Source organism: Burkholderia sp. BCC1993 (assembly GCF_905339865.1).
Lineage (GTDB): Bacteria > Pseudomonadota > Gammaproteobacteria > Burkholderiales > Burkholderiaceae > Burkholderia.
The window spans coordinates 113,586-170,941 of sequence record NZ_CAJPGZ010000018.1 but is presented as its reverse complement, the minus strand read 5'-3'; the positions used below and the strand labels follow the sequence as shown (position 1 = coordinate 170,941).

Sequence of the window (57,356 nt, the reverse complement as noted above, 5' to 3'; positions counted from 1 at the left end):
GCGCTGCCGGCCGTCTGGCGCAACGTGCTGAAACCCTTCACCGACAGCGACGCGTATGCGCCGCTGTGCCGCTTCGTCGACGACGAACGCGCGGCCGGCAAGACGGTCTACCCGACCGACGTGTTCCGCGCGCTGCGTCTGACGAGCCCGGACGACGTGAAGATCGTGATCCTCGGCCAGGACCCGTACCACGGCGACGACCGCGGCACGCCGCAGGCGCACGGCCTCGCGTTCTCGGTGCCGCCGGCCGTGCGCACGCCGCCGTCGCTGCGCAACATCTTCAAGGAAATCGCCGCGAATTTCGGCCACGACACGCCGCGCCACGGCTGCCTCGATACCTGGGCGCGCCAGGGTGTGCTGCTGCTCAACACCGTGCTGACGGTCGAGCGCGGTGCGGCCGCGAGCCACGCGAAGCGCGGTTGGGAGCAATGCACGGACACACTGATCCGCGAACTCGCCAGCCGCCATCGCGGCCTCGTGTTCATGCTGTGGGGCGCGCATGCGCAGGCCAAGCGCGCGCTGTTCGACGCGAACGCGCACTGCGTGCTCGAGGCGCCGCATCCGTCGCCGCTGTCCGCTCACCGCGGCTTCCTCGGTTGCCGCCACTTCGCGCTCGCGAACGACTATCTGGTCGACGCGGGCCGCGAGCCGATCGACTGGCGTCTGCCGGAAGTCGCCGAAACGCTCGCATAACCGCGTTCCGCGTTCCGCTTTCGTCCGCATCAAGCAAAAACGCCGCGTCCCTTTCGGGACGCGGCGTTTTTTTTCATCCGTCGGACGCAGCGGGTGCGACGCACCCGCGTCGGCCTTAGACGGCAGCGATCGCTTCGCGAGCGCTGGCGAGCGCGGCGCTCTGCGCATCCGGCCCGAGGTTCAGGCCTTCAGCGTGGATGAAGTTCACGTCGGTCAGGCCGATGAAGCCGAGGAACGAGCGCAGGTACGGCGTCTGGCTGTCGTTCGGCGTACCCAGGTACTTGCCGCCGCGGGCAGTCACCACGTGAACCTTCTTGCCCTTGATCAGGCCTTCCGGACCGTTCTCGGTGTAGCGGAACGTGACGCCTGCGCGGGCGATCCAGTCGAAATACGTCTTCAGTTGCGACGACACGCCGAAGTTGTACATCGGTGCGCCGATCACGACGATGTCGGCCGCTTGCAGTTCGGCGATCAGCGCATCGCTCTTCGCAACGATCGCATTCTGTTCCGCGCTGCGCTGCTCGGCCGGCGTGAAGAATGCGCCGAGCACGGATTCGTCGAGGTGCGGCAGCGCGTCGGCCAGCAGGTCGCGAACCACGACCTTCGAGCCGGGGTTCGATTGTTGCAGCTTTGCCGTCAGTTCGTTGGCCAGCAGCGTGGATTGCGCACCTTGCGAGCGCGCCGCGGAATTGATTTGCAGAATGGTCGTCATGTCAGGCTCCGGTTTGGTTGCGCTTCGGTAGCGCGAGTGACGCCATTGTGCGTGGCCGAATGGCCGCGAAAAAGCGGGTTCAGGGCGACGGATTGTTGCAGCAACAGAACAATCCATGATCGCGCCCCGAAACCTGCCCGTGCATGCTCAGCCCTTCAGCCAAGCTTCGCGGGCCTTCTGCGCGGCAGCCGGCTTCACGGCGGCCGTGAGCCGGTAGCGCGCGATTTCCGGCCCGTCCAGTTTCAGTTTCGCGGTCCGCAACTCGTCGCGGCGGAATGCGTGCACCTCGACCTTGTCGCCCGGCCGGTAACGCGCGAGCAGCGTGTCGAGGTTCGTGCCGGTGACGCGCAGCCCGTCGAGCGCGATCAGCGTGTCGCCCGCCGACAGCCCCGCACGATGCGCGCCGCCGCCTTCGTAGACCGCCGCCAGCGTGCAGTCCGCGCCGCCGCGCAGGCGCGCGCCGATGGTCGGCTTCGCGGTCGCACCCGCTGCAACCTCGGGCGTGAGCGTCACGCCGAACGGCGCGAGCAGGTCGGCGAGCGGCAGGTCGCGCGTGCCGTGCACGGCGTCGGCGAACAGCCGGCCGAGCGCAACGCCCGTCGCTTCCTCGATCAGCGTCTCGACCTCGTTTTCCTCGACACCCGCCTGCTTGCCGCGATAGAACTCGCGGCCGTAGCGTTGCCACAGCAGACGCATCACGTCGTCGAGCGACTTGCGGTTGCGCGTCTGCGCGCGGATCGCGAGATCGAACGCAAGCGCGACGAGCGAACCCTTCGTGTAATAGCTGACGATCGCGTTGGTCGCGTTCTCGTCCTGACGGTAGTACTTGATCCACGTGTCGAACGAGCTTTCCGCGACGCTCTGCTTCAGGCGCCCCGTGCCGCGCAGCACGCCGCCGACGGTACGGCCGAGCGCCGCGAAATATTCGTCCTGCGACATCAGCCCGCTGCGCACCAGCATCAGGTCGTCGTAATACGACGTGAAGCCTTCGAACAGCCACAGCAGCGACGTGTAGTTTTCGCGCGCGAGGTCGTATGGCACGAACGCGGCCGGTTTGATGCGCTTCACGTTCCACGTATGGAAATACTCGTGGCTGCAAAGGCCGAGGTACGTGCGATAGCCTTCCGTCGTTTCCGACCGGCCCTTCACCGGCAGGTCGGTGCGGTTGCAGATCAGCGCGGTCGACGCACGGTGCTCGAGGCCGCCGTAGCCGTCGCTGACCGCGAGCGTCATGAACACGTAGCGGTCCATCGGCGCCTGCTTCGATTTCGGTTCGAACAGCGCGATCTGCGCTTCGCACACGCGCTTCAGGTCGGTGCGCAGCCGCTCCATGTCGAGCTGTGTCACGCGCCCGGCGATCACGATGTCGTGCGGCACGCCCTGCGCGTCGAAGGTCGCCAGCGCGAATTCGCCGATCGTCACCGGATGGTCGGCGAGCTCGTCGTAGTTCGCTGCGCGATACGCACCGAACCCGTAGCGCCGGGTGCCGCGCGCCTCGGGCAACGACGTGCCGACGCGCCACGTGCGAAACGCCGGGCCCGCCGGTTTCGCGATGTCGACCTCGCATGGCGCATCCTCGCGGCCGGCGACGCTCAGGAACACGGCCGTGGCGTTGAAGAAGCCGCCCGAATCGTCGAGATACGCGGAGCGGACCGACAGGTCCCATGCGTACACGTCGTAGCGCAACGTCAGCGCGCCGTTCACCGGCGCGGCCTGCCACGTGTTCTTGTCGGTTTTCGCGATCCGCACCTTGCGGCCCGCGTCGTTGAACGCGGCGAGCGTCACGATGTTGCGCGCGAACTCGCGCACGAGGTAGCTGCCCGGAATCCATACCGGCAGCGAGAAGCGCTGGCCTTCGGGATCGGGATCGGTGACCGTCACCGACACTTCGAACAGGTGCGCGGCAAGATCTTTCGGGGCAATCGAATAGCGGATCGGCTGGGTCATCGTGGCAATCGGTCGAGAATCGGACGGAAATCAGACGGAATACGGCGGCGGAAACGAAGAGAGGCGCCGGCAGAGATCGCGGGCGCCCCTCGCTGGCCGGGCATGCGGCCCGGTGTGTCGCCGGTTACTTGCTCGACGCGAGCGCCTGGTTCAGCTGGTCGGCCGACACCGCGCCCGGCAGGCGGCGGCCGTCGGGCAGGAAGATCGTCGGCGTGCCGGTGACGTTCATCCCGCGGCCGAGCGCGAGGTTCTTGTCGAGCGCGGTCGTATCGCAAGCGCCAGCGCCGGTCGGCACGCGATGGTCGAGCATCCAGCCCTCCCAGGATTTCGCGCGGTCGGTCGCGCACCAGATCGCCTTCGACTTCGTGGTCGAATCGGGCGACAGCACCGGGTACAGGAACGTGTAGACGGTCACGTTGTCGACCGACTGCAGCGTCGTCTCGAGGCGCTTGCAGTACGGGCAGTTCGGATCGGAGAACACCGCGATCTTGCGGGCGCCGTTACCCTTGACGACCTTGATCGCGTTCGCGAGCGGCAGGCTCGCGAAGTCGATCTTGTTGAGGTCGGACAGGCGCGCGTCGGTCAGGTTCTTGTGCGTCTTGGTGTCGACGAGATCGCCGAGCAGCACGTAGTCGCCGGCTGCATCGCTATAGATGATCTGCGTGCCGAGGTTCACTTCGTACAGGCCCGCGACCGGCGATTTCGACACGCTCTTGATCGGCGCGTCGTTGCCGAGACGCGCTTGCAGCGTGGCTTTCAGCTTGTCGGTGGTCTGGTCGGCCTGCGCGGTACAGCCGAGCGTCGCCATCGTGACGGCCAGCGCCAGCGATGCGATGCGGATCGTTTTTTTCATCCTGTCGTTCCTTCAGCTCAATCGGAGTGCACGTCACAGTGTACGCCGTAACGGAACCGAGTCCGACAGGCCGGAGGCACGAAGGTTCGTTCAGCCGAGCGCGGCCGACACGAGCCAGCGCTTCACGAGCGGTTGCGCGCCGACGAACGCCATGCCCGCGTTGCGGACCGCCGTCGCGAACGAGCCCGGAACCGCGAACAGCCGCTGCAGCCCGTCGGTCGCGACCATCAGCGCGCGGATGTCCTCGCGGCGCGAGCGCTCGTAGCGACGCAGCAGCACCGTATCGCCGAGGTTGCGGAAGCTCTCCTTGTTCGCGATCGCATCGGCGAGTGCCGCGACGTCGCGCAGCCCGAGGTTCATCCCCTGCCCCGCGAGCGGATGGATCAGGTGCGCGGCATCGCCGACGAGCGCCACCCGCGGGGCGATCAGCTTGTCGACGGTCTGCAGCGCGAGCGGGAAGCCGGCCGCCGGCGTCACGCATTCGAGCGTGCCGACCCGACCGTGTGACACGCGCTCGACTTCCGCCGCGAGCTGCGCGGGATCGAGCGCGAGCAGCTCGTCCGCATGCGCGGTGTGCGCGGACCACACGAGCGACACGTGACCGTCCGGCAGCGGCAGCAACGCAATGATCTCGCCTTCGTGAAACCACTGACAGGCCGTCTCGCGGTGCGGCAGCGACGCCTTGAAGTTCGCGACGACGCCCGTCTGCCGGTAATCGCGCCGCTCCACCCTGGCCCCCATTTGGGAACGCACCCACGAATGCGCGCCGTCCGCGCCGACCACGAGGTCCGCTTCGAGCACCTGGCCCGACGACAGCGTCAGCACGGCCGCGTCGTCGCGCACGTCGAAGCCCTGCGCGCGCGCGTCGAACCACGTGAGGTTCGGCTGGAACCGCAGCGCCGCGTCGAGCGACGTCTCGATCAGCGACGATTCGGCGATCCAGGCCAGTTGCGGCACGGAGGCCTGGTACGCGGAGAAATGCAGTTCCGCGTGCGCGTCGCCGTACACGCGCATGTCGTAGACCGGCGCGAGCCGGCCATGGTCGAGCGCCTGCCAGACCCGCAGCCGCTCCAGCAATGCCTGCGAGCTGGACGACAGCGCGTAGATGCGCGTGTCGAACGCGAGATCGGCGGGGCGCGGCGTGGCCGGCTGGGCGAGCAAGGCGGTCTTGTAGCCGGACTGGGTCAGTGCGAGCGCGGCCGTCTTGCCGACGAGCCCGCCGCCGACCACGGCGACGTCGAAGGTGTGGTGGGCAGTCATGGCGGGCATTATAGCTGCGGGGCCAATCCCTTACGCGGCCGGACTTTGCGGGAAATCAGCAGAATCGCAGGCGGGTCCGGCAGCGCGGCGGCCCGTCGCATCGGGCGTTCGGGTGAAGGCCGGAAACCGGGGCGTCGGCACGGTACAATAGCGCCTTTGAACGTCGGCCCGCCGCGCCCCGCGCGCCGGCCGTCCCTATTTTCCCGCGCCGCCGTGCCTTGTCCGGCCGCGCCGCTCCCCCCGTCCGAAGGATTCCATGAGTCTCAAATGCGGCATCGTCGGCTTGCCCAACGTCGGCAAGTCCACCCTGTTCAATGCGCTGACCAAGGCCGGCATCGCCGCCGAGAACTACCCGTTCTGCACGATCGAGCCGAACGTCGGCATCGTCGAAGTGCCTGACACGCGCCTGAAGGCGCTCGCCGAGATCATCAACCCCGAGCGCATCGTGCCGGCCGTCGTCGAATTCGTCGACATCGCGGGCCTCGTCGCGGGCGCGAGCAAGGGTGAAGGCCTCGGCAACCAGTTCCTCGCGAACATCCGCGAAACCGATGCGATCACGCACGTCGTGCGCTGCTTCGAAGACGACAACGTCATCCACGTCGCCGGCAAGGTCAGCCCGATCGACGACATCGAAGTGATCAACACCGAACTCGCGCTCGCCGACCTCGGCACCGTCGAGAAGGCGCTCACGCGCTACTCGAAGGCCGCGAAGTCGGGCAACGACAAGGAAGCGGTGAAACTCGCCGCGGTGCTCGAGAAGGTGCGCGCGCAGCTCGACCAGGGCAAGGCCGTGCGCGGCCTCGATCTGTCGGACGACGAGCAGGCGCTGCTCAAGCCGTTCTGCCTGATCACCGCGAAGCCCGCGATGTACGTCGCGAACGTGAAGGACGACGGCTTCGAGAACAACCCGCACCTCGACGTGGTGCGCAAGTACGCGGAAAGCGAGAACTCGCCAGTGGTCGCGGTGTGCGCGGCGATCGAGGCGGAAATCGCCGATCTCGACGATGCGGACAAGGAAGCGTTCCTCGCCGACATGGGCATGGAGGAGCCGGGCCTCGACCGCGTGATCCGCGCGGGCTTCAAGCTGCTCGGCCTGCAGACCTACTTCACCGCGGGCGTGAAGGAAGTGCGCGCGTGGACGATCCATATCGGCGATACCGCGCCGCAAGCGGCCGGCGTGATTCACACGGACTTCGAGCGCGGCTTCATTCGCGCACAGACGATCGCATTCGACGACTTCGTCGCGTACAAGGGCGAACAAGGTGCGAAGGAAGCCGGGAAGATGCGCGCGGAAGGGAAGGAATACGTCGTGCACGACGGGGATGTGATGAACTTCCTGTTCAACGTCTGACGCAGAGACCGACGCTGTTTCGTGCAGTGTCACGGTAACCAGGAAAGGCCCGCAAGTCGCGGGCTTTTTTTCATTTCGAATGGGTTCGTGAAGGTTTGCGGGAAGCGCTCGCGGACAACCTTTTCGTCATTTCCTTCGTCGCCGCCGTTACACAGATCGCCTGTGCCGCAGGTCGCATCGAACCATTGCTCCACGCGTTACGCGTCGATTTTTCGCATGATGCGTCGCGCGCTTTCTTCCACCGCGCGATCTGCGCGTCGAGCACCTTCTTGCGCTCCGGTCGCTCGCTCACCTGTTTGTCGACGACCCGCTGCAAATCCCGCTCGGCGACGAGCTGATCGCGCCACGCGCAAAAATTCATGCTCGTCTGGTTCGAATCGCAGTCGCTGAGCAGCGCGTTGACCTCGCTGGCCGGCAAACCGCTGCGCACCGCTATCTCGTCCTCTGGCGTCGGGCCGGCAAATGCATGCGCCGACACCAGTACGAGCAAACCGGTCATGGCCGTTCTCACTGTGCCCCCTGTTGTGGCTGGAACGGCGCCGATTCGAGCCGACGCCGGTTGACAAGCCCGTTCGAACGCACGGGCGCCAGGCGACGCCCGGTCTCGTCTCGAGGATGAATCCAGACGCGCTGATTCATGTGCGACACGACGCCTGCGTCATCGCTCTGATTCGCCGAACGGAGCGCAGCCAGCGCGCCTGTATTGCCAGCATTGTATGTATAGCTGACGAGTTCATCGAATTGCAGCTGCGTCAATTGCCGGACCGGGACATGTCGTCGTACGGCGGCTTCCGCACGGCCGACACGGACCGCGAGTTGCGCGTTCACTTGCGTTGTCGTAACCGGTGTGCGCAACTCCTCCGGTGTGCACGGACCGGTGTGAGCAAGCGTCCCGATGCCATAGGTACAGTTGTTCGCCTGATCGTTGTAGTAGGCCATGACCGCGCTTTCCCGCCGACGCAGCTCCGCCCAACCTGCTTCACTCAACCTCAAGCCCTCATTCGCCATCTGCCACTCTCCCGGCGCGACCGCTCACGCGAGTCGACTTCATCATTTACTTCGGTTGTCGATGCGCTCAATGTATGAAGTTGCCGTGGGCGATGAAATCAGACGAGTTCGATTTTGCGAGTCCTTATGTCAATGATTGCGCCGTGGTGCGGAACGCCCTACGGTGCCACGTTAAGTGCCTTCGTTTGCTGGTGCAAAACAAATGGCCCGATCGCCAATGCCGATCGGGCCATTTTCACGACGGGAATCCCCGTGTCTACCGACAGCGAACGCTCAGGCCGGCAGCCACGTCGTCAATTCGTCATCACATCGCCGACACCCGCCGCCCCGCCCCCGCTCGCGCATCGCGACCACGCTTGTTCAACCAAGACGCAAACAACACGAGCAGCGCGAGCACGGCCGTCGCCCCCACTTCCATCCGGTGTTCCTCGCTGACGAACATCACGGTCAGCGTGCCGCAGATGAACAGGATCACCGCCCACGTGAGCCACGGGAACAGCCACATCCGCAGCGTCAGGTCGGCACCGCCCGATTCGAGCGTCTTGCGCATCCGCAGCTGCGAGATCGCGATCACGAGATACACGAGCAGCGCGATCGCACCCGACGTTGCCAGCAGGAAGCCGAACACCTGCTCCGGCATCAGGTAGTTCGCGATCACGGTCAGGAAACCGAATGCGGTCGATGCCAGCACGGCCGCACGCGGCGTACCGGTCGAATCGGTGCTGTGCAGGAACGCAGGCGCGTCCTTGCGCTTGGACAGCGAGAACAGCATCCGCGATGCGGTGTACAGCGCGGAATTCAGGCAGCTCGCGACCGACACGAGCACGATCACGTCGATGATCGCCTTCGCGTTCGGAATGCCGATCAGCTCCATCGCGCGCTGATACGAGCCGTGCTTCGGCAGCAGCGGATCGTTCCACGGCACGATCGCCGCGACGACGAGGATCGAGCCGAGATAGAACAGCGTGATACGCCAGATGACGGAATTGGTCGCACGCACGATCTGGCGTTGCGGGTTGTCCGACTCGGCGGCCGCGATCGTCACGATCTCGGTACCGAGGAACGAGAACATCGTCGTCAGCATCGCCGCGAGCACCGCGCCGGCGCCGTTCGGCATGAAGCCCTGGTGCGCGAAGAGATTCGACACGCCCGATACGGCCGGCGCGGGCACGATGCCGACGATCGCCGCACCGCCGATGCACAGGAACACGACGATCGCGACAACCTTGACCAGCGCGAACCAGAATTCGAATTCGCCGTAGTTCTTGACCGAGAAGAGGTTGGTGATCGTCAGCAGCAGCGTGATGCCGAGCGCGAAGATCCAGGTCGCGACGCCGGGGAACCACGCATTGAGAATCGTCGCGGCGGCCGTCGCCTCGATCGGGATCACGAGCACCCAGAACCACCAGTACAGCCAGCCGATGGAGAAGCCCGCCCAGTGGCCGATCGCGCGATCGGCATAGGTCGAGAACGAACCGCTGTCCGGATGCGCGACGGCCATCTCGCCGAGCATGCGCATCACCAGCACGACCAGGACGCCCGCGATCGCATACGCGAGGATCGAAGCCGGGCCGGCTTCCGCGATTGCGTGGCCGGAGCCGACGAACAAGCCCGCGCCGATGACGCCGGCAATCGACATCATCGTCACGTGCCGCTGCTTCAGACCCGTGCCGAGGCCTGTCTTGCTTCCACTCATGTGTCTCTCTCCAAAAAACGGTTCCGGTACGACCGGATGTCGCGTGAAGGCGGCGGGGAGTTGTCGTTGTTGAACCCGGCAGCCCGCCGCGCATGCGCGCATACGGGCAGGAAGCCGGGTCGAGCCTGTTCCGGTCGGTGCGCGACGCAGTCTGCGAAGCCGCGGGTGCGATGCGGCGCACGAGGTGCCGGCGCATCGCGTGCGCCCTTTCCGTCGGCTGTCGGTCAGCCGCCTTCGAAGCGAAGGAGTGTAAGCATCAAACGGTTCTTCACTAAGAACCAATTGAAGAATTTCGATGGATCCACTTGTTGCATCGATGCGAACCGATGCAACGCTTGATCCGGTTCGGCGTCCGCTTGCGAGCCGCCGGATCGGGCAAGTGATGACGGCGCGTGCCCGCTCGGCATCACGGCGAACACGTTGCGTCGAAGCGGATCACGTGCCGCGCCGGCGCGGCTCAGTTCGTGCCGTCCGGCCCTTCGTCGCGCCATTTGGCCGGCACGATCGCGCGCCATTCGCGCAGAAGCAGGTTTTTCACGGCGTCGGGATGCGCGGCCGACAGGCGCACCAGCACGATCGGCCAGCCCGCATAGTGGTCGGTCACGTAATACACGTCGGGTTCCGATTCGATCAGCCACGCGCGCTCGTCGGGGCCGACGCCCTTCACGACGAGCGTATCGCCGTCCTCGCGCAGGCGCGCGAGCATCTTGCCCTTCACCTTGAGTGCGGGCGTGCCGTACGACGTACCCTCCTCGACGCCGCGCCATGCCAGCGCGATCTGCCGCACTTCGTCGAATGTCACATGCGCCTCCGCCTGTCGGTGATCGATGTTCCGGAAACCGTAGCGGAAATCGTGCACGACGCCTAGCCGCGAGGCGTCCGGCCGGCGACGTGTGGCTAGCGGCCGGCCGCGCGCGCGGCCATCTGAGCGCGTGCGGTGGTGGCGACGATCGCGAACGCGATCGCATTGGCAGCCGCGCTGGCCAGGATCGGCACGAGATAACCGCCACCCGCGTCGTAGATGAAACCGGCGGCAGCGGGCCCGATTAGCGTGCCGAACGCGACGCTCGTGTACAGCACGCCGATGATCGCGCTCACGTTGCGGCCGCCGAAGTAGTCCATCACGACGGCGGGCAGCACGGCGACCCAGCCGCCGTAGAACACGCCGAACACGAGTGCGAACGCGGCCAGCGTCGCGACGCTCCCGGCGCCGGCCCACGCGACGAGCGCGACGGCCATGCCTGCGAACATCGCGAGCAGCGATGCGCGGCGGCCGAAGCGGTCGGCGAGGCCGCCGAGAAAGAAGCGCCCGGCCGTGCTGCCGACGCCGATCGCGCCGAGCAGCAGCACGGCCGTCGACGGTGCGACGCCATGATCGAGCGCGTATGGCACGAGGTGCACGAACGGCACGAAGACGCCGAACGAGCACACGAGACACGCCGCGTAAAGGCTCGCGAACGGCCGTGACGTGACGGCCTCGCGCAGGGTCGCACCGGTGGGCGCCGATGCGGCAACCCGCGCGCGATCCGCAGCGTTCACGGAGCCCGAGGCCCCTGCTGTGTGGCCGCCCGCTTCCGGCAAGCCTCCGCCGGCGGCCGGATGCACGGCCTCCCCGTCCGGCATCAGCCCGCGCCCGCGCGGATCGTTCTCGATCAGCAGCGACATCCCGGCGCCGATCGCGACGGCGAGCGCCGCAAGCGTGAAATAGGCGCCACGCCAGCCGACGTGCGCGATCAGCGCGGAGGCGAGCGGCGGCATCACGAGCGTGCCGACGCCGATCCCCGCGACCGCGAGCCCCGACGCGAAGCCACGCCGCCGCACGAACCAGCGCTGCACGGCGCCGACGGCCGGCACATACGCGCAGCCGACGCCGAGACCGACACCGAGCCCGTACGCGACATAGACCTGCAGCAGCGTATGCGCGGCACCGGCCGCCGCGAGACCCGCCGCCGTCAGCAACATGCCGGTGACGGCGAGCGGCCGTGAGCCGAAGCGATCGGCAAGCGGGCCGCTGACGATGCCGAAGCCGAAATACAGGAAGCCGGCCAGCGAGAACACGAGCGAGATCTGCCCGCGCGATGCGGCGAAATCCCGCTGCAGCGCTTCGACGAACGTGCTGAACGTGTACGCACTGCCGAAGCCGACGAACGTGACGGCGAACGCGGCCGCCACCACATACCAGCCGTAGAAGACGCGCGATGCGCGCGGGCCGCTCATGACGATGCTCCTCTCAGGTTCCGCCGGACGCCGCGCGGCGTCCGGATTGCCTCATGGATATAGTTGAACTATGTTGATCGCATCGACCGCCGCAAGGCAGCCGTGACGAATGCGATCCGACGCGACAACGGTACTCGCGCACATGCATTGCCTCAAACGATATTTCGTCGGCCTTTCGCTTTAGAAAAACTCAATGAACCGTTCCCGTCTGCCACCGCTCAACGCGTTGCGCGCGTTCGAGGCGGCGGCCCGCCACCTGTCGGTGAAATCGGCCGCGGAAGAGCTGTCGGTCACGCCCGGCGCGGTGAGCCAGCTGATCCGCACGCTCGAGACCCATCTCGGCGTGCAACTGTTCGAGCGCGTGAACCGCGGCATCCTGCTGACCGCCGCGGGCCGCGACTATCTGCCGCCCGTGCGCAACGCGTTCCGGCAAATCGCCGACGCGTCGCAGCGCGTGTCGGGCGCTGCCGACAGCGGCGTGCTGACGGTGAGCGTCACGCCGTTTTTCGCATCCGCATGGCTCGTGCCGCGCCTCGCGCAGTTCCGCGACGCATGCCCGGACGTCGACCTGCAGATCGTCGCGAGCCATGCGCTCGCCGATTTCTCGCGCGACGGCGTCGACGTCGCGATCCGCCACGGTCTCGGCCGCTACATCGGGCTGTGCAGCGAACGGCTGCTGACCGTGGAGATCGTCGCGCTTGCGGCGCCGGAACTCGTCGCGCGGCTGGGCATGCCGGCCACGCCCGCCGACCTGGCCGGATGGCCGCATCTGCACGACGCCGAGCGCAAGGGCTGGCACATCTGGTTCGACGCGCAGCGAATCGCCGATTTCGGCCCGCCGCGCGGCCCCGCGTTCGACGATTCCAGTCTGTTGCTGCAGGCGATCCTCGCCGGCCAGGGCGCCGGCCTGCTGCCGGCGGCGATGGTGCGCGGCGAGCTCGCGAGCGGCCGGCTCGTGCAGCTTGCCGACGTCGCGTGGCTCGACGACTTCGCGTACTACCTCGTCTATCCGCCGCATCATGCGGAACGCGCGAAAGTCGCCGCGTTCCGCCGGTGGATTCTCGAGGCCGCCCAGGCCGACGGCGCGGCATCGATGATGGGCACGGCGTAGCGTCGCTGCACCGCGGGGCAGCGGCAACGATCTCGAGCCGATCGGCTAACATGCGGCCCGGGCCGTCGGCCCGCCCTCCACCGGCAACAGACAACGACATCCGCAGAGAGACCATGCCCGCCCTGCTCCGCCGCGCGACACATATCGCGACCCTGTCGGCCGCGCTGTTCGTCGCGTGCGCCGCCCTGCCGCCCGCGGCGCACGCCTATCGCGCGTCGCCCGGCTACGGCAGCGAAGCCGACCTCGACCGGCACGACACGTACCGCAATCGCGACGGCGACACCGTCCATGCACCGGCGCATTCGAAATCGGGCCGCGTGCCCGAGGGCGCGAGCGCGCGCTGCCGCGACGGCACGTACAGCTTCAGCCGCCATCGGCGCGGCACCTGCTCGGGGCACGGCGGCGTCGCCGGGTGGCTGTGAACGCGGGTCGGCCGAATGGCCAGCGCGGTGCCAGCGGCAGCCGGCGCCGAAGTACAATACGCGCTCGCGCCGCCAACCCGCGGCGACACCGCCGCGCCCCGCGCGGCACGCTCCGTACCGAATCACCCGACACCACGCACGCCCATGCGCTGCGCGGCAGTCTCAACCCTTTCTGAGTTTCACACCCAAATGGCCCAATACGTTTTCACGATGAACCGGGTCGGCAAGATCGTGCCGCCCAAGCGCCAGATCCTGAAGGACATCTCGCTGTCGTTCTTTCCCGGCGCGAAGATCGGCGTGCTCGGCCTGAACGGCTCGGGCAAGTCGACGCTGATCCGCATCATGGCGGGCGTCGACAAGGACATCGAAGGCGAAGCGACGCCGATGCCGAACCTGAACATCGGCTACCTGCCGCAGGAACCGCAGCTCGATCCGACGAAGACGGTGCGCGAAGCCGTCGAGGAAGGCCTCGGCGACCTGTTCCAGGCGAACAAGAAGCTCGAGGAAATCTACGCGGCCTATGCGGAACCGGACGCCGACTTCGACGCACTCGCGGCCGAGCAGGCGAAATATGAAGCGATCCTCGCGTCGAGCGACGGCGGCAGCCCCGAGCAGCAGCTCGAAGTGGCCGCCGACGCGCTGCGCCTGCCGGCGTGGGACGCGAAGATCGAGCATCTTTCGGGCGGCGAAAAGCGCCGCGTCGCGCTGTGCAAGCTGCTGCTCGAAAAGCCGGACATGCTGCTGCTCGACGAACCGACCAACCACCTCGACGCCGAATCGGTCGACTGGCTCGAGCAGTTCCTGGTGCGCTTCCCGGGCACCGTCGTCGCCGTCACGCACGATCGCTACTTCCTCGACAACGCGGCCGAATGGATTCTCGAACTCGACCGCGGCCACGGCATTCCGTGGAAGGGCAACTACAGCAGCTGGCTCGACCAGAAGGAAGAACGCCTGAAGCAGGAAGAAGCGTCGGAATCGGCGCGCCAGAAGGCGATCAAGAAGGAACTGGAGTGGGTGCGCCAGAACCCGAAGGGCCGCCAGGCGAAGTCGAAGGCGCGTATCGCGCGCTTCGAGGAGTTGAACAGCCAGGAATACCAGAAGCGCAACGAAACGCAGGAAATCTTCATTCCGGTCGGCGACCGCCTCGGCAATGAAGTGATCGAGTTCAAGAACGTCAGCAAGTCGTTCGGCGACCGCCTGCTGATCGACAACCTGAACTTCAAGATTCCGGCCGGCGCGATCGTCGGCATCATCGGCCCGAACGGCGCCGGCAAGTCGACGCTGTTCAAGATGCTGACCGGCAAGGAACAGCCGGATTCGGGCGAAGTCGTGACGGGCCCGACCGTGAAGCTCGCGTACGTCGACCAGAGCCGCGATGCGCTCGACGGCTCGAAGACGGTGTTCGAGGAAATCTCGGGTGGCGCCGACGTGCTGACGGTCGGCAAGTACGAGACGCCGTCGCGTGCGTACATCGGCCGCTTCAACTTCAAGGGCGGCGACCAGCAGAAGATCGTCGGCAACCTGTCCGGTGGTGAGCGCGGCCGCCTGCACCTCGCGAAGACGCTGATCTCCGGCGGCAACGTGCTGCTGCTCGACGAACCGTCGAACGACCTCGACGTCGAAACGCTGCGCGCGCTGGAAGACGCGTTGCTCGAATTCGCGGGCTCGGTGATGGTGATCTCGCACGATCGCTGGTTCCTCGACCGGATCGCGACGCACATTCTCGCGTTCGAAGGCGATTCGCAGGTCACGTTCTTCGACGGCAACTACCAGGAATACGAAGCCGACAAGCGTGCGCGCCTCGGCGAGGAAGCCGCGAAGCCGAAGCGCCTGCGCTACAAGCCGATCAGCCGCTGAACGATGCGGCCCGTGCATCCGGCGCGCGACGACGCGCGGCCGGATGCCGAAAGCGGCCGCTTCCGGCTCGGCACAACGAAGAAGCGGGCTCCCGGCCCGCTTTTTTCATCCGGCTGCCGTCCGGCAGCCGCCTATGCGAGCGCGCCCAGCTCGCGCAAACGCGCCTCGGTCGCGGCCGCGCTCGTGTGATGAATGCCCTGCCAGCCGAGTGCCGTCGCGGCCGCCGCGTTCTTCGCGTTGTCGTCGATGAACACGAGTTCGTGCGGCGCGATGCCCGGCAGGTGCGGCTCGATCCGCGCATGCATCTCGCGGTAGATCGCCGGATCGGGTTTCACGAGCTTCACGCGGCCCGACACCACGATGTCCCTGAAGCGCCGCAGCACCGGGAAGTTGTCCCACGCATACGGAAAGGTCTGCGCGGACCAGTTGGTCAGCCCGAAGAGCGGCATCCCCTGCGCATCGAGCCGGTCGACGAGCGCGGCGCCTTCGTCGAGCACGCCGCCGATCATCTCGTGCCAGCGCGCGTAGAACGCACGGATCAGCGTCTCGTGCGCCGGAAACTTCGCGACCAGCTCGCTCGTGCCTTCGTCGATCGTCTGCCCGCCGTCCTGCCGGATCACCCAGTCCATCGCGCACACGTGCGTGAGGAACCAGCGGCGCTCGGCTTCGTCCGGAATCAGTTGCCGGTACAGGTACTCGGGGCTCCAGTCGATCAGCACGCCGCCGAAATCGAACACCACCGCCTTGATCGTCATGCGAACTCCGTGGCGAGCACGTCGGCGAGCGGGCGCGGCGTCACCGCATTGCCCGACAGCGTATTGTTTTCCCACACGAAGTGATGATGCGCGACGATCTGCGCGGCCGACAGGTGCGCGCGCTCGTTCGTCGTGTGCAGGTCGGACACGACGGTCGTCCGGTAGCCGAGCAGTGCCGCGCGGCGCGCGGCCGAATCGACGCAGAACTCGGTCGCATAGCCGCAGATCAGCACCGAACGGATGCCGTGGCCGTCGAGCTGCGCGGCGAGCGGCGTGTCGTGGAACGAATCGCTCACCTGCTTGCGGATGCGCCAGTCGGTGCGACCGACGATCAGTTCCTCATGCAGTTCCCAGCCGGGCGTGCCGGGCACGATGTTGTCGTCCGCATCGCCGTCGTGCTGCACGAAGCACACAGGCGCGTTTGCCGCACGTGCCGCCGCCGTCAGCCGGTTGATGCCCGACACGACGTCGTCGAGCCGGTACGCGGGCCGCGCCCGCTGCACCAGCCCGCGCTGCATGTCGATCACGATCACTGCGGTATCTGCCATCGATGCCCTCCCGGTCGTGGTCCGGCCGTCGCGCAGCCGGCATCTATCGTGTATTGCGCGTTGCGTCAGATCGGCTGCGTGCGCGCGTCGAGCCACGCCTTCGCGTCGCCACTCACGTGCCGGCCGACGCGCTCGCGCACGGTCGCGTGATACGCGTTCAGCCACGCGCGTTCTTCCTCATGCAGCATCTCGATCAGCACGCAGCGCGTGTCGATCGGGCACAGCGTCAGCGTCTCGAACGCGAGGAAGTCGCCGAACTCGGTCTGCCCGCCCGCGCGGTTCACGACCAGGTTTTCGATCCGGATGCCCCATTTGCCGGGCCGGTACACGCCCGGCTCGATCGACGTGATCATCCCCTCTTCCATCGCCGTGTACGGCTCGGCCGGCGCGTAGTGCGAGATGACCTGCGGGCCCTCGTGCACGTTCAGGAAGTAGCCGACGCCGTGACCGGTGCCGTGGCCGTAGTCGAGCCCGGCCGCCCACATCGGCGCGCGCGCGATCGCGTCGAGCATCGGCGAGCGGATGCCGCGCGGGAAGCGTGCGCGCGACAGCGCCATCATCGACTTCAGCACGATCGTGAAATCGCGGCGCTGCAGGTCGCTGACCGTGCCGACCGGCACGACGCGCGTGATGTCGGTGGTGCCGGTCGTGTACTGGCCGCCCGAATCGACGAGCAGCAGGCCATCGCCGGCGATCGTCGCGTGCGACTCGGGCGTCGCGCGATAGTGCGGCATCGCACCGTTCGCGTTGAAGCCGGCGATCGTCGCGAAGCTCGGCGACACGTAGCCGGGGCGCCGTGCGCGCGCGGCCGTGAGTTGCTCGTCGATCGTCAGCTCGGTGATCGTCTCGCGGTTCACCGCCTGCTCGAACCACGCAAAGAATTCGGCGAGCGCGGCGCCGTCGTGCTCCATCGTCACGCGCACGTGCTCGATCTCGGCGGACGTCTTGCGCGACTTCGCGAACGTCGACGGGTTCACGGCCTCGATCAGCTTCACGCCGGCCGGCACGGCCTCGAGCGTGCCGAACGTCACGCGGCGCGGATCGATCAGCAGCGTCGCGCCGTCGGGCAGCGCCGCGAGCGACGCGCGCGCGGCGTCGTACGCGCGGACTTCGACGCCGTCCTGCGCGAGCGACGCGGCCAGCGCCGGCGACACCTTGCCGTCGGCGACGAACAGCGTCGCGCGATCGGCCCCGATCATCGCGTGCGCGACGAACACGGGGTTGAAGTTGACGTCGGCGCCGCGCAGGTTGAACAGCCACGCGAGATCGTCGAGCGTCGACACGAAATGCCATTGCGCGCCCTGCGCGTGCATCGCGCGGCGCACTTCGGCGAGCTTGCTCGCGCGCGTCGTGTCGGCCTGCGGCGCCACGTGCTCGAACACCGCGTCGCCCGGCAGCCCCGGGCGCTCCGGCCAGATCGCGTCGAGCAGGTCGAGATCGGTGCGCAGCGCGATGCCGCGCGCGCTCAGCGCGGCCGTCAGCGCGCGTGCCGCCGCGACGCCGAGCACGGCGCCGTCGACGCCGACCGTCGCCCCGGCCGGCACGTTCTGCGCGAGCCAGTCGACGTGCGGCGCGCTCTGCTGCCCGCCCGTCATCTTCATCAGCTGGACGCCCGTGCCGGCGAGTTCGGCCTCGGCCTGCACCCAGTAGCGGCTGTCGACCCACAAGCCCGCGAAATCCGCGGTCACGACCAGCGTGCCGACCGAGCCCGTGAAACCGGACAGCCAGCGTCGCGCCTGCCAGCGTTCGGGCAGGTACTCGGACAGGTGAGGATCGGCGGACGGCACGAGATAGGCGGCCAGGTCCTCGCGGACCATCGCGCCGCGCAGCAGCGCGAGGCGGGCCGGCACCGACGAGACTTCGGGGAGACGGGCATTCATGATTTCACCTGAGAGCGTTCAGCGACGGGCCGACACGGCGACCGTCACAGCTACGGCGAGGAACGCGACACCGGTGCAGACCGGCCATTCGAGCGTTTCGCCATCGTAAAACAGTCCAGAGAGATTGCCGGCCATGCGCGCGGCGGCGGCACCTGCGATGCCGACCAGCACCACGATCCACCATGCCGGCCGGCCCGTGCGCCGCATCGGATGCAGCCACCGGCCGAACAGCCCGACAGCCGCTCCCAGGACAAGGATTCCAAACCAGTTCATTCGACGCCTTCTATAAATTCAGATTCGTCCCATAGGCGTGAACGTTGCCAGCGGCTAGCATCGATTCATCCATCGAACCCGAGCCCAGCCGGGCGCCGCGAACATTCGAGTGTAGGGGCCGACCCGACGTTATGGCAAGCGCGCACCCGCAGGCGTATTGAAGAAATCCTCATGCGAATCGCTCTCATCGATCCGGAGGCGCATCATGCTGCGCTCCTGAACCACCTGCTGTTCGCCGGCGGTCATGTGTGCCACGCGTTTCCGTCCAGCGCGGCGTTCTTCGAGTGGCTCGCCACCGATACCTGCGACATGCTGATCATCGGCAACTGGGCCGGCGACCAGCCGGCCGAGGAAGTCATTCCGCGGGCGCAGGCGATCCTGCCCGGGCTGCCGGCCATCGCCGTAATGCAGCTGCCGCGCGAAAGCGAAGTCGTGTCGTGCCTGCACGCGGGTGCCGACGACTGCCTCGTGCGCCCGGTGAGCGGCCCCGAGCTGCTCGCACGCGTCAACGCGCTGAGCCGGCGCGCGGGTGTCCGGCGGCCGCCGAATCGCTCGCGCGAAATGTATGGAGAATACGCATTCGATGCGACCCACAGCCTCGTGCGCTTCGGCGATGCGGTCGTCGCGCTCACGCCGAAGGAGTTCCGCTTCGCACAGCTGCTGTTCGCGAACCTGTCGCGGCCCGTGTCGCGCGCCCATATCCTCGAAACGGTGTGGGCCCGCCGCCGCGACATGAAGTCGCGCACGCTCGACACCCATGCGTCCCGGCTGCGCAGCAAGCTGCAGCTGCTTCCAGAGCGCGGCTACCGGCTTCTGCCGCTCTACGGCTACGGCTATCAGCTCGACCGCGTGCCGATCGAGCCCCCAAATTCGAGGCCGCGCCACGCCGATGCCCGGTATGCCGCAAGTGAGGAAATCGCTGAAACGCTATAATATGAGGCTAAACGATAGCCCTCGATATGCAACTCCTCACGATCGGAATCAACCACCACACTGCGCCTGTCGCCCTGCGCGAACGCGTGGCGTTTCCGCTCGAGCAAATCAAGCCGGCTCTCGTCACGTTCAAGAACGTGTTCCTCGGCCCCCAGGCGCCGAATGCGCCCGAAGCGGCCATCCTCTCCACCTGCAACCGCACCGAACTCTATTGCGCGACCGACGATCGGGCCGCCCGCGAGGGTGCGATTCGCTGGCTGTCGGAGTACCACCAGATTCCGGTCGACGAACTCGCCCCGCACGTCTATGCACTGCCGCAATCGGAAGCGGTCCGGCACGCATTCCGCGTCGCGTCGGGTCTCGATTCGATGGTGCTCGGCGAAACGCAGATCCTGGGCCAGATGAAGGATGCGGTGCGCACCGCGACGGAAGCCGGCGCGCTCGGCACCTATCTGAACCAGCTGTTCCAGCGCACATTCGCCGTCGCGAAGGAAGTGCGCGGCACGACCGAGATCGGCGCGCAGTCGGTGTCGATGGCCGCCGCCGCGGTCCGCCTCGCGCAGCGCATCTTCGAAAAGGTGTCGGATCAGCGCGTGCTGTTCATCGGCGCCGGCGAGATGATCGAGCTGTGCGCGACGCACTTCGCCGCGCAGAGCCCGCGCGAGCTCGTCGTCGCGAACCGCACGGCCGAACGCGGCCAGCGGCTCGCCGAACGTTTCAACGGCCGCGCGATGCCGTTGTCGGACCTGCCGGCCCGCATGCACGAATTCGACATTATCGTGTCGTGCACCGCGTCGACGCTGCCGATCATCGGCCTCGGCGCGGTCGAACGTGCGGTGAAGGCACGCCGCCACCGGCCGATCTTCATGGTCGACCTCGCGGTGCCGCGCGACATCGAGCCGGAAGTCGGCAAGCTGAAGGACGTGTTCCTCTACACCGTCGACGATCTCGGTGCGATCGTGCGTGAAGGCAACGCATCGCGCCAGGCCGCGGTTGCACAAGCCGAGACGATCATCGAGACGCGCGTGCAGAACTTCATGCAGTGGCTCGACACGCGCAGCGTCGTGCCGGTGATCCGTCACATGCATACGCAGGCCGACGCGCTGCGCCGCGTGGAAGTCGAGAAGGCGCAGAAGCTGCTCGCGCGCGGCGACGATCCGGCCGCCGTCCTCGAAGCGCTGTCGCAGGCGCTCACCAACAAGCTGATCCACGGCCCGACGAGCGCGCTCAACCGCGTGAACGGCACCGACCGCGATTCGCTGATCGACCTGATGCGCGGCTTCTACCAGCACGCGCCGCGCTCGAACGACCAGTCCGGCCACTAGCGCCGGCCGGTTGCCCTGCCGCCGGCCGCGCGCCGGCTTATCCTTTTCGAATACCCCTTTTGTCCGGGAGCGTCGCTCCACACCATGAAGACGAGCATGCAACGCAAGCTCGACCAGCTGTCTATCCGGCTGGCCGAACTGAACGACCTGCTGAGCCGCGAAAACGTCACGGCCGACCTCGACCAGTACCGCAAGCTGACGCGCGAACACGCGGAACTCGGCCCGGTCGTCGAGCAGTACGCGCTGTGGCGCCAGTCGCGCAGCGACGAGACGGCCGCGCAGGAGCTGGTCGCCGATGCATCGATGCGCGATTTCGCCGAAGACGAGATTCGCAGCGCGCGGGAACGCATGGTTCGCCTCGAAGGCGAGTTGCAGAAGATGCTGCTGCCGAAGGACCCGAACGACGACCGCAACATCTTCCTCGAAATCCGCGCGGGCACCGGCGGCGACGAATCGGCGCTGTTCGCGGGCGACCTGCTGCGCATGTACCTGCGCTTCGCGGAACGGCAGCGCTGGCAGGTCGAGATGATGTCGGAGAGCCCGTCGGATCTCGGCGGCTACAAGGAAGTGATCGTGCGGATCGCCGGCCAGGGCGCTTACTCGCGGCTGAAGTTCGAATCGGGCGGCCATCGCGTGCAGCGCGTGCCGGCGACCGAGACGCAGGGGCGCATCCACACGTCCGCCTGCACGGTCGCGGTGATGCCGGAAGCCGACGAGATCGGCGAGGTCGAGATCAATCCGGCCGACCTGCGGATCGACACGTTCCGCGCGTCGGGCGCGGGCGGCCAGCACATCAACAAGACCGATTCGGCGGTGCGCGTCACGCACATCCCGACCGGGATCGTCGTCGAGTGCCAGGACGACCGCTCGCAGCACAAGAACAAGGATCGCGCGCTGAAGGTGCTCGCCGCGCGCATCAAGGACAAGCAGTATCACGAGCAGCACGCGAAGGAAGCGGCGACGCGCAAGAGCCTGATCGGCTCCGGCGACCGCTCGGAGCGGATCCGCACGTACAACTTCCCGCAGGGCCGGATGACCGACCACCGGATCAACCTCACGCTGTACCGGCTCGAGGCGCTGATGGACGGCGATCTCGACGAACTGATCGGCGCGCTCGTCACCGAGCACCAGGCCGAACTGCTCGCGTCGCTCGGCGACACCGACTGAGGTCGCGATGCCCGACACCACCGCCGACGAACTGCTGCGCGCGTCGCCGCTCGACCCGGTCGATGCGCGCGTGCTCCTCGCGTACGCGCTCGGCTGGACCCGCACGCAGCTGATCACGCGCGGCGACGCCCCGCTCGAGCCCGCCGCGATCGCGCGCTACCGCGCGCTCGAAGCGCGCCGCGTGGCGGGCGAGCCGGTCGCGCAGCTCGTCGGGATGCGCGAATTCTTCGGCCGGCCGTTCGATGTGACGCCCGACGTGCTGATCCCGCGCCCCGAAACCGAACTGCTCGTCGAAGCCGCGCTCGACGCGATCGACGGACGGCCACATCCAGCCGTGCTCGATCTCGGCACCGGCAGCGGCGCGATCGCCGTGTCGATCGCCGCCGAACGGCCCGACGCACGCGTGTGGGCGCTCGACCGCTCATCGGCCGCGCTCGACGTCGCCCGGCGCAACGCGCACAAGCTGCTCGACCCGCGCCGCCCCGGCGGCCCGCTGCAGTGGCTGCAGAGCGACTGGTACGCCGCGCTCGATCCGACGTTCGCGTTCGACACGATCGTCAGCAATCCGCCGTACATCGCGCAGCACGATCCGCACCTCGCGCAGGGCGACCTGCGGTTCGAGCCGCGCGGCGCGCTCACCGACGATGCCGACGGCCTCAGCGCGATCCGCACGATCGTCGCGGGCGCCGGCGCCTACCTGAAACCGGGCGGCACGCTCTGGATCGAGCACGGCTACGACCAGGCCGAAGCCGTGCGTGCCTTGCTCGTGTCACGCGGCTTCGTCGCGGTCGAATCGCTCGCCGATCTCGCCGCGATCGAACGCACCACGGGCGGCCGCCGGCCCGTCTGACGGCCGGCCCGCCCGGTTGAAATCCGCTATCATTTCGTTCTAACGCCCCGCCAACGCAAGGTCAGTCATGGACACCCAACAACGTATCAAGCAAATCGTCGACGAAAACCAGGTCGTGCTCTTCATGAAGGGCAACGCTCAATTCCCGATGTGCGGCTTTTCGGGCCGCGCCGTGCAGGTGCTGAAAGCCTGCGGCGTCGACCAGTTCAAGACGGTCAACGTGCTCGAGGACGACGAGATCCGCCAGGGCATCAAGGAATTCTCGAACTGGCCGACCATCCCGCAGCTGTACGTGAAGGGCGAATTCATCGGCGGCTCGGACATCATGATGGAGATGTACCAGTCGGGCGAACTGCAGCAACTGTTCGCCGCCGCGTAACGCCCCCTTCCCGATGGCATCTCCCAGCGCGCCGCCACGCCGGCTGATCGTCGCGATCACCGGCGCCACCGGCGCGGTCTACGGCGTGCGGCTGCTCGAATTGCTGCGCGCCGCCGGCGGCGTCGAAACGCATCTGCTGGTTTCGAACGCCGGCTGGCTCAATATTCAGCATGAATTGCAGCTGTCGAAGGCCGAAGTCGAAAGCCGGGCGGATGTCGTGCATTCGGTGCGCGATGTCGGCGCGACGATCGCGTCCGGTTCGTTCGCAACCGACGGGATGGTGATCGCCCCCTGCTCGATGAAGACGCTCGCGAGCGTCGCACACGGCCTGTCGGACAACCTGATCACGCGCGCGGCCGACGTCACGCTGAAGGAACGCCGCCGTCTCGTGCTAATGGTGCGCGAAACGCCGTTCAACCTCGCGCATCTGCGCAACATGACCGCCGTGACCGAAATGGGCGGCATCGTGTTTCCGCCGCTGCCCGCGTTCTATGCGATGCCGAAGACGATCGAGGAACTCGTCGACCAGACGGTCACGCGCGTGCTCGACCTGTTCGCGCTCAGCGCACCGATGACGACGCCGTGGGCCGGCATCCGGCCCGCACAGTAAGCCGCTCGACGCGGCGCTTCGGCGCCGTTCTCCACGCATCTTCGTCGATTCCGCCGTCTTCCGGTTCGATCCAGCCACGCCCAGCCTCCTCCCGCCTCCTCCCGCGCACCCGAATCGGCCGAATTATCAACCGTTGCGATTCAATCAAATTCCGGCAAGCCGATTTATCAATATCCGGTGCGCGCCTATAGTCACAGGCAAACCCCTTTTCGCAGGCTCCCCCACCATGAACCGCTTGCCTTCGCTTTACCTGTCACACGGCGCCCCGACGCTGCCGATCGACCCGACGCTGCCGTCCGGCGCATTCACGCACCTCGGCGCCGAATTGCCGCGCCCCCGCGCGGTGCTGATGCTGTCCGCGCACTGGGGCACGCAGCAGCCGGTCGCGAGCGTGGCCGCGCACCCGGAAACGATCCATGACTTCTACGGCTTCCCGCGCGCACTGTACGAGATCCGCTACCCGGCACCGGGCGCGCCCGAGGTCGCCGAGCGGGCGGCCGCGCTGCTGAACGCGGCCGGCATCGCGACCGCGACGACCGAGCATGGCCTCGACCACGGCGCGTGGGTGCCGATGCTGCTGATGTTCCCGGAGGCCGACGTGCCCGTCGCGCAGTTGTCGATCCAGCCGCGTGCGGACGCGGCCCATCACTTCGCGCTCGGCCGCGCGCTGCGGCCGCTGCGCGACGAAGGCGTGATGGTGATCGGCTCGGGCCAGATCACGCACAACCTGCGCGCGGCCGATTTCAGCGCGGCGCCCGAGGATGCGGACCCGCGCGTCGCGGAATTCACCGACTGGTTCGAGGCGAAGCTCGCCGCGCGCGACGTCGACGCGCTGCTCGACTATCGCCGGCAGGCGCCGCACGCGGCGCTGATGCATCCGACCGACGAGCACCTGCTGCCGGTGTTCACCGCGCTCGGCGCGGCCGACGACGACTACCAGCTCGGCATCCAGTCGCTCGGCACGTATCAACGCGTGCTCGCGATGACGAACTACGTGTTCGCGAGCGCGGCCGCCTGAATCGCGCGACACGGCGACACAAGCGCCGAGCGCAAATAAAAAGCCCGCCCGAGCATCGCTCGGACGGGCTTTTTTGCGCTTCCTGCCACCGCCGATTCCGGTGGCAGGTCAGGCGTCAGGCACCGACCCCTTCAAGGATCTCGTCGTGCGCCTCGCGCTCGTCGAGATACTGGGTCCGGTAACCGGTGTTCACACCCCAGAAGTAGAACACCAGCGAGATTGCCGCGACGATCAGCATGTCCCAGCCGTACGGCAGCACGCCGTGACCGCCGAATTCCTTGCTGCCGATCAGCGACAGCACGGCCATCGTCGGCAGGTACGCGACCAGCCACCATGCGGCCTTCAGGTCGGCACCCCAGCCGGTCCAGCCCGACTTCGCCTGGAAGTAGAAATACACCGGCAGAGCGACGATCATCAGCAGGATGATTTCGCCCGTCAGCGGCCACTTCGCCCAGTACAGGATCAGCGACGCGCAGACGAACGCGAACGGTGCGATCAGCTTCATCAGCGGGATCGACAGCGGACGCTCGATGTCGGTCGCCGCGCGGCGCAGCGCCATCAGGCTGATCGGGCCGGTCAGGTACGAGATCACCGTTGCGACCGAGATCACGGCCGCGAGCGAGCTCCAGCCGCGGAAGAAGAACAGGAAGATGAACGACACGAGCAGGTTGAACCACATCGCCTGGCGCGGCACACCGTAGATCGGGTGCACGTTGCCGAACATCTTCGGCATCGTGTTGTTGCGCTCCATCGCGTAGATCATGCGGGTGGTGGTCGCCATGTAGGTCGTACCGGTGCCGCTCGGGCTGATGAACGCGTCGACATACAGCAGGATCGCGAGCCAGTTCAGGTTCAGCGCGATCGCGAGTTCGGCGAACGGCGACGAGAAGTTGAACTGCGACCAGCCCTTCGCGACGTCGGCCGGATTCACCGAACCGATGTACGCCATTTGCAGCAGCACGTAGATCACGAGTGCGATCAGGATCGACGTGATCACCGCGAACGGCACGCTGCGCGACGGATTGCGCGCTTCACCGGCCAGGTTCACCGGGCTCTGGAAGCCGTTGAATGCGAACACGATACCGCTCGTCGCGACCGCGGTCAGCACGGCCGACCAGCCGTACGGCGCGAAGCTTGCATTCGATGCAGTGCCGAGGTTTTCCGAGTGGAAGCTCGACAGCATCAGGCCGAGGATCGTGAGGCCGGGAATCAGGAACTTGAAGATCGTGATCGCGGTGTTCGCACGTGCGAAGGCCTTGACGCCCCAGTAGTTCAGCAAGAAGTAAATGACGACCAGCACGGCCGACAGCAGCAGGCCGGGTGTCGTCAGCTCGCCGTTCACGAACAGCGCATGCGCCCACGGATACTGCCACGTGCTCATGTACTGGATCGACGCTTCCGCCTCGATCGGGATCACCGATACGATCGCGATCCAGTTCGCCCACGCGCTGATGAAGCCCACCAGCGAACCGTGCGAGTAGCGCGCGTAGCGCACCATGCCGCCCGACTCGGGGAACATCGCACCCAGTTCAGCATACGTCAGCGCAATCGCGAGAATCACGACCGCGCCGATGATCCATGCGCAAATCGCCGCCGGACCGGCAATCTTCGCAGCCTTCCAGGCGCCGAACAGCCAGCCCGAACCGATAATCGAACCCAGCCCCGTCAGCATCAGTGCAAACGGGCCGATGTTCCGTTGAATAGAACTCTTCACATCCTCTCCTATGTCTCAAAAAGCATGGTCGGCCCGCGGTCCGGGATCGGCTCGGACAGCAGCGCGCATGCAATTTTGGGGGGAAGGATCACCCGATCGGGGCAACCCGTCCACGCGGCGCGTAGTTTAACGGTTGCACCTGCAGGTTGGCGCCAAAATCGTTCGGCCCCTACAAAAAAGTCGCATCGTTTGCAAGGTTTGTAAACCTTAACCCCGCAATAACCCTGAGTGCATGGAAATCCGGTTGACCGCGCGACCGATTACCCGTATAAACAACGTTGCAGGATTTCAAGCGGCGAGTGAATTGGTTCTTTCGTAGTTCGCCCATCAACGGTACTCCGGTTGGTCCCATTACCCCCTTCCTTGATTTTCCGCACCCCATGGGCCTCGGCCCCGTTTTATCTTTTTAGGAACAAGTAACATGGCAACCGGTACCGTCAAGTGGTTCAATGACGCAAAGGGCTTCGGCTTCATCACCCCGGAAGGCGGCGGCGACGATCTGTTCGCGCACTTCTCGGAAATCCGCGTCGAAGGCTTCAAGACGCTGCAAGAAAACCAGAAGGTTGAATTCGAAGTGAAGACGGGCCCGAAGGGTCTGCAAGCTGCGAACATCCGTCCGGTCTAAGTTCGGCGCGATAATTCGTGTAAAAAAGCCCCGCTTCGGCGGGGCTTTTTGTTTTCCGGCGCGGGCAGCCATGCGGCGGCCGCCGATCGAGAATGGCCTCCGGTCAGCCGAACAGCCGCTGCGCGTGAATGCCGAGCCCGGTCGCGACGCTCGCGAGGCGATCGCCGAACACCGGCTGCGCGTCCGGGAATGCGCCGGCGAGCGCCCCCGACAGGAACGCGAGCCCGGTCGAGCCGCCGGTGAAATACAGCGCGCCGACGTCACGCGGCGCGACGCCCGCCAGCCGCACCGTTTCGCGCGCGGCATCGACGATGCGCGCCGTGTCGTCGACGCTCGCGTCGACAAGGCGCTCGGCGTCGAACGCGATCTGCAGATCCTCTTCCACGTCGTTCAGGTCGATCATCGTCTCCCCGCCCGCCGCCACGCCGATCTTCGCTTCTTCCGCGCGCGCCATCAGCGCATGCCCGAGCCGCTGCTCGACCACGCGCGTGAGCCGGTCGTACTGCCGTACGTCCTGGTACAGGTGCTTCATCAGCTTCAGCTCGCCCAGCCGCTTCGGCGTGTAGACCGTGTTGATGAGGTGCCAGGTCGCCAGGTCGAAGTAGATCCGGTTCGGCAGCTCGCGCCCCTCGGAATCGAGCGAGCGGTAGCCGAACGCCGGCAGGATCGCCGCCAGCTCGACGCGCCGGTCGTAGTCGGTGCCCGCGACATGCACGCCGTGGTGCGCGAGCACGTCGTCCTTGCGCTCGAGGCGCGCCATCCGCTCCGGCCCGACGCGCACCAGCGAGAAGTCCGACGTACCGCCGCCGATGTCGGCGACCAGCACGAGCCGCTCGGCCTGCTGACGCGACTCGTAGTCGAACGCGGCCGCGATCGGTTCGTACTGGAAATGCACGTCCGCGAACCCGACCGACTGCGCGGCCGCTTCGAGCTGGTCCTGCGCGAGACGGTCGGCGCGCGGATCGTCGTCGACGAAGAACACCGGCCGGCCGAGCACCGCGCGGCCGATCGGCGCGCCGGCGCGCGCTTCGGCCTTGCGTTTCAGGTGCGTCAGGAAGCGCGCGATGATCTCCGTGTACGCCATCGCGCTACCGTCGCCGAGATCGGTCGTGGTTTCCGCGAGCGGCGAGCCGAGGATGCTCTTCATCGAGCGCATCAGGCGGCCGTCGAAACCATCGATATAGGACGCGAGCGCCGCGCGGCCGTATTCGACCGTCTGCTCGTCGTTGTTGAAGAAGATCGCGGTGGGCAGCGTCAGGTGGTCGCCCTCGACGGGCGCGAGGCGCATGCCGTCGCCGTCGGGCAGGGCCACGGCGGAATTGGACGTGCCGAAATCGATCGCGCAGTAAGTCATGGGAAGGTGCCGCAGCATGGCCGGCGCGAAAACGGAAAGGACGGGCTTTTTAACATGAAGCCCGCCGGATCACAACCGGGGGCGGCCGCCGATGCGGTGCAACCGGCCCGGGGCGGAGATCAGGCGCACCTGCGGCACGCCGGCGACAGGTGCAGACGGGGTGCCCGACGCACCCCGCCGCCCGCTTGCAGCGCACCGGCAACGGGTACGGACAGGGTGCTCGACGCGCCCCGGCGCCCGCTTGCGGCACACCAGCGACAGGTGCAGACGGGGGGCCCGACGCGCCCCGCCGCCCGCTCGCAGCGCACCGGCAACAGGTGCGGACAAGGTGCTCGACGCACGCCTGCCCGCTTGCGCCATCAGGCTGCGGCGTCGAAACCCTTCTTCCATGCGCCCGCATACACGACCTCGCCGATCGCATGGCGCGTGCGCGGCGCCTTTTCGCGTTCGCGCAACACCGGGTCGAGCTTGTCGACGTTGCCGTAGTGGCCGAGCGAAATGATCGCCGGAATCGCGACGTCGGCCGGAATCTCGAACGCATCGCGGAACGCCTTCGCATCGAAGCCGCTCATCTGGTGCGCGGCGAGACCCAGCGCGTGCGCCTGCAGCACCAGCGACATCGCGGCCGCGCCCGCATCGTACAGCGCGGTCGGCGCCGGCTCGCCCTTCGGCGTGAGCGTATGCGCGGTCACGGCGATCAACACCGGCGCCGGCGCGTTCCAGCCCTGGTTGAACGGCACCAGGGTCGCGAATGCGTGCTTGAACGCCGCTTCGTCCTGCGTGCGATCGAACACGATGAAGCGCCACGGTTGCGCGTTGTAGGCGGACGGCGCCCAGCGCGCCGCTTCGAGCACCGCGTGCAGATCGGCGGCGCTGATCGGCTCGTCCGAATACGCGCGCGGGCTCCAGCGGCCGGCGATCAGGTCGTGAATCGAAACAGTGGTGGGAGCAGGTTTGACGGACATGCGGTTCCTCGCTGACATCGATGAAGGGGCGCGAACGCCCGGCGAACCGCAAGCATAACCGCTTGAGCCGTCGCGCGCCCGGTCATCCCGCGCAATGCAAATCACCGATCCTGCATTGACCGGCTGCATTGATCGGCCGGCCCACGCGCGCGGGGCGGCCAGGTCGCCGCGCTCAGGCGGCCTGCGCGGCCGCGCGGGACGGGCCGCGATTGATCCGCAGCACGATCAGCGCACCGACGATGCAAAGCGCGCCCGAGATCATCGACGCGATCGTATAGGTGCCGAGGCTCGCGCGCAGCAGCCCCGCGCCGAGCGCCGCGAACGCCGCGCCCAGTTGGTGGCCGGCGACGATCCAGCCGAACACGACCGGCGCCGCGGCCTTGCCGAACACGTCGGTGGCCAGCCGCACGGTCGGCGGCACGGTCGCGATCCAGTCGAGCCCGTAGAACATCGCGAACAGCGGCAGACCGAAGAAGTCGATGCCGAACGCATGCGGCAGGTAGATCAACGACAGCCCGCGCAGCCCGTAGTACCAGAACAGCAGCACGCGGTTGTCGTAGCGGTCGGACAGCCAGCCCGACAGCGTCGTGCCGAACAGGTCGAACACGCCCATCGCGGCGAGCAGCGAGGCGCCCTGCACTTCGGTCATCCCGTAATCGCTGCACATCGCGATCAGGTGCGTGCCGACGTAGCCGTTGGTGCTCGCGCCGCAGATGAAGAAGCTGAAGAACAGCAGCCAGAAGTCGCGCGAGCGGCTCGCCGTCAGCAGCGTGCGGAACGCGACCGCGAGCGGGTTCTCCTTCGTCGCGTCGGGCGCCGCCGGCGCGTCGGCCGGCTCTCCGTACGGACGCAGCTGCACGTCGGCCGGCCGCTCGGGCAGCAGGAACGCGACCAGCGGAATCACGATCGCGGCCGCCACCGCGACGACCAGCACGACCGGCCGCCAGCCATGGCGCTGCGCGATCGCCGCGAGCATCGGCAGGAACACGAGCTGGCCGGTGGCCGTGCTCGCGGTCAGGATGCCCATCACGAGGCCGCGCCGCGCATGGAACCAGCGTGTGACGAAGGTCGCGGACAGCGTCAGCGCGACGACGCCGGTCGAGCAGCCGACCATCAGCCCCCAGATCACGACCATCTGCCAGCTCTGCGTCATCATCGACGACAGCGCGACGCCCGCGCCCATCGTCACCAGCGCGGTCAGGATCGTCGGCCGCAGCCCGAAACGCTGCATCGCCGCGGCCGCGAACGGGCCCGTCAGGCCGTACAGCGCGATGTTCACCGAGATCGCCAGCGAAATCGCCGCGCGGCTCCAGCCGAGTTCGCGCTCGAGCGGCACCATCAGCACGCTCGGCGTCGCGCGCGTGCCGGCCGCCGCCAGCAGGATCAGGAAAACCACCGCTGCCGCGAGCCATCCGTAGTGGAAGCGCCCGCCGATTCGTGTCACTGCCCAGTTCATGTTGTCGCTCTCCAGTTGGCGGGCCCGCGCTCGCGCGCCTGCCCCGCCTCACCTCCGGGCCACCTCCGCCGCACGCTGCATCGGCTGACCCGGGCCGATACCTGGCATTTGTCTGTCGATCCGGGCAGCATTGTTACCGCTCGGTCACAAGTGTGTTGCGATCGTAGTGACCAGTCGGTAACATGTCAAGCAATTCATCACGCAGTCGAGGGTCATCATGTCGGGCATCGAGGCCGCCAACAAGCCGCCGGCACGCCGCACGCGCCAGCCGATCGCCGCGGCCGCCGCGCAGGAACACCTGCTGCGCGCCGCGGAGGAGCTGTTTTACAAGGAAGGGGTGCGCGCGGTCGGCGTCGAGGCGGTCGTGGAGCGCGCGGGCGTCAACAAGATGAGCCTGTACCGCCAGTTCTCGTCGAAGGACGAGCTGATCCTCGCGTATCTGGAACGGATGGATGCGTGCTTCTTCGAGCGTCTCGATTCGAGCGTCGCGAAGCATCCGGGCCAGCCGAAGGCGCAATTGATCCAGTATTTCGTCGATCTGGCCGATCGCGCGACGCAGAAGGACTATCGTGGCTGCCCGTTCGTCAACGTCGCGGCTGAATTCCCGGATACGTCGCATCCGGCGCGCGAGCGCGTCGCGCAGAACAAGGAACAGCTGATGAAGCGGCTCGTCGAGTTGTGCGAAGGCGCGGGCGCCCGGCAGCCGAAAGCGCTCGCCGATGCGCTCGCGCTCATCGTCGAAGGCATCTACGCGGCCAGCCAGACCTACCGGCACGGCGAAACGCCGATCGGCACCGCGCCCGCGCTGGCCACGCAGCTGATCGAAGCCGCCTGCGCGTGACAGGCGGCGCACGCCCCAACCCGGCGTGCCCGCTCCGGCTACAATGCGGCCCTCGCTGCCGCTTCGCCCGACCGCCTCCGCCATGACCGATACCCGCCCCGACTCGCACGACGACATCCTCGCCGCCACGCGGCATTGGCTCGCGCGCGCGGTGATCGGACTCAATCTGTGCCCGTTCGCGAAGAGCGTCTATGTGAAGGAACAGGTACGCTATGCGATCAGCGAAGCGACGACGCTCGAGGACGCGCTCGCCGATCTCGAAACCGAACTGCGCGCGCTCGAAGCAGCGGATCCGCAGCAGGTCGACACGACGCTCGTGATCTATCCGCGCGCGTTCGCGGATTTCGTCGACTACAACGATGCGCTGTTCTTCGCCGAGCGGCTCGTGCGGCAACTGCGACTCGACGGCGTGCTGCAGATCGCGAGCTTCCATCCCGAGTACCGGTTCGAAGGCAGCGAAGCCGACGACATCGAGAACTACACGAACCGCGCGCCGTATCCGATCCTGCATCTGCTGCGCGAGGACAGCATCGCGCGCGCGGTCGATGCGTTCCCGGACGCATCCGCGATCTACGAGAAAAACCAGGAAACGCTGCGCCGCCTCGGCCACGATGGCTGGCGTGAATGGATGCGCCGGCCGGGCGACGACGTCTGACGCCATCGCGCGACGGGGGGCTACCGCGCGGCAAACGGGCCGCGCGTCAGCCGGCTCGGTTCGGTCGGTTCGGTCGGTTCGGTCGGTTCGGTCGGTTCGGTCGGTTCGGTCGGTTCGGTCGGTTCGGTCGGTTCGGTCGGTTCGGTCGGTTCGGTCGGTTCGGTCGGTTCGGTCGGTTCGGTCGGTTCGCTCAATCCGCTCAATCCGCTCAATCCGCGCCCGGCTCGACGGCCTCGCCGGCCGCCGCCGCGGGCGCCGGCGCGAAGAAGCGCTCGTTCAGTTCGGCGAGCCCGAACATGCCGAGGATCTCGTTCAGCCGCTCGCCGGGCTTGCGGCGCGGCAGGTTCTTGTACTGCGCGATGATCAGCTCGTTCTTCATCGAATGCTCCCAGCCGACCAGCTCGGTCACGCTCACCTGGTAGCCGTGCGCCTCGAGCTGCAGGCAGCGCAGCACGTTGGTGATCTGACTGCCGAATTCGCGCGTATGCAGCGGATGCCGCCACACTTCCGTCAGCGCGTTCGCGAGCGACTTGCCCTTGTTCTTGCGCAGCACGCCCGCGACCTCCGCCTGGCAGCACGGCACCAGCACGATGTGCTGCGCGCGCTTCGCGAGCGCGAACCGGATCGCATCGTCGGTCGCCGTGTCGCACGCATGCAGCGCGGTGACGACGTCGACCGTTTCGGGCAGCTTCGGCGACGTGATCGAATCGGCGACCGACAGGTTCAGGAACGACATCCCGCCGAATCCGAGCCGCGCGGCGAGTTCGGTGGAGCGCGTGACGAGTTCCTCGCGCGTCTCGATCCCGTACACGTGCGACGCGAACGCCGGCGTGCCGTGCCCCGGCTGCTGCTTGAAGAACAGGTCGTACAGGATGAAGCCGAGATACGACTTGCCGGCGCCGTGATCGACGAGCGTCACGCCGCCCTTGTCGGCCTGCACGCTCGAGAGCAGCGGCTCGATGAACTGGAACAGGTGATAGACCTGCTTCAGCTTGCGGCGGCTGTCCTGGTTCAGCTTGCCGTCGCGGGTCAGGATGTGCAGTTCCTTCAGCAGTTCGACGGACTGCTCCGGACGGATTTCGTAGGTCTTGTTCGACATTGTGAAACGGCGCCGGGCCACGGTCGGTCGACCACGGCCCGGCGGCGGGAATTCGTGAGGAATGGCGACAGTTTACCGAAAATACGCGATCAGGCTCGCGCGCCGAGCCGCCAGAGCGACGTGACCTCGGCACGGCGCGCCGCGTGCAGCGGGTCGTCCGCGTCGGCCGACTTCGGGTGTGCGGGGCGGATGTCTTCGCGGCCGAGCACGACGAGGCCGGCTTCGTCGATCCATTGCAGCAACGTGTCGCGCGGCCGCAGGCCGAGATGCTCGGCAAAATCGGACAGGATCAGCCAGCCTTCGCCGCCCGGTTCGAGATGGTCGGCAAGCCCCGCAAGGAAACCGCGCAGCATGCGGCTGTCGGCATCGTAGACCGCGTATTCGATCGGCGCGCTCGGACGGGCCGGCACCCACGGCGGGTTGCAGACGACGAGCGGCGCGCGGCCGGCCGGAAACAGGTCGGCTTCGACGACGTCGACGCGACCGGCATGACCGAGCCGCGCGACGTTCTCGCGGGCGCATGCGAGCGCACGCGGATCCTGGTCGGTCGCGACGATACGCTCGACGCCGCGCGACGCGAGCACGGCCGCGAGCACGCCGGTACCTGTGCCGATGTCGAACGCGAGCGACATCGCGGGCAGCGGCGTGCGCGCGACGAGTTCGACGTATTCGCCGCGCACCGGCGAGAACACGCCGTAATGCGGATGGATCGGCGCGCCGCCGAGCGCCGGGATCGGCACGCCCTTCTTGCGCCATTCGTGCGCGCCGACGAGGCCGAGCAGTTCGCGCAGCGACACGACCGACGGCGCGCCGCCCGGGCCGTACGCTTCCTCGCACGCGGCACGCACGTCGGGCGCGCGGCGCAGCGGGATCGTATAGTCGGCGTCGAGCGGGATCAGCAGCATCCCGAGCGTGCGGGCGCGCTGCGATTGCGCGAGCCGGTGCAGGTTGAACGCGTCGACGCCGACCGCGGCCTTCGCCTTCTTCGGCTTGCGTTCGACGCGGCGCGCCATCGCCTGCACGAGCTGGCGTGCATTCTGGAAATCGCCCTGCCAGACGAGCGCGGTGCCCTCGCACGCGAGGCGGTACGCCGCGTCGGCGGTGAGGCGGTCGTCGGCGGGCACGGCGCGCTTCGGCGGCTGCACGCCGGCTTCGGAGCGCCAGCGCACGGCATGTTCGGCGCCGTCGGCGTCGGTCCAGTGGAAAACGGGGAAATCGGTCACGCGAGCTCGGCTACGGTTGGCTTCAGACAGGCGGCGCTACCGGAGTGCACCGCGCGGACCACACCATACCGCGCTTTGCCCGCGCGGCAAAGCGCGGGCGACCGCCCTGGCCGCCACCCGCGCGATGCTCGCGGCGTGTCAGCTCTGGTCGTCGAGCGCCGCGTCCGGCGCGTTCTGCTTCACCGACGCGATGCCGTTCTCGCGGCCGGCTTCAGCCTTGTACAGCTCGCTCGTGCCGATGATCTCGTGATTGCCGGCCTTCAGGTTGAACATGAACTGGCCGTTGCTCGCGGCCTTGCGCTCGTAGCGCGCGTCGTCCGGCGCGTTCTTGCGCACCGACGCGACGCCGTTTTCCGCCGACGCCTTGGTCTTGTACAGCTCGCTGCGCAGAATGATCTCGCCGTTGGCGGCCTTCAGGTGGAACAGGAACTGCCCGTCGTTCGCTTTCTTGATGACGAATTTCGCTGCCATGGTGCCCTCTCGAAAAAGTCGTCCGGCCCTCCGGACTGAGGCAGTCTAAACGCGATTGCAGCGCAAAACGTAAGGCGCGCGAAACACGATCGTCAGGAATCGTCAGACGGCGCTGCGATTGCGCCGCTTCGTCCGGCCCGGCATCCCGGGCGTCGCGCTGGCATCGTCTAGCCGCCCCACCCCGGCGTCGCCGGCATGCGCAACGTGCCCGCATCGCTGAAACGCACGGTGCCGAGCACGCCGCCGGCGAGCCGGCCGCGCAGCGCGTACGGCAACTCGCCGCTGGCCGCCGCGCCGGGCAGGTTCCACGCCTGCCGCGCGGCGGCGAACGCCGACACCGAAACGGGCACGTCGATCACGGCCTCGCCGAAGCGCGGCACGACGCCCGAGCGATCGCTGACGCCGCTCGCGAACGGCGTGCCGTTCAGGTCGAGCGCGACCGAAATGCCGTCGTATTCGATCGGCGTGTCATTCGGGTTCTGCACGCGCAGCTTCAGGCTGAAGCGCATCTCGAGGCCCTGTCCGGCCAGCGGGTCGAGCCCGGCGACGGTCACGCTCACGGGCTCGCGCGTCAGGCCCGCGCAACCGCCGAGCGCGAAGACGGCGGCGAACAGCAGCAGCATCGCGTGCAGCGGCGCGATACGGAACAGGGCTCGTGGCATGGGCTGGCCTCCTTGCGGCAATCGATCGACGGGTCGTCGCCGCATTGTACCGAGCGCGCCGCGCCACACCCTGATTCGTAGTTTTCGCGCACCGGCGAGATCGTTAATAGATTAAAACTACGGAAACGAGCAGCTAAACGGAAAGCGAATTAATGCCTCCCAGCATTCAATGTCACGCGAGAAATTCAATCGAATCAATTTCTAATTTTTTCGTTTCCTTTACCCAAAACCATCAAGTATATTTACGCATCCTTCGAGCAGGCCGACAAACCTTCAAGCCGTATGACGGCGATTTTACGGAACGGCGACACGCCGTCCTTCCGTCCTGCGGCCTGGTACGGCCAGCCCCGTGGGTCGTCGGTTCAAAGGGAATGCACGCCCGCACAGGGCGGGCGGCCCCGTGTCGTGCGCGCGAAATCAATTCAGTACAACCCGCGCCCGGCCATTTTGAACCGGCCAGTTAACCGACATCCGGAAACACAGAGGGGGCAGTAAACCATGATTACCTTCACGTAGTCGGCCGGCCGTCTTTTCGAATAATCCGTCATTGGCATTTCTCGTCGCCGTTGATTAACAGCGAGGGATTCCTTTTGCCGGCGTTTTCGCAGCACTGAACGATTCTTTCAACAATCGAGGTTTCAGTCATGTCGATCAACATTCACAAGATGCGTTACCTGCCGCTGGTTGCCGCACTCGCGCTCGCCGGGTGCGGCGGCGACGACAGCGGCGTCGGCTCGGCTTCCGCACTCAGCTCCGCCGGCGCGCCGCACTCGAGCTCGTCGCCCGCCGCCAACACCCCGCCGTCAGCGTCCAACGTCGACAAGAGCGTGTCGCCTGTCGAGCTGCCGGACACCGTGGTACCGGTCAACTACCGGCTGTGGTTCCGCCCGAACGATGCGCTGAACGCGTTCGACGGGCGCGCCGACGTCGAGATCAAGGTGCTGAAGCCGGTCAACAACATCGTGATCGCCGGCCACCGGATCAAGTTCACGAACGGCCGCATCACGCTGCAGCCGGGCAACATCCAGCTGATCGCGACGCCGCAGGACAAGGGCGACTTCTACCAGCTGCGCCCCGTGGCCGGCACGATCTCGCCGGGCAACTATTCGCTGCACATGGAGTGGTCGGGCATCATCAACTTCAAGTCGTACGACGATCCGGCCACGCAGACGGGCGGCAGCTGCGGCGACGATCCGTATCCGGGCTGCTCGGCCGCCGAAGGCGTGTTCCGCGTCGACCTGAAGAGCACCGACGGCACGACGAGCGGCGCGATCCTCACGCAGGGCGAAACCAACCTGTCGCGCCAATGGTTCCCGGGCTGGGACGAACCGGCCTTCCGGCCGACCTATGAAGTGACGGCCGAAGTGCCGCAGAACTGGCGCGTCGTGTCGAACGCGGCCGAGAAGCCGTCGACCAACGTCGGCGGCGGCTACAAGCTCGTGCAGTTCGAGAAGACCCCGCCGATGCCGTCGTACCTGCTGTTCTTCGGCGGCGGCCTGTTCGATACCTACGAGGACGACTTCTCGAGCCCGCTGCCGGGCGGCAAGGGCGGCTTGCACCTGCGCGTGTTCACGCCGCCGGGCATGAGCGACTGGGCCAAGCCGGCGATGGACCGCACCAAGCAGGCGCTCGATTTCTATTACCGCTACACGGGCATCCCGCTGCCGCTGACGAAGTTCGATACGGTGGCCGCGAACGACGCGTTCAAGGAGCAGAAGGACCTGAACTTCGGCGGGATGGAGAACTGGGGGTCGATCCTCGAGTTCGCCGACGACATCCTGCCGCAACCGGGCCAGCCGATGTCGCGCTACGGTAACGAGGTGCTGACGCACGAGGTCGCGCACCAGTGGTTCGGCGATCTCGTCACGGCCGACTGGTGGGACAACGTCTGGCTCAACGAGTCGTTCGCGACGTTCTTCGAGACGAAGACGACGATCCAGTTCTTCCCCGACGAGTTCAGCTGGCTCGACCAGGTGAAGAACAAGTACCGCGTGATCAATCGCGACATCGGCCCGAACGCGTTCCCGGTCGCGCCGAACTTCAACGACTGGGCGTCGAACGACTTCGTGCTGAGCGCGAGCGCGTTCACGTACGACAAGGGCGGCCATGTGCTGAAGACGCTCGAGAACTATCTCGGCGAGCAGACGCTGCGAAAGGGCCTGCAACAATACCTGGTCGACTACTCGTTCGGCAACGGCACGCCGAAGCGCCTGTGGGATGCGCTGTCGAAGGAAAGCGGTCAGGCGGTCGGCCCGATCGGCGACAGCTACGTGCGCCAGACGGGCGTGCCGCTGATCTCGCTCGACACGCAGTGCGACATGACGAAGAACCAGACGGTCGTCACGCTGAAACAGCAGCCGTTCCCGAACAAGAACGCGTATCCGGGCCTGCAGTGGACGGTACCGATCACGCTCGCGTACGGCCAGGGGCTCGCGAAACACACGACGCTCGCGCTGAAGGATACGCAGACGCAGACGCGGATCGACGGCTGCACGGGCGTGGTCGCGGATCCGAGCGGTCTCGACTACTACGTCGTGAACTACAGCGACGCCGCGTGGAGCGGCCTGCTCACGCAGGTCAACAGCTCGGTCGATCCGGTGCTGCTCGCGAACCTGAAGAGCGAGGCCGCGCTGCTCGTCGCGAACAATCTCGCGCCGGCATCGCGTTCGACGTCGATCGGCTCGGTCGCTTCGCCGGCCGCGATGAAGCTGCGCCAGACGCCGAGCTTCGGCGGCATCGCGCCGACGGTGAAGGAACGTCCGTCGCTGCGCTACCAGGGCATGTTCAAGCCGCGCAAGACGCTGGTTCAGTAACGTGGTCCGGCCGGCCGGTGCCGCGCGGTACGCGGCGCCGGCCGGCGTTCGACGCTTCATGTCCCTTCACGTCTCTTCACGTCCTATCGCAGGCCCCGGATGCGGGGCCTGTTTTTTGTTGCCGCCGCGCGCGGCGCCCCGCCAATGCCGGCCTGGCGCCTGTTCACGCCAATAACGGGCCCTAGCGATCGTCGCGCCGGCGAAACGCCCACCACGCGGCGAGCGCGGTAAAGCCCGCGACCAGCAGCACCATCAGCCAGAAGCCGTGCTTGTTCTCCGAGAACGGCACGCCGCCGACGTTCATCCCGAAGAAGCCCGCGACGATGTTGATCGGCAGCGCGATCACGGTCACGAGCGTCAGCGTGAACAGCGTCCGGTTGTTCTGCTCGTCGAGCCGCGAGCCGATCTCTTCCTGTAACAGCTTGATCCGCTCGTTGAGCCCCGACAGATCGGCGAGCACCAGCGAGAACTCTTCGGTCGACTCGCGCAGCTCCTGCACGTCTTCGGCATGCAGCCACGCGGGCGGTTTCGCGAGCAGCCGGAAAATCGAGCCGGGCTCGGGCGCCAGCATGCGCTGCAGCCGCGTCAGCGTGCGGCGCAGCGCGCCGAGCTCGATGCGGTTCGACGTGAGCCGTTGCGACAGGAAGCGATCCTCGATGCGATCGACGTCGATGCTCGTGCGCCGCATGATCTGGATCAGCAGGTCGGCCTGGTCGCGCAGCAGGTGCACGAGCAGTTCGGCCGGCGACCGGAACCGCTCGCCGTCGCGCACGCAGGCGCGCAGCGTATCGACCGAGCGCAGCGGCTTGAGCCGCGCGGTGACCATGATGCGCCGCTCGACGTGGACGAACAGCGTCGCGATTTCCGACGGCGTCAGCTCGAGGTTGAACATCACGTCGTTGACGATCGCGCGCAGCGCGCCGTCCTCCTGCTCGATGCGCGTCGAGCGCGATCCTTCGTGGAGGAATTCGAAGAAGCTGTCGGGCAATCCGAGGTGCGTGCGCATCCAGCGCTCGCTCGCGCCGTGCGCGAGATTGAAGTGCAGCCAGACGAAATCGTCCGATGCGGCCGCATCGCGCTCGCGGCATGCGCGCAGCCATGCGGCGGCCGCGTCGGCATCGAGCATCGCGCCCGATCCGCCCGGGACGAAGCGGAATCCGCACACCATGCCGGACGTATCGGCGCCGTAAGTCTGTACGATCAGGTCCATCGTGTCGAAGGTCGTGCGGCGCTCGCCGCGCCGCGCCTCGCGGATTGCGGCGCCACGCCGGGAAATGGAAGGAAAATGTATGCCCGATGCATGCGGCATTTTCGTGACATTGTCACATACGGCCGTCCGGCGTCAGGCGGCCCCAAAAACAATGCGCCGCCCGGTGGGCGGCGCAGGTGCAACGTGCTGGCTGGCGTGACGCCGGTTACTGCCGCGTCTCCGACTGTGCGGCGGTCGGGCAGGCCGGATCCTTGCCCCAGTGGCCGTCGCAGACGCGCCAGCGGCACAGCTGATCCTCGAAGAAGCCGCGCTCCGCGCAATCCTTCACGCGCGATGCGAGCGAACCGCCCGTCGCGGCGGCCGTCTTGGTCGGCACGACCTGCCCCTTCTGCGCGGCGGCCTTCTTGTCGGACGGCTTCGTGCGGGCGACGAGCGCGGCGAGCAGGTCCGCATCCGGGTCGTCCTTCCCGGATGCCTTCGCGCTCGCGGTACGGGTCGTCGCTTCGCGACGCTTCTTCGCCTGCGCGAGCTCCGCCTGCTGTTCCTTGTGATGCTTGCGAGCCTCCGCCTTCGCGTCGGCCTTCGCATCGGCCTTGCTGCGGGCGGCGACCTTGCCGCTCTTCGCGGCGTCGGCCTTCGCGGATTTCGTCGTCGCCGCTGCTGCGGCAGCCGTCGCGGCAACGGCGCCCGTCGTGGCTGCGCCCGATGCATCGTCGGCACCGTTCGCGAGCGCGCGCGACAAGCGGCTGTTGTCCGCACCCGACGCGCCCGATGCGGACGCAACGGCCTGGGACGCGGCATCGTCGTTGACGATCGTCGCCGTTTGCACGACGAGAGCAGCCGACGCGGCATTCTGCGCGACCTGCACGGCGGCGGCGCTGGCCGGCTCGGCCTTCGCCGGTGCCTGCACGGGCGCGGCGGCCACGACGGCCGCCTCGCCGGATTGCTGCTGCCAGCGCCATGCGCCCCAGCCGCCGACGGCGACCACGAGCGCGACGACGGCCGCGATCGGCCCCTTCAGCGAACGGCGCGGCGGCTCGGCCGGCGGCGTGACACGTCCTTCCAGATTCGCGAGAATGCGCGACTGCTGCGCCCCGCTCCCGCCTGCCGGTTTGGTATCGGATAGCAGGCTGGGCGGGGTTTTCGAATTTGAATTTTCCGGCGCACTCATTCAGCGTCTCATTGAATCCTGGTTTAATTCACCGCGATAATATAGCCCGGCCTCTCAAAGCAGCCTGATTCTAAGAGCAAGCATTGCAAAACACAATCAATTCCAATTTCCGGGGATTTCGTTGATTGCCGTCGCACTCGTCGCCTATTTCGCCCTTGCCGTCGCGGTTGCGGCACTGTTGCTTTTACCGGGTATCCGCGCGACCGTTTTCGAATCCGTCGCCCAGTTTCGCGGCCGCCTGACGCGCCGCGCGAACGATCGCGCCGCACGTACGCGAAGTCAAATTGTTAAATCGGCAACCGTTACGCGCGGCGCATTAAGTGACGTGCAAAATTTACTGATCCGGCGGCGCTTGATGATTATGGTGTCGGCAGGTATTCTTGCGACGCCGCCATTGGTGGCCATTGCGTTACGCGGTCGGCAATTATTTCAGTACGACGACACGGCGCGCGTGCCTGACGAGAAGATCGCCGCGCTGCTGCAGGGCGAACAGCTCGTGCCGCCGCCGCCGTTGCCGCCGGAAGTCTTTGCCACGAAGGAAGTCGAACAGGTGCGGCCGGCGCTGAGAGATGCAAGCCGCGACTGGAACCTGCTGGATCCCGATTTCCGTACGCGTTTGCTGCTGGTCTACAAGATCATGCACGAACAATATGGTTACGAGATGGCGCTGCTGGAAGGTTATCGGAGTCCGGAACGACAGAACCGGCTCGCGCAGATGGGCACCAACGTGACCAATGCGGCGGCCTTCCAGAGTTATCACCAGTTCGGGCTCGCGGCCGACAACGCGTTTCTGCGCGACGGCAAGCTGGTCATTTCCGAGAAAGATCCCTGGGCGATGCGCGGCTACCAGTTGTACGGACAGGTCGCCGAGCAAGTCGGCCTGACCTGGGGAGGCCGTTGGAAAATGATGGATCTCGGGCACGTGGAATACCATAAACCCGGTTTTAAACTGGGACGCGGCAGCTAGTCAGGGCTGCCGGACAAGAAATAATGAGGGCGGCATGGGGCTTTTTAATCACCCGGCAGGAAACGATTTGGGCGGCGCAAACGATCGGGCATTCCGTTGCGCGATTTTTTCAGGTCGCCGCTTCCGTTTAAATTCTCACAACGTCCTTTCATTATTGCGCGCGCCTTCTCCGATGCCGCGGGCGCATTGATGCCAGCCCCCTTCATCCCGTTTGACAGCATGGCGACACATCGCGGCGCCACGCTTGCCGCTCGGCGCGCCTGCGTCGCCTCACCGAATCGCACCGGAACCTGAACGTCCTATGCAACGCATCCTCAACGTGCTGACTCATCCGCGTACGCTCTCGATTGTCGGGATCGTCGCGCTAGCGGCGATTCTCTTCATCGCTGCCGACATGCTGCAGCTGCCGCTCCTGTGGGCGGCGGTCGCCTTCGCGGCGATCCTCGTGCTGTGGCTCGGCGTCGCACTGGTGCGCCGCTGGCGCGTGAAGCGCGCGAACCGGCAGCTCGGCCAGGTGCTGGAAGAGCAGGCGGAAACCGGCAAGATCGCCGCGCCGGCCGCGGCCGCGCTCGCACCCGACACGAAGACCGCCGACCTCGACGTGCTGCGCACGCGCCTGTCCGACGCGGTGAAGACGATCAAGACGTCGAAGATCGGCCAGGTGTCGGGCGGCTCCGCGCTGTACGAACTGCCGTGGTACATCGTGATCGGCAACCCGGCTGCGGGCAAGAGCAGCGCCGTGCTGAACTCCGGCCTGCAGTTTCCGTTCGCGGACAAGAACAGCGCGGTGATCCACGGCATCGGCGGCACGCGTAACTGCGACTGGTTCTTCACGACCGAAGGGATCCTGCTCGACACGGCCGGCCGCTATTCGGTGCACGAGGAAGACCGCAGCGAATGGCTCGGCTTTCTCGGCCTGCTGAAGCGCTATCGTCCGAAGGCGCCGATCAACGGCATCATCGTCACCGCGAGCATCGCCGAACTCACCGGCAACCGCCCCGAATTCGCGATCAACCTCGCGAAGAACCTCCGTCAGCGCGTTCAGGAACTGACGGAAAAGCTCGAGGTGTTCGCGCCGGTCTACGTGATGTTCACGAAGGCCGACCTGATTACCGGCTTCACCGAATTCTTCAGCAGCAGCGACAAGCACGAGTACGACCGCGTGTGGGGCGCCACCCTGCCCTACGAGCCCGATGACAAGCGCGACGTGGTCGCGCAGTTCGACACGCACTTCGAGGAACTCTACGAAGGGCTGAAGGAAATCAGCGTCGCGCAGCTGTCGCTGTCGCGCGGCAACCAGCTGTCGCCGGGCCAGCTGAGCTTCCCGCTCGAATTCTCGACGATCAAGCCGTCGCTGCGCGCGTTCCTCGCGACGCTGTTCGAGAACAACCCGTTCCAGTACAAGCCGATCTTCCGCGGCTTCTACTTCACCAGCGCGCTGCAGGAAGGCGAAACCAACAGCGCCGCCGCGCAGCGCATCGCGCACCGCTTCGGCCTCGACGCGAGCGCGCTGCCGAAGCCGCACAGCGCGTTCTCGAAGAACGGCTTCTTCCTGCGCGACCTGTTCTCGAAGGTGATCTTCGCGGACCGCCAGACCGTGCGCCAGTTCGCGAGCCCGACCAAGACCCGGCTGCGCTACGCGACCTTCTTCGGCTTCGTCGCGGCGCTCGCGCTCGCGCTCGGCGGCTGGACCTGGTCGACGATCGGCAACCAGCAGCTCGTCGCGAACGTGCAGGCCGACCTCGACAACGTCACGCGCCTGCAGCAGGGCCGCAACGACCTGCAGTCGCGCCTGCAGGCGATGGACATCCTGGAAGACCGGATCGAACAGCTCGAACAGTTCCGCCGCGACAAGCCGGTGTCGGTGTCGCTCGGCCTGTACCAGGGCGACCGTCTCGAGCAGCACCTGCTGACCGAGTACTACAACGGCGTGCGCCAGATCCTGCTGGCGCCGGTCTCGCAGAACCTCGCGTCGTTCATGAAGGACGTGAACGCGCACCCCGAACAGCTCGTGCCGATGACGCGCCCGCCGGAATCGGGTGCCGTGCAGGGCGGCGCGATTCCCGTGTCGACGAACCCGCCGGGCGCCACGCCGCTCGCCGTCGCCGCGCAAGGCGCATCCGCGGCGGTCGCCGCCGCGCCGCAACAGCCGGCCGTGCCGCAGGGCGGCCTCTACAGCGACGCGTCGCCGACCAACGTGCAGGACGCGTACAACGCGCTGAAGACCTACCTGATGCTGTCCGACAAGCGTCACGTCGAACAGGCGCACCTGACCGACCAGCTCGCCCGCTTCTGGCGCGGCTGGCTCGAGACGAATCGCGGCAACATGCCGCGCGACGAGATGATCAAGAGCGCCGAGCGCATGATCTCGTTCTATCTCGCCCGCGTGAACGACAACGACTGGCCGATGATCGACGCGAACCTCGCGCTCGTCGACCAGACCCGCGAGAACCTGCGCCGCGTCGTGCGCGGCATGCCGGCCCGCCAGCGCGTCTACGAGGAAATCAAGGCACGCGCGTCGACCCGCTTCGCGCCGATGACCATCGCGCGCATCGTCGGCGACGGCAACCAGGGGCTGGTCGCCGGCAGCTATGCGATTCCGGGCACGTTCACGCGCGAAGCGTGGTTCGACTACGTGCAGCCGGCGATCCGCGACGCGGCGACCAAGGAACTGCAGGCGAAGGACTGGGTGCTGAACACGTCGACGCAGGACGACCTGACGCTGGAAGGCAGCCCCGAGCAGATCCAGAAGACGCTCGTCGGGATGTACAAGACCGAGTACGCGCAGCACTGGCAGAAGTTCATGCAGGGCATCGCGGTGCAGGGCTTCAGCAGCTTCGGTCAGGCCGTCGACGGGATGAACCGCCTCGGCGACCCGCAGGATTCGCCGATCCGCAAGATCCTCGAGACCGCGTACGACCAGACGTCGTGGGACAACCCGTCGCTGGCGAACGTCGCGATCAAGAAGGCGCAGACCGGCGTCGTGAACTGGGTCAAGCAACTGTTCACGCGCTCGCAGGCCGGCCAGGTGGCGGCCGCGAACATCGACATCAACGGCAATCCGGCCGAGGTGCCGATGGGTCCGATCGGCCAGGAGTTCATCGGGCTCGCGCGGATCGTCGCGACGCACGACGGCACGTCGATGCTCAAGGGCTATATGGACTCGCTGTCGAAGGTCCGTACGCGCTTCAACGTGATCAAGAACCAGGGCGACCCCGGCCCCGGCGCGCGCCAGCTGATGCAGCAGACGCTCGACGGCAACGGCTCGGAACTCGCCGATTCGCTGAAGTTCGTCGACGAGCAGATGCTGACCGGCCTCACCGATTCGCAACGCAAGTCGCTGCGTCCGCTGCTGGTGCGGCCGCTGATGCAGGCGTTCTCGGTGGTGATCCAGCCGGCCAGCGCGGAAGTCAACAAGGTATGGAACGCGCAGGTCTACCAGCCGTTCCAGAGCTCGCTCGCGACCAAGTACCCGTTCGCCGCGAACGCGAAGGTCGAGGCCGGCGCCGGTGAAATCGCGCAGGTGTTCGGTCCGGACGGTGCGATCGCGAAGTTCGTCGGCACGACGCTGGGCCCGCTCGCGGTGCGCCGCGGCGACACGCTCGCCGCCCGCACGTGGGGCGACATGGGCATCGGCCTCACGCCTGACTTCACGAACGGCTTCGCGCGCTGGGTCGCCCCGCTTGCCGGCGGCGCCGCAGGCGGCGCGGCCGCGGCGGCCGAACCGCAGACTGTGTTCCAGATCCTGCCGCAGCCGAGCACGGGCACGACGGAATACACGATCGCGATCGACGGCCAGCAACTGCGCTACCGCAACACGCCGCCGCAGTGGACCAACTTCGTGTGGCCGAACCCGCAGGGCTCGCCGGGCGCGACGCTGTCCGCGACGACGTTCGACGGCCGCACGGTGCAGCTCGTCAACGAACCGGGCCGCTACGGTCTCGAGAAGCTGATCAACTCGGCGCAGCGCAAGCGCCGTCCGGACGGCACCTTCGACCTCACGTGGGTCCAGGGCAGCGTGAACGTGTCGGTGACGATGCGCATCATCAGCACGTCGCAGCCGACCAGCGGCGGCGGCGACCAGCCGCAGCAGCAGAGCCTGCGCGGCCTGCAGCTGCCGTCGTCGGTCGCCGACGCGAGCGCGGGCGCCGCGCAAAACGCGACGCAGGCCGGCTCGGGCGCGCCGGCGGCCGCACCGGCCGTCGCGGCCGCCACCGCAACGAACGCACAGGGGGCGCAATGACGCAAACCGTTCAGGCGCAGATCGCCTACTTCGGCAAGATTCCGTCGCGCGGCGACTTCGTGAAGAGCCCGCACAATCCGCAGTTGCTGCAGACGCTCGATCGCTGGATCGCGCAAGCACTCGAACTGCTCGCGGAGGATCCGCGCTGGAAGATCGTCTACGAGGATGCGAAGCCGATGCATTTCGCGTTCCTCGGCTCGCGCAGCAAGCTCGCCATCGCGGGCCACATGGTCGCGAGCCACGACGTGTCGATGCGCCGTTTCCCGTTCCTCGGCGCGACCGCGCTCGAGGTCGACCGGCCGCTCGCGTTCCTCGCGCGCAGCCCGCTCGCGTTCGCGCGGCTGTGGTCGCGCGTCGCCGCGCAGATGCCGCCGCTGCTCGCGAAGGAGGAGCCGCCCGGCGCGCTGCAGGCGCTCGGCGACACGCAGGTGCCGATCGACGTCGGCGGCCCCGGCACATCGCATGACGGCACCTTCAACGACTTCATCGAACACCAGTCGCTGTACGGCCTGCAGCAGATGCTGCTCGAAAGCGGCCATCCGGTGCGGCTGCGCGGCGCGATGCTCGCGCTCGGTTCGCTGTTGCGGCCCGTGATGCAGAGCGGCTCGTCGCACATCGAGCGCGGCCTCACGCTGCCGCTGCCGGTCGACCCGTTCTATCGCAGCCTCGTCGCCGCGTTCTGGCTCGAACTGATCGCACCGTTCGTCGCGCAGGCCGACTTCGAGCTCGCGATCTTCATCGGCACGATCGCCGAACGCGAACGGCTGATCATCGGCTTCAACGGCGCGTCGTCGAAGACGCTGCTGAGCGTCGTCGATCCGCAGACCTACGCCGCCCACAACATCGACATCGACGATCCCGAGTGGATCGACGCCCATGCGCAAAACGATCACCAGATCAGCAAGCTCGTCAGCTATCTCGACCAACCGCAACTCTCGCTGCGCGTCGCCATCGACGCCTTCCGCGAAGCGTTCATCGGAGGCTGACGGGATGCAACGCACGATTCAGGTCCGGCGCACGCGCTTGTCGCCCTTCGTTGCCGCCTTCGCCGCTGCCGGCCTCGTCGCCTGCGGCGCGGCCTATGCGCAGAACACGGGCGGCGCGACCGTCACGCCGGTCGGCAACGGCACGGTCGCGGCCGCCGCCCTGCCCGCGAACCCGAGTCCGAACCCCGGCTCCGCGCCGGCCACGGCGTCCGGCACGGTGGTGCGGGGCACGGCCGGCACGATCGCGCCGCCGCCCGCGAACGCGACGCCCGGCCAGGTGGTGGTCGGCGGCAAGGTGCCCGACGAGGCGACCAAGGCAGCCGTGCTGCAGAAGCTGCGCGACACCTACGGCGCGGCGAACGTGGTCGACCAGGTCGAGGTCGGCGACGTCGCGACGCCGCCGAACTGGAGCGCGAACGTGCAGAAGCTGCTCGGCGCGCAGTTGAAGCAGATCAGCAAAGGCCAGTTGAAGATCAACGGCACGCAGATCGAGATGAAGGGCGAGGTGCACAACGAGGCGCAGCGCCAGCAGCTCGCGAGCGACATGGCGAATACGCTGAACCCGACGTATACGATCAAGAACGGGCTGCGCGTGTCGGCGTCCGAGCAGGGGCTGCTCGACCAGACGCTCGCGAATCGCACGATCGAGTTCGAAACGGGCAGCGCGACGCTCACGCCGCAGGGCAGGCAGATTCTCGATCAGATGGCGGCGGCGCTCGCGAAGATGCAGAACCGCATGGTCGACATCATCGGGCATACCGACAACTCGGGGAACCGGACGTCGAACATCGCGTTGAGCCAAGCGCGCGCGGATGCCGTGAAGGGGTATCTGATCACGAAGAGCATTCAGCCGCAGCAGATGACGACGACGGGGGTCGGGCCGGATCAGCCTATTGCGCCGAATGACACGGCCGAGGGGCGGGCGAGGAATCGGCGGATCGAGTTCCGGGTGGGGCAGTAGGCGGGGCATTCGGGGGCATGTCGAGAATCCAGCAATTCCGATGAAATTCGCTTTGCGCTGCTTGCGATCGGCCATTCTTCTGATTTTCGGTGCGGTCTTCGTGCTGGTGGGCGCATCGGGCGTCATCAATTCGGCCATCCTCGTTCGCGCTGGCGCGTGGCCTCATGTCTCGGCCCTTGTCGAGCAATGCGAGTTGTCTCTGCGATATGGCAAGTCCGACGTGACATGGGAGGCGCGCGCCGTCTTCCGCTATGGTGCCGGGCAAACGCAGCACTACGACACGACGTGGCAGCCTGCCGGGTCGCCTGTTTATTCGCGCTCCGCCGCGTCGAACATCGATCGCGAACAGTTCGCCGCGTTCACGAAGACGTATTGCAGCGAGGCCGCGAACGATGGGCTGCGCGTTTCGCCGATGTTTCCGGGTATTGCGCGGCGCAACGAAGCGGTTGTGGGCGGGGAATGGGTACGAGAAATCGGATTCGGTCTGTTCGCCTTGGTCGGCGGCTTGATGCTGTGTGCGGTGAGCATTGCGCTGCTTCCGTGGATCGAGGATCGCGGTTACACCAATACAAAGCAAAAGCGCGGTTACACGAATGCCAGTCGGCATCGGAGCAAACCCAAAATAGAATAACCAGTGCGAGCCCATGACCATCCAGATTGGAAATACCCCGAAGATAGCCGTGATGCCCTCCCAATTCATCCGCCTTGCGCGACGATTCAGTAGATAGGGCGAATAGACGATCGCCGGGCAAATCAACTCGACTGGCAAGGCAATTTGTCATGGAAGGTTTGAGGATCGAAATGCCTTGAATGCAATCCAGTAAAATGCCAATTAGACAAGGCCAAGCACACCACAAATCATTGCGAGCTTAGCGTGATCGTCGATTCTTGTTCTTCCCTTCACTTTGGGATCGCTATCATATATATTCCCGCTGAATCTACCTTAAGCCCCCCTCGCCCGCCGTCTGCCCTCCATGCGGCCGCTCGGCCGATGATCATGGTCGGCACCTCGCCAGCAGCGATTGTTAACGGCGGCGTATCTTCCAGAAACAGTGGCGTTCGGAGCACGTACGCGCATACGATGCGGATGGCACCAGCAACCAGATTCGCTCTGGAAATTGCACAGTATCACGCGAATACAAAATTTCGCCTCAAACCACTGCAAGCATCAGCCCATTCATGAACTCAGAATAACTTTCTTCCCAGTTTTTCTCTCAAGCATCAATGGCAAATAAATTCTAAAAAAAATCGATCGCATGCAGGCATTCCCAATTATCCAGATCGACATCGGAAACCCCACGAGCGACAAAATAACACCCAACACATGAGGGCCAACGTTCTCACCAAAAATATGACTCGCACTCAACCCAAATGCCGCCGCAAAAGGCATCGAATAACCAATCACCGAAAGCAGGGATCCTTTCAGCGGATTCCGCGAAGTCAATTGATCAATATAGCCACCCAGTGAATTACGGAAAATCAAATTTCCACCACTCTCATAATAAATCGTCTTCACAACCGATTCCGTTTTCACGGCGCGACGAAAATCCGACAAAACCTTGAATGCGTGCCACCCGACAATAACAAAACACACAACAATCACGGAAACCCTCAAAATCCCGGGCATCGGAGCGTATGATATGTAGAACAACCAAACCAATGCGATCATCAACCACGGCCCCAGGGCAAACAGCGAAACAACGCCCTCAACCCAGAGTCTTCGAGATCGCCGATTCATAACATAATGAGCGAACAAAACAATCGATATACAAAATTGAACAACCACTATCGATTTCCATAGCGAATCGGCCATCACACCCAACTGGGAAAATACGTAATATATGCCAGCCACAAGCAAACCAATAGCCAACTCTATCGCAGCCAGTTTTCCATGAAAATCTATCGGCGAACCGTCGCCAACCGGTGGACCATCAACATTTGATTCCATCATCGCCAGATAAAATCCCAAAAAATTGCCGAAAGTAAATCCATCTTCAGGGAAGCATCATCCATTGCGACCCCGAGTAATAGTCGCCGTAATCCTTCGGCAGCTTCTCTTCGAGTGCCCTACCAGCTCTCCGCACCATGCCATCGATTTCATCCACGACAGCCTTCGGATTATGGAATAGCAACTTCAAAAATTTCTTCCCACTAGCATCGAACAAATAATCAACGAGCAAACCAACACCCAAAATCAGGACAAATCCACCGATTGCCAAAGCACCCACAGTCACCCCTGTCGCCGCAGCCATAGCGACTATACCTGCGTTGGCCAAGCTTATTGCCGCACCAACCAATGCCGCCTTGAATGCATCCACCAATAATATTGCCATTAAATCTCGAAAATCCTGATTCGAATCCGAAAACCATACAAATGTATCTATGCCCGCCCCAATAAAGAAGGCGACCAGTGCATTCCCGGAAAAGGATCCCTTGGCTGCGTTCCACGCCGCCGCCCCTGCCGACGACAATGATCCGGCCCCGCCAGCGATTGTTGCCAACTTGGTGCCGGGCTGCACTTCCCGCGCATAACCAACCAGCAGAAACCCGAGAGTCTTCCAATCTTCCGGCACCGTGGAGAACGCGAGCACCGTTTCACCACCCCGCTTGATTAAAAAAAATGACCTCTTGAAAAAATCTCTTGCCCAAGGCTCATTTCCGTACCAAGCATCCCTGATATATGCGCCGATATTCCCCACCTGCATCAAAAACCAGTTCCTCGATATCACATCGTGAGGATTAAGCTTAAATTCGTAAGGCTTGTCACCCTCTTTGAAGAACTTCAGCACCCAGTTTGGCTCCTCCACTCCGGCATTCCGCTTTACAGAAAACATATGAACGGAGTATTTTATTTCCCGCCCATCCGTGGAAACATTTAGTGCATCCCTCGGAAAAATACTGGGTGTACCCGCCATCGTTTTTTTCGATTGGAACGGGCTATTAGTCAGCAGACCGGATGAACCACCTTTGGATTGCTCTTGGCGGGCCCGATCCAGAGCGGACATCAGTGATGGTGCCGCAGCAGCATTTCCCAGGACTCCCGCATCCGAAATCCGCATCAGGTCCTTCGCCCACTCCTTATCGTTGTGGAGCACAATCAGAACCGGCGCTGGTTTATCCTTCGGATCATCGGTACAGCCCTTTGTGCAGTCCATTTTGGCAATCGGATAATGCCCGAGTACCTTCTCGTCTTGCTTGAGAATCAGACTCCCCTCGAAAGTACGACCGATCCAGATGTGGCACGGCTCCCCGTCCTTGAACACCGTCTTGCTGGTATTCGCTTTCCGCTTGGTGTCATAAAAGCGCCCGGTGGGTCGATCAGGATGCGTCGTGGTGACGGTATACGTCGCACCCGGCTGAAGCTTGACGTCGAATACCACGTCACGATGCTTGCGCAACAGCACCGTCAATTCCGTCTCGGCCGCGCATTTGACCGGCTCCCCCGGCAAATCAATACAGACGTTATGTTGAACAAGAGGCTTGCCCATTTTCACTCCCCCGTCCGCTTGACCTGACTGGCCACGAACTCGTCAAAATCGATGTTCTTCAGTTCCGCACGACCTTCCGCGTCGAGCGCGACGCTATGCTCGGTCCCGTCCTCGGTCGTGAACTTGATCGGTTCCCCGTGCGGCACGTTGCCGTCGGCATCCACATAGCGAATCCGCATGTCTGCCTTCTTGCCTTCCGCCTTGAACGTCTTGTGCATGCTCGTCGGCCCGCTGAACGCATGCTGTCCGCCCTTCACGTCGATCTTGCCCGGCGCATGAATCTCGATGTTGCCGCCTTTGATCCGGACATACGCGCCGCCCGACGTCAGCAGAATCTCTTCCTTTGCAACGCCTTCGATCGTTGCAGTCGCCGACAGCACCTTGATCGTCTTCTGCGCGACCAACTCGACGTTGTCGTTCTGCGCCTGTATCTCGACCGCACCTTTCCCGGCAAAGAGCTTCATGCCCGCATTCTGCGCAAACAGGCTGAGTTTCTCCTTGACGCTCGCCACCAGCGATTTGCCGCTGACGAGATGCGTGCTCTGACCACTCACCACGTTCACGTGCCGGTCCGCAGCCAGGTGCGTACTTTGTTGCGACGCCACCCCGATCCCCGCCGGGCTCGCGAACAGCATCACCGGCTCCTTGAACGCATTCGCATTCCCCGTCCCGCCGCCTGCGGTCCTGCCGCCGCCCGAGGCCGCCCCCGCCACGCTGTTCTGCGTCGCATCGGTGAATTGCTTCAGCGCATCGCGACCGGTGCCGAGACTCTCCGCCTGATGCATCTCGCTGACCTGCGACATCGATTCGATCAGCCCCTCCGCATTGCCAAGCTGCTGCTTCGCTTCGCTCACATCGAGCGGCTGGCTATTCGCCTGCTTCGGATGCGTCGTCACATACAGCCCCTGCCCGGCGCGCACCGCACCGTACGCATCCGTGCGCAGATCAAAACCCGAGCCGAGATACGCACCGCGCGTGTTGCCGTTCTGCTCGATCAGATAGCCGAGGTGAAGCAGCGAATTCGCGCTGCTGCTGAACAGGCGCGCGCGGTTCTGCCCGGTCGCGTCGTCGAGCACCATCTCGTTGTGCCCCGATCCCGCATACTCCTTCGACCGGAAGCCCGACAGGATCCCGTTGCTATGCCACTGCGGCTTGGTGGCACCGTTGTACACGCGATGCATGACGATCGGCCGGTCGCAGTCGCCGCCGATGTAGCCGATCAGCACTTCCTCGCCGACCCGCGGAATATGCACGCCGCCGTACCCGCCACCGGTATCGGACTGCACGACACGCATCCAGCACGACGCGCTCTCGCGGCCTTCGCTCTGGCGGTCCCAGACGAACATGACCTTGATCCGGTTCAGCTCGTCCGTATAAACCTCTTCGCCCTTCGGCCCGACGACGATCGCCGTCTCGAGCTGCATCGCGGGCTTGCGATGCTCGAACGGGCTGCGGTACGGCGCGCTCGCGCGCTGCGCTTCGACCTCGACGAGATAGAACCCGGCGGAGCCGTCGTCATGCCCGACCTGAAACGTGGCAGCTTCCCCGTGACCGGCCTTTACCTGCGCCAGCTGGTCCTGCAGGCTATGCGGGAAGTTCGCTTCGTGGTCCGACACCGGCAGATTGTTCTCGATGTACCGTGTGACGCCGATGGCCGCGAACTCGCGATCGCTCGCCGAATCGCGGTCGTGCTCGGGATGACCGCTCAGCGTGAAGCGCCGGCCGGCATCGATCGCGCGCACGCCGCCCACGCCGAAGAAGCGCTTCGCGCGCGACTCCCATTCCTCGAGCCGGATCTTCGACAGGTGTTCGCCGCGCTCCTGGCCCGGATACGTGTACGCGCCGGTGTATTCGTAGATTTCCGTCTGGCCCGGCAGGTCGCCCTGGCCGGCCTTGGTCGGCAGCGACGTGCCGTTCGGATTGCCCGCCGACGACGGCGCTTTGTAGTCGAACGTGCGCGTCGTGTGCAGCGTGCTTTGCAACGTCCGCGACGCGGCCCATTGCGTGAACCCGGCGGTTTCGGTGCCGCTGCCGGAACGATCGAACGTGACGACATTCGGCGACAGCGCATCGACCGCATGCACGTCGTCGGTGATGACGAGCGTATGCGCCTTCCCGTCTTCGCTGTGCCGCCAGAACCCGAACAGCCCTTCGTCCTCCATCAGCCGATGCACGAAGTTCCAGTCGGTTTCGCTCTGGCGACAGTACGACCGGGACGGCAACGGTTTCGACAACGCGAACTGGTATTGGCCCCTGGCCTGCGGATGCATGTCGAACACGTCGGAGAGAATCGCGTCGACCGGCTGGTCCTGCCAGTACCGCATGTCGCTGCGGAACTTGAGGAAATGCATCCACGACGCGAAGCGCAGTTGGTAACTCGACAGGCTGCCGTCGGCGCCGAGCCGTCGCGCCGTGTGGACATAGCCGTTGATCGGCAGATAGGATTTGTCCGCCTGCTGGATCCACAGCGTGATCGGCTGCGCGATCAGCGTCTTGAGCTCGACGTCGCTCGCGGTGGACACCAGGTCGAGCGCCACGCTGAAATCGCGGCCGAGCGCCGAACGGGTCACGGCGCGGCGCGGCGCGAGCGCATTGTTCGGCAGCGACGGGATGTCCGTCTTCAGCAGCCGATCCTGCTGGATCAGGCCACCACGAATCGCCTGTGCCAGTTCGGTCACGTTCATGCGTCACCCTTCTTCTCGTTCATCGCGAACCCGCCGGGCCCGCGCTCTCAGGTCAAAAAGCGGCGGCTCACGACTGCTCGTCGGGCCTCACCCCCAGCAGCTCGCGGATGTGCGACAGCGACCCGTCGTCCTTCACGACGCTCTCGAGCCACTTGTGCAGCGGCATGTCGGCCCATTCGGCGGCCTTGTCCGCGAGATACGCGACCGGGCTGTGCGGCTCGGTCTGGCGGAAGTAGCGCGCGACCGCACGCAGCTGGTCGACGGCCTGCGCACGGTTCTGGATGCCGGCGATCATTTGCGTCGCCGGCGGACGCGGAGCGGTCTGCGACTGCACATGGGTCTCCTCGGTGTGGAACGCGTCGCCGAAGCTCGGCTCGATGCGCTCGGGCTGCGCCTGCGGCGCCGACGGCGCATGCGGCGCGCTGCCCGTATAACCCTGCTCGCGCGCGAAGCGCTCGACGAGCCGGTACACGGTCTCGAACGCGTCGCGCGTCTGCCGGAAGCTCGGCGCCGAATCGCCGGCGCGTTCGACGAGCCGCTCCTCGAACGCGTCGAGCGAGATTTCGAACGCCTTCAGGTTCGCGAGCAGCGTGGTGTAGAACGCGATCGACGTCACACGCCGCGATGCATCGACCTGCTCGACCGACGGCTTGCCGCGCGCGATGTCGTCCGCGTGTTCCGGGTCGCGCTTCACGGCCTGCGCCACATGCTGCGCGACTTCCCAGTCGAGCGTGGTAAATGCGTTCGATGCGCCGTCCGTCACCGGAATGCCGCGCAGCAGCTCGGCCGTGCGGCCGGACAGCCACGCGACGTTGCCGAGCCGGTATTCGACGTCGTCGCCTTCGGGCAGCGGATGCACGGTGTCCCAGTAGTCGCGGCACAGGCCTTCCAGCAGCGCATAGCCTTCAGTGAGGCCGGTGATGCCGTCCTCCAGCGCGAGCGCCTCGGTCAGCCATACGGCGAGCCGCAGGTCCTTGGTGCGCGTGCGCAGCAGCGCGCCCGCGTGATCGACGACGAAGCCCCAGTCGGCCTCCTTGATCTCGGTCACCCACTCGCCCTGGTCGAGCGTCGGATCGTCATAGCGCCGCGCGTCCTGGATCGCGTCGAATTCGTTCGAGAACAGCAGGTCGTCGCCGCTGGGCGACGCATCGCTGATCGGCGTCAGCAGCTCGGGGAGATTGATCGGCATGGTTCAGTGAATCCATTGATGCATGAGATGTCGCGTGCGGGGGCTCATTCGACCGTATAGGCGAATTCGCCGGCCTCGTCCGCGCGCACCGCGATGCGCGCGATGGCCGCGCCGTCGGCGATCCGGCCGAGCACGTGGCCCGCGATCTCCGGCAGCAGCGTGCCGTTCAAAATGTGGTCGACGTTGCGGGCGCCCGAATCGACCTCGGTGCAGCGCGCGAGCACCGCGTCGACGAGCGATTCGTCCCACTCGAACGCGGCCTTGTGGTTCGCTTCGATGCGGCGGCGGATCCGTTCGAGCTTCAGCTCGATGATCTCGGCCAGCACGTCGTCGGAAATCGGGTAGTACGGCACGACCTTCATCCGGCCGAGGAACGCCGGCTTGAACGTCTTGTACAGTTGCGGGCGCAGCGCCTCGGCGAGCCCGTCCGGATCGGGCAGTTCCTCGGCCGGCTTGTTCAGGCACGCCTGCATCACCGCGGCCGATCCGACGTTCGACGTCAGGATGATCAGCGTATTGCGGAAGTCGATCTCGCGCCCTTCGGCGTCGTCCATCGTGCCCTTGTCGAACACCTGGAAGAACATCTCGAGCACGTCCGGGTGCGCCTTCTCGACCTCGTCAAGCAGCACGACGGAATACGGATTGCGACGCACGGCCTCGGTCAGCACGCCGCCCTCGCCGTAGCCGACGTAGCCCGGCGGCGAGCCCTTCAGGCCCGACACGCTGTGCGCTTCCTGGTACTCGCTCATGTTGATCGTGACCATCTTGCGCTCGCCGCCGTACAGGATGTCGGCCAGCGCGAGCGCCGTCTCGGTCTTGCCGACGCCCGAGGGCCCGACGAACATGAACACGCCGCGCGGCTTGTTCGGATCCTCGAGGTTCGCGGTCGCCGTGCGCACGCGTTGCGCGATCGCATCGAGCGCATGGTCCTGGCCGATCACGCGCGCGGTCAGCAGCGGCTGCAGGTTCAGCACGGTGTCGATTTCATCCTTCACCATCCGGCCGAGCGGAATGCCGGTCCACGCGGCGACGATCTCGGCGACGACGTGACCGTCGACCTGCAGCGGCACCATCGGCTCGCCGCCCTGCAGCGCGTGCAGCGCCGCGACGCGTTCGGCCAGTTTCTCGCGCGTGGCCGCCACGTCGACCGGCTCGCCGTCTTCCGACGGGCCGCGCGCCCTGTCGAGCGTGTCGCGCAGTTCGGTGATCTCGACGACGATCGCGCGCTCGGCTTCATAGCGCGCCTCGTCCTCGGTCAATTGTGCGAGCGCCGTGTCGCGCGCGCCGCGCAGTTCGCCCAGGCGCTCGTCGTGCGCCGCGCCGCCCGCCGCTTCGCGCTCCAGCGACGCGATTTCCGCGTCGATGCGCTCGATGCGCTTCTTCGTGTCGTCGATCGCCGCGGGCGTCGCGCTGTGCGCGAGCGCGACCTTCGCGCACGCGGTGTCGAGCACGCTGATCGCCTTGTCCGGCAGCTGGCGGCCGCTGATGTAGCGATGCGACAGGCGCACGGCCTCGGTGATCGCGTCGTCGAGGATCCGCACGTTGAAGTGCTTCTCCATCAACCCGGACATCCCGCGCAGCATCGCGGCCGCGAGCGGCTCGCTCGGCTCCTCGACCTTCACGACCTGGAAGCGCCGCGCGAGCGCCGCATCCTTCTCGAAGTACTTCTTGTATTCGCTCCAGGTCGTCGCGGCGATCGTGCGCAGCTCGCCGC

The 57,356-nt window shown here is 66.1% G+C and carries 50 protein-coding genes (2 of these 50 cut by a window edge); 21 read left to right on the top strand and 29 right to left on the bottom strand.

Features of this window, described 5'->3' with window-relative positions:
- Positions 1-693 carry the 3' portion of a uracil-DNA glycosylase gene (locus tag U4Y91_RS28355; RefSeq protein WP_321807854.1) on the top strand. Its footprint begins 207 nt before the window's first position, so only the last 693 of its 900 coding nucleotides appear in the window; the start codon falls outside the window, past its left edge; it ends in the stop codon at positions 691-693.
- Between the two features lie 115 nt (positions 694-808).
- On the opposite strand, the gene U4Y91_RS28350 is transcribed toward U4Y91_RS28355, so the two are convergent.
- The 4 genes from U4Y91_RS28350 to U4Y91_RS28335 form a co-directional block, all read right to left on the bottom strand.
- Positions 809-1,405 (bottom strand): FMN-dependent NADH-azoreductase, encoded by a 597-nt coding sequence (locus tag U4Y91_RS28350; protein WP_321807853.1) that lies wholly within the window; start codon positions 1,403-1,405, stop codon positions 809-811.
- A 147-nt stretch (positions 1,406-1,552) separates the two neighbouring features.
- Complete coding sequence (locus U4Y91_RS28345; RefSeq protein WP_321807852.1) at positions 1,553-3,352, bottom strand: PDZ domain-containing protein; 1,800 nt, start codon at positions 3,350-3,352, stop codon at positions 1,553-1,555.
- 124 nt (positions 3,353-3,476) lie between these two features.
- Positions 3,477-4,205, bottom strand: a complete 729-nt coding sequence (locus U4Y91_RS28340) for a DsbC family protein (RefSeq protein WP_044845883.1) — start codon at positions 4,203-4,205, stop codon at positions 3,477-3,479.
- 90 nt (positions 4,206-4,295) lie between these two features.
- On the bottom strand, positions 4,296-5,474 hold the full coding sequence (locus U4Y91_RS28335) for a UbiH/UbiF family hydroxylase (protein ID WP_321807851.1): 1,179 nt from the start codon (positions 5,472-5,474) through the stop codon (positions 4,296-4,298).
- A 247-nt stretch (positions 5,475-5,721) separates the two neighbouring features.
- On the opposite strand from U4Y91_RS28335, the gene ychF reads away from it, so the two are divergent.
- Positions 5,722-6,816, top strand: a complete 1,095-nt coding sequence (gene ychF, locus U4Y91_RS28330) for a redox-regulated ATPase YchF (protein ID WP_321807850.1) — start codon at positions 5,722-5,724, stop codon at positions 6,814-6,816.
- A gap of 70 nt (positions 6,817-6,886) precedes the next feature.
- On the opposite strand, the gene U4Y91_RS28325 is transcribed toward ychF, so the two are convergent.
- The 5 genes from U4Y91_RS28325 to U4Y91_RS28305 all read right to left on the bottom strand — a co-directional run bounded on the left by U4Y91_RS28325 (position 6,887) and on the right by U4Y91_RS28305 (position 11,737).
- Positions 6,887-7,315: a lysozyme inhibitor LprI family protein gene (locus U4Y91_RS28325; RefSeq protein ID WP_321807849.1), complete on the bottom strand. Its 429-nt coding sequence runs from the start codon at positions 7,313-7,315 to the stop codon at positions 6,887-6,889.
- A gap of 8 nt (positions 7,316-7,323) precedes the next feature.
- The gene (locus U4Y91_RS28320) at positions 7,324-7,824 is read right to left on the bottom strand and encodes a lysozyme (protein WP_321807848.1); all 501 of its coding nucleotides are present in this window, start codon (positions 7,822-7,824) and stop codon (positions 7,324-7,326) included.
- A gap of 304 nt (positions 7,825-8,128) precedes the next feature.
- On the bottom strand, positions 8,129-9,520 hold the full coding sequence (gabP, locus tag U4Y91_RS28315; protein WP_321807847.1) for a GABA permease: 1,392 nt from the start codon (positions 9,518-9,520) through the stop codon (positions 8,129-8,131).
- 457 nt (positions 9,521-9,977) lie between these two features.
- The gene (locus U4Y91_RS28310) at positions 9,978-10,322 is read right to left on the bottom strand and encodes an MmcQ/YjbR family DNA-binding protein (RefSeq protein ID WP_321807846.1); all 345 of its coding nucleotides are present in this window, start codon (positions 10,320-10,322) and stop codon (positions 9,978-9,980) included.
- Positions 10,323-10,417: 95 nt separating this feature from the next.
- A complete protein-coding gene (locus U4Y91_RS28305) occupies positions 10,418-11,737 on the bottom strand; it encodes an MFS transporter (protein ID WP_321807845.1) in 1,320 nt (439 codons plus the stop codon).
- Between the two features lie 193 nt (positions 11,738-11,930).
- Here U4Y91_RS28305 and gcvA point away from each other — a divergent pair, with 193 nt between their 5' ends.
- The 3 genes from gcvA (at position 11,931) to ettA (ending at position 15,127) form a co-directional block, all read left to right on the top strand.
- Complete coding sequence (gcvA, locus tag U4Y91_RS28300; RefSeq protein WP_321807844.1) at positions 11,931-12,848, top strand: transcriptional regulator GcvA; 918 nt, start codon at positions 11,931-11,933, stop codon at positions 12,846-12,848.
- 113 nt (positions 12,849-12,961) lie between these two features.
- Positions 12,962-13,270 (top strand): DUF3761 domain-containing protein, encoded by a 309-nt coding sequence (locus U4Y91_RS28295; RefSeq protein WP_321807843.1) that lies wholly within the window; start codon positions 12,962-12,964, stop codon positions 13,268-13,270.
- Between the two features lie 189 nt (positions 13,271-13,459).
- The gene (gene ettA, locus U4Y91_RS28290; protein ID WP_321807842.1) at positions 13,460-15,127 is read left to right on the top strand and encodes an energy-dependent translational throttle protein EttA; all 1,668 of its coding nucleotides are present in this window, start codon (positions 13,460-13,462) and stop codon (positions 15,125-15,127) included.
- Positions 15,128-15,258: 131 nt separating this feature from the next.
- Here ettA and U4Y91_RS28285 read toward each other — a convergent pair whose 3' ends face one another.
- The 4 genes from U4Y91_RS28285 to U4Y91_RS28270 form a co-directional block, all read right to left on the bottom strand.
- Positions 15,259-15,882, bottom strand: coding sequence for an HAD-IA family hydrolase (locus U4Y91_RS28285; RefSeq protein WP_321807841.1), 624 nt, complete (start codon positions 15,880-15,882; stop codon positions 15,259-15,261).
- Positions 15,879-16,430 carry a cysteine hydrolase family protein gene (locus U4Y91_RS28280; RefSeq protein ID WP_321807840.1) on the bottom strand — a complete coding sequence of 184 codons (552 nt, stop codon included), beginning with the start codon at positions 16,428-16,430 and terminating at the stop codon, positions 15,879-15,881. The genes U4Y91_RS28285 and U4Y91_RS28280 overlap by 4 nt, the downstream gene beginning before the upstream one ends.
- Before the next feature lie 65 nt (positions 16,431-16,495).
- Positions 16,496-18,310, bottom strand: a complete 1,815-nt coding sequence (locus U4Y91_RS28275) for an aminopeptidase P family protein (protein WP_124487895.1) — start codon at positions 18,308-18,310, stop codon at positions 16,496-16,498.
- A gap of 18 nt (positions 18,311-18,328) precedes the next feature.
- The gene (locus tag U4Y91_RS28270; protein WP_044845896.1) at positions 18,329-18,583 is read right to left on the bottom strand and encodes a hypothetical protein; all 255 of its coding nucleotides are present in this window, start codon (positions 18,581-18,583) and stop codon (positions 18,329-18,331) included.
- Between the two features lie 171 nt (positions 18,584-18,754).
- Here U4Y91_RS28270 and U4Y91_RS28265 point away from each other — a divergent pair, with 171 nt between their 5' ends.
- The 7 genes from U4Y91_RS28265 to U4Y91_RS28235 all read left to right on the top strand — a co-directional run bounded on the left by U4Y91_RS28265 (position 18,755) and on the right by U4Y91_RS28235 (position 24,865).
- On the top strand, positions 18,755-19,516 hold the full coding sequence (locus tag U4Y91_RS28265; RefSeq protein ID WP_321807839.1) for a response regulator transcription factor: 762 nt from the start codon (positions 18,755-18,757) through the stop codon (positions 19,514-19,516).
- Positions 19,517-19,542: 26 nt separating this feature from the next.
- Positions 19,543-20,841 carry a glutamyl-tRNA reductase gene (gene hemA, locus U4Y91_RS28260; protein WP_321807838.1) on the top strand — a complete coding sequence of 433 codons (1,299 nt, stop codon included), beginning with the start codon at positions 19,543-19,545 and terminating at the stop codon, positions 20,839-20,841.
- An 84-nt stretch (positions 20,842-20,925) separates the two neighbouring features.
- A complete protein-coding gene (gene prfA, locus U4Y91_RS28255) occupies positions 20,926-22,008 on the top strand; it encodes a peptide chain release factor 1 (protein WP_044845899.1) in 1,083 nt (360 codons plus the stop codon).
- Positions 22,009-22,015: 7 nt separating this feature from the next.
- The gene (gene prmC, locus U4Y91_RS28250; RefSeq protein WP_321807837.1) at positions 22,016-22,858 is read left to right on the top strand and encodes a peptide chain release factor N(5)-glutamine methyltransferase; all 843 of its coding nucleotides are present in this window, start codon (positions 22,016-22,018) and stop codon (positions 22,856-22,858) included.
- Positions 22,859-22,925: 67 nt separating this feature from the next.
- Complete coding sequence (gene grxD, locus U4Y91_RS28245; RefSeq protein ID WP_011883132.1) at positions 22,926-23,237, top strand: Grx4 family monothiol glutaredoxin; 312 nt, start codon at positions 22,926-22,928, stop codon at positions 23,235-23,237.
- Between the two features lie 13 nt (positions 23,238-23,250).
- Positions 23,251-23,847, top strand: coding sequence for a UbiX family flavin prenyltransferase (locus U4Y91_RS28240; protein ID WP_175703947.1), 597 nt, complete (start codon positions 23,251-23,253; stop codon positions 23,845-23,847).
- A 226-nt stretch (positions 23,848-24,073) separates the two neighbouring features.
- The gene (locus tag U4Y91_RS28235; RefSeq protein ID WP_059607887.1) at positions 24,074-24,865 is read left to right on the top strand and encodes a DODA-type extradiol aromatic ring-opening family dioxygenase; all 792 of its coding nucleotides are present in this window, start codon (positions 24,074-24,076) and stop codon (positions 24,863-24,865) included.
- Positions 24,866-24,980: 115 nt separating this feature from the next.
- On the opposite strand, the gene U4Y91_RS28230 is transcribed toward U4Y91_RS28235, so the two are convergent.
- Positions 24,981-26,579, bottom strand: coding sequence for an APC family permease (locus tag U4Y91_RS28230; RefSeq protein ID WP_321807836.1), 1,599 nt, complete (start codon positions 26,577-26,579; stop codon positions 24,981-24,983).
- A gap of 421 nt (positions 26,580-27,000) precedes the next feature.
- Between U4Y91_RS28230 and U4Y91_RS28225 the strand changes: the two genes are divergently transcribed.
- Positions 27,001-27,204, top strand: coding sequence for a cold-shock protein (locus U4Y91_RS28225; protein ID WP_006477070.1), 204 nt, complete (start codon positions 27,001-27,003; stop codon positions 27,202-27,204).
- A 103-nt stretch (positions 27,205-27,307) separates the two neighbouring features.
- On the opposite strand, the gene U4Y91_RS28220 is transcribed toward U4Y91_RS28225, so the two are convergent.
- The 3 genes from U4Y91_RS28220 to U4Y91_RS28210 all read right to left on the bottom strand — a co-directional run bounded on the left by U4Y91_RS28220 (position 27,308) and on the right by U4Y91_RS28210 (position 30,979).
- Positions 27,308-28,558 carry an Hsp70 family protein gene (locus U4Y91_RS28220; protein ID WP_321807835.1) on the bottom strand — a complete coding sequence of 417 codons (1,251 nt, stop codon included), beginning with the start codon at positions 28,556-28,558 and terminating at the stop codon, positions 27,308-27,310.
- A 359-nt stretch (positions 28,559-28,917) separates the two neighbouring features.
- Positions 28,918-29,523, bottom strand: a complete 606-nt coding sequence (locus tag U4Y91_RS28215; protein ID WP_044845905.1) for a nitroreductase family protein — start codon at positions 29,521-29,523, stop codon at positions 28,918-28,920.
- Positions 29,524-29,695: 172 nt separating this feature from the next.
- Positions 29,696-30,979: an MFS transporter gene (locus tag U4Y91_RS28210; protein WP_321807834.1), complete on the bottom strand. Its 1,284-nt coding sequence runs from the start codon at positions 30,977-30,979 to the stop codon at positions 29,696-29,698.
- Between the two features lie 217 nt (positions 30,980-31,196).
- Between U4Y91_RS28210 and U4Y91_RS28205 the strand changes: the two genes are divergently transcribed.
- Positions 31,197-31,820 (top strand): TetR/AcrR family transcriptional regulator, encoded by a 624-nt coding sequence (locus tag U4Y91_RS28205; protein ID WP_321807833.1) that lies wholly within the window; start codon positions 31,197-31,199, stop codon positions 31,818-31,820.
- An 82-nt stretch (positions 31,821-31,902) separates the two neighbouring features.
- Positions 31,903-32,475: a DUF1415 domain-containing protein gene (locus tag U4Y91_RS28200; RefSeq protein WP_124487886.1), complete on the top strand. Its 573-nt coding sequence runs from the start codon at positions 31,903-31,905 to the stop codon at positions 32,473-32,475.
- Positions 32,476-32,495: 20 nt separating this feature from the next.
- Here U4Y91_RS28200 and U4Y91_RS28195 read toward each other — a convergent pair whose 3' ends face one another.
- The 5 genes from U4Y91_RS28195 to U4Y91_RS28175 form a co-directional block, all read right to left on the bottom strand.
- The gene (locus U4Y91_RS28195) at positions 32,496-32,669 is read right to left on the bottom strand and encodes a hypothetical protein (RefSeq protein ID WP_321807832.1); all 174 of its coding nucleotides are present in this window, start codon (positions 32,667-32,669) and stop codon (positions 32,496-32,498) included.
- Positions 32,670-32,683: 14 nt separating this feature from the next.
- Positions 32,684-33,574 (bottom strand): SAM-dependent methyltransferase, encoded by an 891-nt coding sequence (locus tag U4Y91_RS28190; RefSeq protein WP_321807831.1) that lies wholly within the window; start codon positions 33,572-33,574, stop codon positions 32,684-32,686.
- A gap of 89 nt (positions 33,575-33,663) precedes the next feature.
- Positions 33,664-34,797: a class I SAM-dependent methyltransferase gene (locus U4Y91_RS28185; protein ID WP_321807830.1), complete on the bottom strand. Its 1,134-nt coding sequence runs from the start codon at positions 34,795-34,797 to the stop codon at positions 33,664-33,666.
- Positions 34,798-34,935: 138 nt separating this feature from the next.
- A complete protein-coding gene (locus tag U4Y91_RS28180; protein ID WP_257775227.1) occupies positions 34,936-35,268 on the bottom strand; it encodes a YegP family protein in 333 nt (110 codons plus the stop codon).
- A 167-nt stretch (positions 35,269-35,435) separates the two neighbouring features.
- Positions 35,436-35,930 (bottom strand): LEA type 2 family protein, encoded by a 495-nt coding sequence (locus U4Y91_RS28175; protein WP_321807829.1) that lies wholly within the window; start codon positions 35,928-35,930, stop codon positions 35,436-35,438.
- A gap of 644 nt (positions 35,931-36,574) precedes the next feature.
- Between U4Y91_RS28175 and U4Y91_RS28170 the strand changes: the two genes are divergently transcribed.
- Positions 36,575-38,743, top strand: coding sequence for a M1 family metallopeptidase (locus U4Y91_RS28170; protein ID WP_321807828.1), 2,169 nt, complete (start codon positions 36,575-36,577; stop codon positions 38,741-38,743).
- A gap of 181 nt (positions 38,744-38,924) precedes the next feature.
- On the opposite strand, the gene U4Y91_RS28165 is transcribed toward U4Y91_RS28170, so the two are convergent.
- Both U4Y91_RS28165 and U4Y91_RS28160 read right to left on the bottom strand, forming a co-directional pair.
- Entirely contained in the window at positions 38,925-39,953 is a 1,029-nt protein-coding gene (locus U4Y91_RS28165; protein WP_321807827.1) for a transporter, read from the bottom strand.
- Positions 39,954-40,158: 205 nt separating this feature from the next.
- Positions 40,159-41,124, bottom strand: coding sequence for a phage tail protein (locus tag U4Y91_RS28160; protein WP_321807826.1), 966 nt, complete (start codon positions 41,122-41,124; stop codon positions 40,159-40,161).
- Between the two features lie 121 nt (positions 41,125-41,245).
- Here U4Y91_RS28160 and U4Y91_RS28155 point away from each other — a divergent pair, with 121 nt between their 5' ends.
- The 5 genes from U4Y91_RS28155 (at position 41,246) to U4Y91_RS28135 (ending at position 48,912) form a co-directional block, all read left to right on the top strand.
- Entirely contained in the window at positions 41,246-42,091 is an 846-nt protein-coding gene (locus tag U4Y91_RS28155) for a M15 family metallopeptidase (protein WP_257775223.1), read from the top strand.
- Positions 42,092-42,392: 301 nt separating this feature from the next.
- Positions 42,393-46,334 (top strand): type VI secretion system membrane subunit TssM, encoded by a 3,942-nt coding sequence (gene tssM / locus U4Y91_RS28150; protein ID WP_321807825.1) that lies wholly within the window; start codon positions 42,393-42,395, stop codon positions 46,332-46,334.
- On the top strand, positions 46,331-47,320 hold the full coding sequence (gene tagF / locus U4Y91_RS28145; protein ID WP_057924723.1) for a type VI secretion system-associated protein TagF: 990 nt from the start codon (positions 46,331-46,333) through the stop codon (positions 47,318-47,320). The genes tssM and tagF overlap by 4 nt, the downstream gene beginning before the upstream one ends.
- Before the next feature lie 4 nt (positions 47,321-47,324).
- Positions 47,325-48,281, top strand: a complete 957-nt coding sequence (locus U4Y91_RS28140) for an OmpA family protein (protein WP_321807824.1) — start codon at positions 47,325-47,327, stop codon at positions 48,279-48,281.
- A 40-nt stretch (positions 48,282-48,321) separates the two neighbouring features.
- Positions 48,322-48,912, top strand: coding sequence for a DUF3592 domain-containing protein (locus tag U4Y91_RS28135; RefSeq protein WP_321807823.1), 591 nt, complete (start codon positions 48,322-48,324; stop codon positions 48,910-48,912).
- 546 nt (positions 48,913-49,458) lie between these two features.
- Here U4Y91_RS28135 and U4Y91_RS28130 read toward each other — a convergent pair.
- The 5 genes from U4Y91_RS28130 to tssH form a co-directional block, all read right to left on the bottom strand.
- Positions 49,459-50,250 carry a hypothetical protein gene (locus U4Y91_RS28130; RefSeq protein ID WP_321807822.1) on the bottom strand — a complete coding sequence of 264 codons (792 nt, stop codon included), beginning with the start codon at positions 50,248-50,250 and terminating at the stop codon, positions 49,459-49,461.
- A 25-nt stretch (positions 50,251-50,275) separates the two neighbouring features.
- A complete protein-coding gene (locus U4Y91_RS28125) occupies positions 50,276-51,769 on the bottom strand; it encodes a hypothetical protein (protein ID WP_321807821.1) in 1,494 nt (497 codons plus the stop codon).
- A gap of 2 nt (positions 51,770-51,771) precedes the next feature.
- Positions 51,772-54,453 carry a type VI secretion system Vgr family protein gene (locus tag U4Y91_RS28120; protein ID WP_321807820.1) on the bottom strand — a complete coding sequence of 894 codons (2,682 nt, stop codon included), beginning with the start codon at positions 54,451-54,453 and terminating at the stop codon, positions 51,772-51,774.
- Between the two features lie 67 nt (positions 54,454-54,520).
- Positions 54,521-55,642 carry a type VI secretion system protein TssA gene (tssA, locus tag U4Y91_RS28115; protein WP_321807819.1) on the bottom strand — a complete coding sequence of 374 codons (1,122 nt, stop codon included), beginning with the start codon at positions 55,640-55,642 and terminating at the stop codon, positions 54,521-54,523.
- A 44-nt stretch (positions 55,643-55,686) separates the two neighbouring features.
- Positions 55,687-57,356: the 3' portion of a type VI secretion system ATPase TssH gene (gene tssH, locus U4Y91_RS28110; RefSeq protein WP_321807818.1), read on the bottom strand. Its footprint extends 1,000 nt past the window's final position; the window shows 1,670 of its 2,670 coding nt (coding positions 1,001-2,670); its start codon lies off the right edge, out of view; it ends in the stop codon at positions 55,687-55,689.

What these genes read in the sequence shown, in the direction of transcription:
- U4Y91_RS28350 (WP_321807853.1), bottom strand. Translation starts at nt 1,405, where the DNA reads ATGACGACCATTCTGCAAATCAATTCCGCGGCGCGCTCGCAAGGTGCG.
- U4Y91_RS28345 (WP_321807852.1), bottom strand. Translation starts at nt 3,352, where the DNA reads ATGACCCAGCCGATCCGCTATTCGATTGCCCCGAAAGATCTTGCCGCG.
- U4Y91_RS28340 (WP_044845883.1), bottom strand. Translation starts at nt 4,205, where the DNA reads ATGAAAAAAACGATCCGCATCGCATCGCTGGCGCTGGCCGTCACGATG.
- U4Y91_RS28335 (WP_321807851.1), bottom strand. Translation starts at nt 5,474, where the DNA reads ATGCCCGCCATGACTGCCCACCACACCTTCGACGTCGCCGTGGTCGGC.
- ychF (WP_321807850.1), top strand. Translation starts at nt 5,722, where the DNA reads ATGAGTCTCAAATGCGGCATCGTCGGCTTGCCCAACGTCGGCAAGTCC.
- U4Y91_RS28325 (WP_321807849.1), bottom strand. Translation starts at nt 7,315, where the DNA reads ATGACCGGTTTGCTCGTACTGGTGTCGGCGCATGCATTTGCCGGCCCG.
- U4Y91_RS28320 (WP_321807848.1), bottom strand. Translation starts at nt 7,824, where the DNA reads ATGGCGAATGAGGGCTTGAGGTTGAGTGAAGCAGGTTGGGCGGAGCTG.
- gabP (WP_321807847.1), bottom strand. Translation starts at nt 9,520, where the DNA reads ATGAGTGGAAGCAAGACAGGCCTCGGCACGGGTCTGAAGCAGCGGCAC.
- U4Y91_RS28305 (WP_321807845.1), bottom strand. Translation starts at nt 11,737, where the DNA reads ATGAGCGGCCCGCGCGCATCGCGCGTCTTCTACGGCTGGTATGTGGTG.
- gcvA (WP_321807844.1), top strand. Translation starts at nt 11,931, where the DNA reads ATGAACCGTTCCCGTCTGCCACCGCTCAACGCGTTGCGCGCGTTCGAG.
- U4Y91_RS28295 (WP_321807843.1), top strand. Translation starts at nt 12,962, where the DNA reads ATGCCCGCCCTGCTCCGCCGCGCGACACATATCGCGACCCTGTCGGCC.
- ettA (WP_321807842.1), top strand. Translation starts at nt 13,460, where the DNA reads ATGGCCCAATACGTTTTCACGATGAACCGGGTCGGCAAGATCGTGCCG.
- U4Y91_RS28285 (WP_321807841.1), bottom strand. Translation starts at nt 15,882, where the DNA reads ATGACGATCAAGGCGGTGGTGTTCGATTTCGGCGGCGTGCTGATCGAC.
- U4Y91_RS28280 (WP_321807840.1), bottom strand. Translation starts at nt 16,430, where the DNA reads ATGGCAGATACCGCAGTGATCGTGATCGACATGCAGCGCGGGCTGGTG.
- U4Y91_RS28275 (WP_124487895.1), bottom strand. Translation starts at nt 18,310, where the DNA reads ATGAATGCCCGTCTCCCCGAAGTCTCGTCGGTGCCGGCCCGCCTCGCG.
- U4Y91_RS28270 (WP_044845896.1), bottom strand. Translation starts at nt 18,583, where the DNA reads ATGAACTGGTTTGGAATCCTTGTCCTGGGAGCGGCTGTCGGGCTGTTC.
- U4Y91_RS28265 (WP_321807839.1), top strand. Translation starts at nt 18,755, where the DNA reads ATGCGAATCGCTCTCATCGATCCGGAGGCGCATCATGCTGCGCTCCTG.
- hemA (WP_321807838.1), top strand. Translation starts at nt 19,543, where the DNA reads ATGCAACTCCTCACGATCGGAATCAACCACCACACTGCGCCTGTCGCC.
- prfA (WP_044845899.1), top strand. Translation starts at nt 20,926, where the DNA reads ATGAAGACGAGCATGCAACGCAAGCTCGACCAGCTGTCTATCCGGCTG.
- prmC (WP_321807837.1), top strand. Translation starts at nt 22,016, where the DNA reads ATGCCCGACACCACCGCCGACGAACTGCTGCGCGCGTCGCCGCTCGAC.
- grxD (WP_011883132.1), top strand. Translation starts at nt 22,926, where the DNA reads ATGGACACCCAACAACGTATCAAGCAAATCGTCGACGAAAACCAGGTC.
- U4Y91_RS28240 (WP_175703947.1), top strand. Translation starts at nt 23,251, where the DNA reads ATGGCATCTCCCAGCGCGCCGCCACGCCGGCTGATCGTCGCGATCACC.
- U4Y91_RS28235 (WP_059607887.1), top strand. Translation starts at nt 24,074, where the DNA reads ATGAACCGCTTGCCTTCGCTTTACCTGTCACACGGCGCCCCGACGCTG.
- U4Y91_RS28225 (WP_006477070.1), top strand. Translation starts at nt 27,001, where the DNA reads ATGGCAACCGGTACCGTCAAGTGGTTCAATGACGCAAAGGGCTTCGGC.
- U4Y91_RS28220 (WP_321807835.1), bottom strand. Translation starts at nt 28,558, where the DNA reads ATGACTTACTGCGCGATCGATTTCGGCACGTCCAATTCCGCCGTGGCC.
- U4Y91_RS28215 (WP_044845905.1), bottom strand. Translation starts at nt 29,523, where the DNA reads ATGTCCGTCAAACCTGCTCCCACCACTGTTTCGATTCACGACCTGATC.
- U4Y91_RS28210 (WP_321807834.1), bottom strand. Translation starts at nt 30,979, where the DNA reads ATGAACTGGGCAGTGACACGAATCGGCGGGCGCTTCCACTACGGATGG.
- U4Y91_RS28205 (WP_321807833.1), top strand. Translation starts at nt 31,197, where the DNA reads ATGTCGGGCATCGAGGCCGCCAACAAGCCGCCGGCACGCCGCACGCGC.
- U4Y91_RS28200 (WP_124487886.1), top strand. Translation starts at nt 31,903, where the DNA reads ATGACCGATACCCGCCCCGACTCGCACGACGACATCCTCGCCGCCACG.
- U4Y91_RS28190 (WP_321807831.1), bottom strand. Translation starts at nt 33,574, where the DNA reads ATGTCGAACAAGACCTACGAAATCCGTCCGGAGCAGTCCGTCGAACTG.
- U4Y91_RS28180 (WP_257775227.1), bottom strand. Translation starts at nt 35,268, where the DNA reads ATGGCAGCGAAATTCGTCATCAAGAAAGCGAACGACGGGCAGTTCCTG.
- U4Y91_RS28175 (WP_321807829.1), bottom strand. Translation starts at nt 35,930, where the DNA reads ATGCCACGAGCCCTGTTCCGTATCGCGCCGCTGCACGCGATGCTGCTG.
- U4Y91_RS28170 (WP_321807828.1), top strand. Translation starts at nt 36,575, where the DNA reads ATGTCGATCAACATTCACAAGATGCGTTACCTGCCGCTGGTTGCCGCA.
- U4Y91_RS28165 (WP_321807827.1), bottom strand. Translation starts at nt 39,953, where the DNA reads ATGGACCTGATCGTACAGACTTACGGCGCCGATACGTCCGGCATGGTG.
- U4Y91_RS28160 (WP_321807826.1), bottom strand. Translation starts at nt 41,124, where the DNA reads ATGAGTGCGCCGGAAAATTCAAATTCGAAAACCCCGCCCAGCCTGCTA.
- tssM (WP_321807825.1), top strand. Translation starts at nt 42,393, where the DNA reads ATGCAACGCATCCTCAACGTGCTGACTCATCCGCGTACGCTCTCGATT.
- tagF (WP_057924723.1), top strand. Translation starts at nt 46,331, where the DNA reads ATGACGCAAACCGTTCAGGCGCAGATCGCCTACTTCGGCAAGATTCCG.
- U4Y91_RS28140 (WP_321807824.1), top strand. Translation starts at nt 47,325, where the DNA reads ATGCAACGCACGATTCAGGTCCGGCGCACGCGCTTGTCGCCCTTCGTT.
- U4Y91_RS28135 (WP_321807823.1), top strand. Translation starts at nt 48,322, where the DNA reads ATGAAATTCGCTTTGCGCTGCTTGCGATCGGCCATTCTTCTGATTTTC.
- U4Y91_RS28125 (WP_321807821.1), bottom strand. Translation starts at nt 51,769, where the DNA reads ATGGGCAAGCCTCTTGTTCAACATAACGTCTGTATTGATTTGCCGGGG.
- U4Y91_RS28120 (WP_321807820.1), bottom strand. Translation starts at nt 54,453, where the DNA reads ATGAACGTGACCGAACTGGCACAGGCGATTCGTGGTGGCCTGATCCAG.
- tssA (WP_321807819.1), bottom strand. Translation starts at nt 55,642, where the DNA reads ATGCCGATCAATCTCCCCGAGCTGCTGACGCCGATCAGCGATGCGTCG.